48 protein-coding genes, 1 tRNA gene and 1 riboswitch (1 of these 50 only partly in view) are annotated in these 57,671 nt (G+C 72.1%); of the genes, 22 read left to right on the top strand and 27 right to left on the bottom strand.

Features of this window, described 5'->3' with window-relative positions; translation table 11 throughout:
* The first annotated feature begins 62 nt into the window (after positions 1–62).
* From ACIQTO_RS08785 to ACIQTO_RS08770, 4 genes are all read left to right on the top strand, one after another.
* Entirely contained in the window at positions 63–446 is a 384-nt protein-coding gene (locus tag ACIQTO_RS08785) for a nuclear transport factor 2 family protein (protein ID WP_402384790.1), read from the top strand.
* Between the two features lie 9 nt (positions 447–455).
* Complete coding sequence (locus tag ACIQTO_RS08780; RefSeq protein WP_402384788.1) at positions 456–932, top strand: GNAT family N-acetyltransferase; 477 nt, start codon at positions 456–458, stop codon at positions 930–932.
* Between the two features lie 305 nt (positions 933–1,237).
* On the top strand, positions 1,238–1,648 hold the full coding sequence (locus tag ACIQTO_RS08775) for an anti-sigma regulatory factor (protein ID WP_380576369.1): 411 nt from the start codon (positions 1,238–1,240) through the stop codon (positions 1,646–1,648).
* A gap of 155 nt (positions 1,649–1,803) precedes the next feature.
* Entirely contained in the window at positions 1,804–2,817 is a 1,014-nt protein-coding gene (locus tag ACIQTO_RS08770; RefSeq protein ID WP_380576368.1) for an RNA polymerase sigma factor SigF, read from the top strand.
* 46 nt (positions 2,818–2,863) lie between these two features.
* Here ACIQTO_RS08770 and ACIQTO_RS08765 read toward each other — a convergent pair whose 3' ends face one another.
* On the bottom strand, positions 2,864–3,292 hold the full coding sequence (locus ACIQTO_RS08765) for a hypothetical protein (RefSeq protein ID WP_402384784.1): 429 nt from the start codon (positions 3,290–3,292) through the stop codon (positions 2,864–2,866).
* A 50-nt stretch (positions 3,293–3,342) separates the two neighbouring features.
* Here ACIQTO_RS08765 and ACIQTO_RS08760 point away from each other — a divergent pair, with 50 nt between their 5' ends.
* Complete coding sequence (locus ACIQTO_RS08760) at positions 3,343–4,314, top strand: diacylglycerol/lipid kinase family protein (protein ID WP_402384782.1); 972 nt, start codon at positions 3,343–3,345, stop codon at positions 4,312–4,314.
* A gap of 368 nt (positions 4,315–4,682) precedes the next feature.
* Complete coding sequence (locus ACIQTO_RS08755; RefSeq protein WP_014138019.1) at positions 4,683–4,934, top strand: WhiB family transcriptional regulator; 252 nt, start codon at positions 4,683–4,685, stop codon at positions 4,932–4,934.
* 511 nt (positions 4,935–5,445) lie between these two features.
* On the opposite strand, the gene ACIQTO_RS08750 is transcribed toward ACIQTO_RS08755, so the two are convergent.
* The 7 genes from ACIQTO_RS08750 to ACIQTO_RS08720 form a co-directional block, all read right to left on the bottom strand.
* Positions 5,446–6,957, bottom strand: coding sequence for a sensor histidine kinase (locus ACIQTO_RS08750; RefSeq protein WP_402385243.1), 1,512 nt, complete (start codon positions 6,955–6,957; stop codon positions 5,446–5,448).
* Between the two features lie 400 nt (positions 6,958–7,357).
* Positions 7,358–8,416, bottom strand: a complete 1,059-nt coding sequence (locus ACIQTO_RS08745; protein WP_402384780.1) for an SIS domain-containing protein — start codon at positions 8,414–8,416, stop codon at positions 7,358–7,360.
* 202 nt (positions 8,417–8,618) lie between these two features.
* The gene (locus ACIQTO_RS08740; RefSeq protein WP_402385240.1) at positions 8,619–9,917 is read right to left on the bottom strand and encodes an extracellular solute-binding protein; all 1,299 of its coding nucleotides are present in this window, start codon (positions 9,915–9,917) and stop codon (positions 8,619–8,621) included.
* A 435-nt stretch (positions 9,918–10,352) separates the two neighbouring features.
* Positions 10,353–11,906 (bottom strand): glycoside hydrolase family 3 protein, encoded by a 1,554-nt coding sequence (locus ACIQTO_RS08735; protein WP_402384778.1) that lies wholly within the window; start codon positions 11,904–11,906, stop codon positions 10,353–10,355.
* 6 nt (positions 11,907–11,912) lie between these two features.
* Complete coding sequence (locus ACIQTO_RS08730; protein WP_402384775.1) at positions 11,913–12,740, bottom strand: carbohydrate ABC transporter permease; 828 nt, start codon at positions 12,738–12,740, stop codon at positions 11,913–11,915.
* On the bottom strand, positions 12,737–13,765 hold the full coding sequence (locus ACIQTO_RS08725; RefSeq protein WP_402384772.1) for a carbohydrate ABC transporter permease: 1,029 nt from the start codon (positions 13,763–13,765) through the stop codon (positions 12,737–12,739). Before ACIQTO_RS08725 ends, ACIQTO_RS08730 begins: the two co-directional genes overlap by 4 nt.
* Before the next feature lie 90 nt (positions 13,766–13,855).
* A complete protein-coding gene (locus ACIQTO_RS08720) occupies positions 13,856–15,139 on the bottom strand; it encodes an extracellular solute-binding protein (RefSeq protein WP_387886320.1) in 1,284 nt (427 codons plus the stop codon).
* 336 nt (positions 15,140–15,475) lie between these two features.
* Here ACIQTO_RS08720 and ACIQTO_RS08715 point away from each other — a divergent pair, with 336 nt between their 5' ends.
* From ACIQTO_RS08715 to ACIQTO_RS08700, 4 genes are all read left to right on the top strand, one after another.
* Positions 15,476–16,267 (top strand): GntR family transcriptional regulator, encoded by a 792-nt coding sequence (locus ACIQTO_RS08715; protein WP_380576358.1) that lies wholly within the window; start codon positions 15,476–15,478, stop codon positions 16,265–16,267.
* Between the two features lie 320 nt (positions 16,268–16,587).
* A complete protein-coding gene (locus ACIQTO_RS08710) occupies positions 16,588–16,857 on the top strand; it encodes a DUF3311 domain-containing protein (RefSeq protein WP_402384767.1) in 270 nt (89 codons plus the stop codon).
* The gene (gene mctP, locus ACIQTO_RS08705) at positions 16,854–18,467 is read left to right on the top strand and encodes a monocarboxylate uptake permease MctP (RefSeq protein ID WP_402384764.1); all 1,614 of its coding nucleotides are present in this window, start codon (positions 16,854–16,856) and stop codon (positions 18,465–18,467) included. Before ACIQTO_RS08710 ends, mctP begins: the two co-directional genes overlap by 4 nt.
* A 154-nt stretch (positions 18,468–18,621) precedes the next feature.
* Complete coding sequence (locus ACIQTO_RS08700) at positions 18,622–19,443, top strand: histidine phosphatase family protein (RefSeq protein ID WP_402384761.1); 822 nt, start codon at positions 18,622–18,624, stop codon at positions 19,441–19,443.
* 62 nt (positions 19,444–19,505) lie between these two features.
* On the opposite strand, the gene ACIQTO_RS08695 is transcribed toward ACIQTO_RS08700, so the two are convergent.
* Positions 19,506–20,459 carry a helix-turn-helix domain-containing protein gene (locus ACIQTO_RS08695; RefSeq protein ID WP_402384759.1) on the bottom strand — a complete coding sequence of 318 codons (954 nt, stop codon included), beginning with the start codon at positions 20,457–20,459 and terminating at the stop codon, positions 19,506–19,508.
* Between the two features lie 443 nt (positions 20,460–20,902).
* Here ACIQTO_RS08695 and ACIQTO_RS08690 point away from each other — a divergent pair, with 443 nt between their 5' ends.
* Entirely contained in the window at positions 20,903–21,397 is a 495-nt protein-coding gene (locus ACIQTO_RS08690) for a GNAT family N-acetyltransferase (protein WP_402384757.1), read from the top strand.
* Between the two features lie 135 nt (positions 21,398–21,532).
* On the top strand, positions 21,533–23,818 hold the full coding sequence (locus ACIQTO_RS08685; RefSeq protein ID WP_402384754.1) for an acyltransferase family protein: 2,286 nt from the start codon (positions 21,533–21,535) through the stop codon (positions 23,816–23,818).
* On the opposite strand, the gene ACIQTO_RS08680 is transcribed toward ACIQTO_RS08685, so the two are convergent.
* The 5 genes from ACIQTO_RS08680 to ACIQTO_RS08660 form a co-directional block, all read right to left on the bottom strand.
* The gene (locus ACIQTO_RS08680; RefSeq protein WP_402384751.1) at positions 23,788–24,987 is read right to left on the bottom strand and encodes a glycoside hydrolase family 113; all 1,200 of its coding nucleotides are present in this window, start codon (positions 24,985–24,987) and stop codon (positions 23,788–23,790) included. The genes ACIQTO_RS08685 and ACIQTO_RS08680 overlap by 31 nt on opposite strands.
* Positions 24,988–25,015: 28 nt before the next feature.
* Positions 25,016–26,467: a glycosyltransferase family 2 protein gene (locus ACIQTO_RS08675; RefSeq protein ID WP_402384748.1), complete on the bottom strand. Its 1,452-nt coding sequence runs from the start codon at positions 26,465–26,467 to the stop codon at positions 25,016–25,018.
* Between the two features lie 71 nt (positions 26,468–26,538).
* Entirely contained in the window at positions 26,539–27,381 is an 843-nt protein-coding gene (locus ACIQTO_RS08670; protein ID WP_402384745.1) for a hypothetical protein, read from the bottom strand.
* 151 nt (positions 27,382–27,532) lie between these two features.
* Positions 27,533–28,996, bottom strand: a complete 1,464-nt coding sequence (locus ACIQTO_RS08665; protein WP_402384742.1) for a glycoside hydrolase family 26 protein — start codon at positions 28,994–28,996, stop codon at positions 27,533–27,535.
* Between the two features lie 162 nt (positions 28,997–29,158).
* Positions 29,159–30,403, bottom strand: coding sequence for a hypothetical protein (locus ACIQTO_RS08660; RefSeq protein ID WP_402384740.1), 1,245 nt, complete (start codon positions 30,401–30,403; stop codon positions 29,159–29,161).
* A 411-nt stretch (positions 30,404–30,814) separates the two neighbouring features.
* A riboswitch (cobalamin riboswitch) is annotated at positions 30,815–30,891 on the top strand.
* 208 nt (positions 30,892–31,099) lie between these two features.
* On the opposite strand from ACIQTO_RS08660, the gene ACIQTO_RS08655 reads away from it, so the two are divergent.
* From ACIQTO_RS08655 to ACIQTO_RS08645, 3 genes are all read left to right on the top strand, one after another.
* Positions 31,100–33,505 (top strand): ribonucleoside-diphosphate reductase subunit alpha, encoded by a 2,406-nt coding sequence (locus ACIQTO_RS08655; protein WP_402385237.1) that lies wholly within the window; start codon positions 31,100–31,102, stop codon positions 33,503–33,505.
* Between the two features lie 35 nt (positions 33,506–33,540).
* The gene (locus ACIQTO_RS08650) at positions 33,541–34,536 is read left to right on the top strand and encodes a ribonucleotide-diphosphate reductase subunit beta (RefSeq protein ID WP_402385234.1); all 996 of its coding nucleotides are present in this window, start codon (positions 33,541–33,543) and stop codon (positions 34,534–34,536) included.
* Between the two features lie 170 nt (positions 34,537–34,706).
* Positions 34,707–35,759, top strand: a complete 1,053-nt coding sequence (locus ACIQTO_RS08645; protein ID WP_402384738.1) for a ferritin-like protein — start codon at positions 34,707–34,709, stop codon at positions 35,757–35,759.
* Positions 35,760–35,881: 122 nt separating this feature from the next.
* Here the strand turns inward: ACIQTO_RS08645 and def are convergent, their stop codons facing one another.
* The 8 genes from def to ACIQTO_RS08605 form a co-directional block, all read right to left on the bottom strand.
* Positions 35,882–36,535: a peptide deformylase gene (gene def, locus ACIQTO_RS08640; RefSeq protein WP_402384735.1), complete on the bottom strand. Its 654-nt coding sequence runs from the start codon at positions 36,533–36,535 to the stop codon at positions 35,882–35,884.
* Positions 36,536–36,597: 62 nt separating this feature from the next.
* Entirely contained in the window at positions 36,598–37,593 is a 996-nt protein-coding gene (locus ACIQTO_RS08635) for a tetratricopeptide repeat protein (protein WP_402384732.1), read from the bottom strand.
* 235 nt (positions 37,594–37,828) lie between these two features.
* Positions 37,829–39,130 carry an HD-GYP domain-containing protein gene (locus ACIQTO_RS08630; protein ID WP_402384730.1) on the bottom strand — a complete coding sequence of 434 codons (1,302 nt, stop codon included), beginning with the start codon at positions 39,128–39,130 and terminating at the stop codon, positions 37,829–37,831.
* Positions 39,127–40,572 carry an HD-GYP domain-containing protein gene (locus ACIQTO_RS08625; RefSeq protein ID WP_402384727.1) on the bottom strand — a complete coding sequence of 482 codons (1,446 nt, stop codon included), beginning with the start codon at positions 40,570–40,572 and terminating at the stop codon, positions 39,127–39,129. Before ACIQTO_RS08625 ends, ACIQTO_RS08630 begins: the two co-directional genes overlap by 4 nt.
* A 294-nt stretch (positions 40,573–40,866) precedes the next feature.
* Complete coding sequence (rsrA, locus tag ACIQTO_RS08620) at positions 40,867–41,268, bottom strand: mycothiol system anti-sigma-R factor (protein WP_402384724.1); 402 nt, start codon at positions 41,266–41,268, stop codon at positions 40,867–40,869.
* The gene (locus ACIQTO_RS08615; protein ID WP_402385231.1) at positions 41,265–42,008 is read right to left on the bottom strand and encodes a sigma-70 family RNA polymerase sigma factor; all 744 of its coding nucleotides are present in this window, start codon (positions 42,006–42,008) and stop codon (positions 41,265–41,267) included. Before ACIQTO_RS08615 ends, rsrA begins: the two co-directional genes overlap by 4 nt.
* Positions 42,009–42,295: 287 nt before the next feature.
* Positions 42,296–42,931: an alpha/beta family hydrolase gene (locus ACIQTO_RS08610; RefSeq protein WP_402384722.1), complete on the bottom strand. Its 636-nt coding sequence runs from the start codon at positions 42,929–42,931 to the stop codon at positions 42,296–42,298.
* Positions 42,932–43,002: 71 nt separating this feature from the next.
* Positions 43,003–43,755: an SOS response-associated peptidase gene (locus tag ACIQTO_RS08605; RefSeq protein WP_402384719.1), complete on the bottom strand. Its 753-nt coding sequence runs from the start codon at positions 43,753–43,755 to the stop codon at positions 43,003–43,005.
* A gap of 153 nt (positions 43,756–43,908) precedes the next feature.
* Between ACIQTO_RS08605 and ACIQTO_RS08600 the strand changes: the two genes are divergently transcribed.
* The 5 genes from ACIQTO_RS08600 (at position 43,909) to hisN (ending at position 48,394) form a co-directional block, all read left to right on the top strand.
* On the top strand, positions 43,909–44,625 hold the full coding sequence (locus tag ACIQTO_RS08600; RefSeq protein WP_402384717.1) for a M50 family metallopeptidase: 717 nt from the start codon (positions 43,909–43,911) through the stop codon (positions 44,623–44,625).
* Positions 44,626–44,684: 59 nt separating this feature from the next.
* Positions 44,685–46,016: a 3-phosphoshikimate 1-carboxyvinyltransferase gene (aroA, locus tag ACIQTO_RS08595; RefSeq protein ID WP_402384714.1), complete on the top strand. Its 1,332-nt coding sequence runs from the start codon at positions 44,685–44,687 to the stop codon at positions 46,014–46,016.
* Positions 46,017–46,032: 16 nt separating this feature from the next.
* The gene (gene rsgA, locus ACIQTO_RS08590) at positions 46,033–47,088 is read left to right on the top strand and encodes a ribosome small subunit-dependent GTPase A (RefSeq protein ID WP_402384711.1); all 1,056 of its coding nucleotides are present in this window, start codon (positions 46,033–46,035) and stop codon (positions 47,086–47,088) included.
* A 117-nt stretch (positions 47,089–47,205) separates the two neighbouring features.
* On the top strand, positions 47,206–47,529 hold the full coding sequence (locus ACIQTO_RS08585) for a DMT family transporter (protein ID WP_402384708.1): 324 nt from the start codon (positions 47,206–47,208) through the stop codon (positions 47,527–47,529).
* Positions 47,530–47,596: 67 nt separating this feature from the next.
* Entirely contained in the window at positions 47,597–48,394 is a 798-nt protein-coding gene (gene hisN / locus ACIQTO_RS08580) for a histidinol-phosphatase (protein WP_402384706.1), read from the top strand.
* Between the two features lie 456 nt (positions 48,395–48,850).
* Here the strand turns inward: hisN and ACIQTO_RS08575 are convergent, their stop codons facing one another.
* Positions 48,851–50,329 carry a catalase gene (locus ACIQTO_RS08575; protein ID WP_402384703.1) on the bottom strand — a complete coding sequence of 493 codons (1,479 nt, stop codon included), beginning with the start codon at positions 50,327–50,329 and terminating at the stop codon, positions 48,851–48,853.
* Between the two features lie 106 nt (positions 50,330–50,435).
* Between ACIQTO_RS08575 and ACIQTO_RS08570 the strand changes: the two genes are divergently transcribed.
* Positions 50,436–50,855 carry a Fur family transcriptional regulator gene (locus tag ACIQTO_RS08570; RefSeq protein ID WP_402384700.1) on the top strand — a complete coding sequence of 140 codons (420 nt, stop codon included), beginning with the start codon at positions 50,436–50,438 and terminating at the stop codon, positions 50,853–50,855.
* A gap of 7 nt (positions 50,856–50,862) precedes the next feature.
* Here the strand turns inward: ACIQTO_RS08570 and ACIQTO_RS08565 are convergent, their stop codons facing one another.
* From ACIQTO_RS08565 to ACIQTO_RS08555, 3 genes are all read right to left on the bottom strand, one after another.
* On the bottom strand, positions 50,863–52,833 hold the full coding sequence (locus tag ACIQTO_RS08565; RefSeq protein ID WP_402384698.1) for a tetratricopeptide repeat protein: 1,971 nt from the start codon (positions 52,831–52,833) through the stop codon (positions 50,863–50,865).
* 383 nt (positions 52,834–53,216) lie between these two features.
* Positions 53,217–53,290: transfer RNA gene (locus tag ACIQTO_RS08560), tRNA-Met, on the bottom strand.
* Between the two features lie 56 nt (positions 53,291–53,346).
* Entirely contained in the window at positions 53,347–56,325 is a 2,979-nt protein-coding gene (locus ACIQTO_RS08555; RefSeq protein ID WP_402384695.1) for a UPF0182 family protein, read from the bottom strand.
* A gap of 282 nt (positions 56,326–56,607) precedes the next feature.
* On the opposite strand from ACIQTO_RS08555, the gene ACIQTO_RS08550 reads away from it, so the two are divergent.
* Entirely contained in the window at positions 56,608–57,171 is a 564-nt protein-coding gene (locus ACIQTO_RS08550) for a PPA1309 family protein (RefSeq protein WP_402384692.1), read from the top strand.
* Between the two features lie 67 nt (positions 57,172–57,238).
* On the opposite strand, the gene ACIQTO_RS08545 is transcribed toward ACIQTO_RS08550, so the two are convergent.
* A protein-coding gene (locus tag ACIQTO_RS08545) for a PDZ domain-containing protein (protein ID WP_402384689.1) crosses the window boundary here: on the bottom strand, positions 57,239–57,671 show its final stretch. The gene runs 650 nt beyond the window's last position; only the last 433 of its 1,083 coding nucleotides appear in the window; the start codon falls outside the window, past its right edge; its stop codon occupies positions 57,239–57,241.

Below are 57,671 nucleotides of genomic sequence, written 5' to 3'. Positions count from 1 at the left end.
GCGCGGCGGCGGGCGTACGCTCGGAGGTACGAGCCGACGGAAACGACCGGAGGAGCGAGAACATGACCATCATGGCCGCGCCGTCCGCCTTCGACACCGGCGCGCTGCGCGAGGGCATCGAGCGCAGCGACGCCGACGCGCTGCTGGCGCTGTACGCGGACGACGCCGAACTGCGCATGGTCGACCGCAAGACCCAGCCCAGCCACCCGCTGGTGATGCACGGCCTGGACGAGATCGGCGCCATGCTCGACGACGTCTACGGCCGGGAGATGAGCCACCGGCTGGAGCGGGTGGTGCTCGACGGCGACCGCCTGGCCTTCATGGAGTCCTGCCGCTATCCCGACGGGGTGCGGGTGCTGGTCACCTCGGTCGCGGACCTGCGGGACGGCCGGATCGTCGACCAGACCTCGATCCAGGCCTGGGACGAGGACGAGCAGGCCAAGTAGGCTCGTGGCATGATCCGCACCGCCGTAGTCACCGATGTCCCGGTCATCCACGCCATGATCCGCGAGCTCGCGGAGTACGAGAAGGCGCCGCACGAGGCGGTCGCCACCGAGGAGCAGCTGCGTGAGGCCCTGTTCGGCGCCGCCCCGGCGCTGTTCGGCCTGATCGCCGAGGACGACACCACCGGCGAGACGGTCGGCTTCGCGGTCTGGTTCCTCAACTTCTCGACCTGGCGCGGGACCCACGGGATCTACCTGGAGGACCTCTACGTCCGCCCGGAGGCGCGCGGCGGCGGCCACGGCAAGGCCCTGCTGCTGGAGCTGGCCCGGATCGCGGTCGAACGCGGCTACTCGCGGGTCGAGTGGTCGGTGCTCGACTGGAACGAGCCCTCGATCAACTTCTACAAGTCGCTCGGCGCGGTCCCGATGGACGGGTGGACCGTCCACCGGCTCACCGGCCGGGCCCTCGCCGAGGCCGGCACCCGCTGACCGGACGGACCGCCGGGGCAAGTCCCTCCCGGGGGCTGCCACCCTGCGTCGCGAGGGCCTACCATGAGTGACCCTCGCACCCGGTGTCGCTCGTTCCCGTGAAGGCGGGACCGGATCGCGACATCCGCCCGCCGATAGCGGTAACGTCTCGGGCGGATGCGCGGCGTCCGACCACCCCTGCCGGGGTATGACCGGTACGTACCGCACCACCCCTCTGGACAGTTGGGGCGAAGCAGTTGAGCCAAGCAACAGACAGTGCCGCGGCCACCGGCCCGGAAGCACAGCGCGTCACCCAGGAGGTGAGGGTGTCCCAGATCGACGGCGAGCCCGGAGTGCAGGACTTCGTGGAGGTCCGGCTGCCCGCGGCGGGTGCCTACCTCTCGGTGCTGCGAACAGCGACGGCGGGGCTGGCGGCCCGGCTGGACTTCACGCTGGACGAGATCGAGGACCTCCGGATCGCGGTGGACGAGGCCTGCGCCATCCTGCTCCAGCAGGCGGTGCCCGGCTCGGTCCTCTCCTGCGAGTTCCGGCTGGTGGGTGACTCGCTGAAGGTCATCGTCGCCGCCCCGACCACGGACGGCCGGGCCCCGGAGCGGGACACCTTCGCCTGGACGGTGCTCTCCGCACTGGCCGGCGAGGTGGAGTCCTCGGTCGCCGAGGACAACACCGTCTCCATCAGCCTGCACAAGAAGCGCGGCGGCTCCGCCGCCCACTAGAGCCGCCACAGCAGCACCGAAGAAGAGTCGTCCGCCCGGCACCACCCGGGCCGGCGGACGGCTCCCGGTACCGCCCACCACGCGGTACGACCAACGAGACGAATCCGGGACCGCCCCAGGTCCCGGTGCTCCCGGAACGGAACGGGGGAATGGCCGTGAGTGATCTGGACCGTACCGGCCTCGCGACGGCGGGCCCTGCCGTACCGACCCAGGCGAGCGTTCCCGGCCTCGCCGCCAACGACGAAGCGCACCCGAAGGACGCCCACCGGATGAGCCAGCCGACCGAGCCGACGTCTGATCCGTCGCCCACGCCCTCGCCCCCGTCCGCGGCACCGGAGTCCCCGGCGCCCCGCGACGACGCGGCCGGGGCGCTGCGCGGTGCGGTGCCCTCCCAGGCCCCGCACCGTTCGGGTGCGCCGGACCGGGAGGCGGCCCGGGCCCTGTTCGTCCGGCTGTCCGCGCTGCCCGAGGGCTCCTCGGAGCGGGTCGAGCTGCGCAACCAGCTGGTGCGGATGCACATCCCGCTGGTGGAGCACCTGGCCCGGCGGTTCCGCAACCGGGGCGAACCGCTGGACGACCTCACCCAGGTCGCCACCATCGGGCTGATCAAGTCGGTGGACCGCTTCGACCACGAACGCGGGGTCGAGTTCTCCACCTACGCGACGCCGACCATCGTCGGCGAGATCAAACGGCACTTCCGGGACAAGGGCTGGGCGGTCCGGGTACCGCGCCGGCTCCAGGAGCTGCGGCTGTCGCTGACCACGGCGACCAGCGAGCTCTCCCAGCGGCACGGCCGCTCCCCCACCGTGCACGAGCTGGCCGAGCACCTGGGGATCTCCGAGGAGGACGTGCTGGAGGGCCTGGAGTCCGCCAACGCGTACTCCACGCTGTCGCTGGACGTCCCGGACAGCGACGACGAGTCGCCGGCCGTGGCGGACACCCTGGGCGCCACCGACGAGGCGCTGGAGGGCGTCGAGTACCGGGAGTCCCTCAAGCCGCTGCTGGCCCAACTGCCGCCCCGGGAGCAGAAGATCCTGGTGCTGCGGTTCTTCCGCAACATGACCCAGTCGCAGATCGCCGCCGAGGTGGGCATCTCACAGATGCACGTCTCCCGGCTGCTGGCCCGCACCCTGGCCCAGCTCCGGGAGAAGCTCCTGGTGGAGGAGTAGAACTGACGGCCGCTCAGCGGCGGCCGCCGGCTCCGGCCCTCTGCGCTCAGCCCTCGTGCGGAGCGTAGAGGGCCGCCGTCGATCTCGGGGTGAGCAGGGCACCCATGCCGACCACGCCGAACAGGCCGATCGCCGCCCCGACGGCCACCATGGTGCCGCCGCTCTGCCACATGTAGTACGCCACCGGCAGGCAGATCGAGTTGGTCAGCACGGCCGGGCTGCGGCCCCACCGGCGCCCCTTGAGCAGCGCCCGGGCGGCCAGCAGCGGCAGCACGCCGAGCAGCACGATCACCAGGCCGCCGAACTCGTTCAGCGCGAGCTGCTTGGAGTCGCCGGACAGGGAGGACACCATGTCCCAGACGCCGACGACGACGAGCGCGGCGCCCTCCAGGGCGGTGATGGCGGCGCCTGCGGTCAGGGCCGCCGGCCGCTCGCTGCCGGGCGCGGGTACGGGTGCGGAGGATTCTGCGGTCACGACAGCAGGGTAGCCGCCGGTTGGTCCGTACCGACCCGTAGGCTGAGCACATGCGCGCTCTCCTGGTCGTCAACCCGAAAGCGACCACCACCAGTGGCCGCACCAGGGATGTGCTGATCCACGCCCTGCGCAGCGACCTCAAGCTGGAGGTGGCCCAGACCCAGTACCGGGGCCACGCGCGCGACCTGGCCCGCGAGGCGGCCGAGGACGGCACCGTCGACCTCGTGGTGGCCCTGGGCGGCGACGGCACCGTCAACGAGGTGGTCAACGGACTGCTGGCGCACGGCCCGGGCGAGAAGGTCCCCCGGCTGGCCGTGGTGCCCGGCGGGTCCACCAATGTGTTCGCCCGCGCGCTGGGCCTGCCCAACGACCCCGTGGAGGCCACCGGGGCGCTGCTGAACGCCCTGGAGAACCACCGGGAGCGGCCGATCGGCCTGGGCAAGGCGATGACCGACGGGCTGCCGGACCGCTGGTTCACCTTCACCGCCGGCCTCGGCTTCGACGCGGGCGTGGTGGGCCGGGTGGAGGAGCGGCGCAGAGCGGGGCGCAAGTCCACCCACGCGCTCTACATCGGCCAGGCCCTGCGGCACTACGTCACCCAGCGTGAGCAGCGCCGATCGGGCCCGGTCACCCTGCAAATGCCGGGCCGGGCACCGGTTCCGGGCCTGGTGCTGGCCATAGTCGGCAACACCTCTCCGTGGACGTTCCTGGGCAACCGCCCGGTCCACCCCTCGCCGCTCGCCTCCTTCGACACGGACCTCGACGTCTTCGGCATCACCCGGATGACCGCGTTCGGCACCGCTCGAACGGTCCGTCAGATCCTGCGGTCGCACACGCCTTCGGGCGATGGCACCGCCCCGGCCGGCCCGTCCGGCAAGCACGTCGTCTCCTACCATGACGCCCGGCACTTCACCTTGGTTTCGCAGGAACCGGCCCCGTTCCAGGTCGACGGGGACCACCTTGGAGACAGGAGTCGCGTCAGTTTCACAGGCGTACGGCGGGCACTGCGTGTGATTGTGTGACTGGAAGGGGGGTTCGCCCTTCTTCTCGAACGCACAAGCCCCCTTCACTCCATAGAAGTACTGGCTGTGAGCTAGGCGACACCGAAGAATCAAAAATTCCTCCCTGAAGGGGGTTGTATCCGGGCCCGAGGTTTGCGAACCTCTACATGGCGATCGGGACACATCGCAGCGACGGCAACCACAGACCCTGGCGGGTGCCGACCGCGGAGTGTCCCTCGAATCGCCGAATCCCTCCCCAGCACAGACCACCCGGGCCCGATGGGCCTTTGGTCTCTTTTGCTGTTGCGGGATTCGTGAAAGCGTTCACATTCACAAGCCATCGATTATGCCGACCGGGTCACCCCCGCGGCAGGAGGAGTTGGACGACCATGGACTGGCGCCACCGCGCTGTCTGCCGCGAAGAGGACCCGGAGCTGTTCTTCCCGATCGGGAACACCGGTCCTGCTCTGCTGCAGATCGAGGAAGCCAAGGCCGTGTGCCGCCGCTGTCCGGTCATGGAGCAGTGCCTGCAGTGGGCTCTCGAGACCGGCCAGGATGCCGGCGTCTGGGGCGGTATGAGCGAGGACGAGCGTCGCGCGATGAAGCGCCGCGCTGCCCGCAACCGCGCCCGCACCGCCTGATCACACGCCGTAATACCCATAGTGACCGCACCACCGATCAACACATGATCAAGGGCTTCCCTGCACCTCCTGGTGAAGCCTTCCGTACAAAGGACCTTGCTCGACACGGTCCCGCGACACCGGGCCGCCCAGGCACTTGATACTGTTCACTTAGAGCAATATTGTGGAGCTGAGGCGCTCACCGTGTGCAACGCACCGGTGAGGTGTCGCACCACCCAGAGCCCCCGTTCCGGCCGACTCCCCCCGACGGCCGGAACGGGTTGAGAGGCCCTGTCGACCCACCCCCCCCCGGTCGACAGGGCCTCGTTTCTGTTTCCGCGCCCAGGTCGTGCTCCCCGCCTCGGCGCCCGCGTCCGGTACTCGCGGTGGTGCTCGCGGTGACGCTGGAGTGCGCGCCCGGCGCTCCCCTCGGACGCACGCCCCCGTCACACTCCACTGCACCTCGTACGCCGCGCCCCGTCCGGCGGCCCCCGCCGGCCGGCACCGGGAGCGGCCAGGGCACCGGGAGTGCTCAGGGCACCGGGATCTCCAGGATCACCTTGGTGCCGCCGTTCGGCCCCGCCACCATGTCGAAGGTGCCGCCGAGCTCCCCGGTCGCCAGGGTGCGGACGATCTGCAGCCCGAGGTTGCCCGCCTGCTGCGGGTCGAACCCCTCCGGCATGCCCCGGCCGTCGTCCTGCACGGTGATCAGCAGGTACTCCTCCGGCCGGGCGCCGCCGTTCCAGCTGTCCGACCAGCCCATACCGGTGGCCGGTGCCCGGCCGCGCAGCGCGCTGACCTCCAGATTGCCGGAGGCGGACGGACCGAAGGCGTGCTCCAGCGCGTTCTGCAGCAGCTCGGTCAGCACCATCGCCAGCGGGGTGGCCACCTCGGCGGAGAGGATGCCGAAGCTGCCACTGCGCCGGGTCGCCACCCGGCCGTCCTGGGACAGCTCCACCACCATGGCCAGGACCCGGTCGGCGATGTCGTCGAAGGCGACCTGCTCGTCCAGCGCCTGGGAGAGCGTCTCGTGCACGATCGCGATCGAGCCGACCCGGCGGACCGCCTCGTCCAGCGCGGCCCGGCCGGCGTCCGAGTCCATCCGGCGGGACTGCAGCCGCAGCAGGGCCGCCACCGTCTGGAGGTTGTTCTTCACCCGGTGGTGGATCTCCCGGATGGTCGCGTCCTTGGTCATCAGCTCGCGGTCACGGCGCCGCAGCTCGGTGACGTCCCGGCAGAGCACCAGGGAGCCGGTCAGGGTGCCCTTGGGCTTGAGCGGGATCGCCCGCAGGGTCACCACCCCGCCCTGCACCTCGACCTCGGTCTGGCGGGGCGCCCAGCCGCTCGCCAGCTTCACCAGCGCCTCGTGCACCGCCGACCGCGAGGGCGGCACCAGCTCGGCGGTGGCCCGGCCGAGGTGGCTGCCGACCAGGTCGGTGGTGAGGCCGAGGCGGTGGTAGGCGGAGAGCGCGTTGGGGCTGGCGTAGGTGACGATGCCGTCGGCGTCGAGCCGGATCAGCCCGTCGCCGACCCGGGGGGCCGCGTCCATGTCGGTCTGCTCGACGCCGTGGTACGGGAACGTCCCGGCGGCGATCATCTGGGCCAGGTCCGAGGCGCTCTGCAGGTACGTGAGTTCGAGCCGGCTGGGGGTCCGGACGGTCAGCAGGTTGGTGTTGCGGGCGATCACGCCGAGCACCTTGCCCTCGCGCCGCACCGGGATCGACTCGACCCGGACGGGCACCTCCTCGCGCCACTCCGGGTCCCCCTCGCGCACGATCCGCCCCTCGTCGAAGGCGGCGTCCAGCAGCGGCCGGCGGCCGCGCGGGACGAGGTGGCCGACCATGTCGTCCTGGTAGGAGGTGGGCCCGGTGTTGGGCCTCATCTGGGCCACCGAGACGTACCGGATGCCGTCCCAGGTGGGGATCCACAGGACCAGGTCGGCGAAGGAGAGGTCGGAGAGCAGCTGCCACTCCGAGACCAGCATGTGGAGCCACTCCACGTCGGCACCGGTCAGGGTGGTGTGGCGGCGGACGAGTTCGTTCAGCGAGGGCACATGGCGAGCGTAGCCCCAGGTCCGGCGGGTGGGCCTGCCGCACCCGCCCGTGCGGGGGCGGCCCCAAGTTGTCCAGACCAATTTTCGGGGAGGCCTGGACAACCCAGATTGGTCTAGTCCACAATGAAAGAGCACCAAGGAGAGACCCCCCGCGCAACTGCCCTGACCGCGCGAGGTCGCTCCTCGGTCGGACGCCGCCGAGCGAGGACCCCGCACAGTTCTCGGTCGACCCGGTGCCCGACGACAGCTCCGGGCTGCGGTGCCGCATGGGTTGAGGGTCCCGTGTCGGCGCCGTGGCCCGTAGTGCTTTCCGCCCCCGGCCGTACCTGCTGGGCCGCTCAACGCCGAACCCCCGTCCACAGGCTGTGGACGGGGGTTCGGCGTTTCGGCGTCAGTGGGTCTCGGTGACCTTCGCCAGGGCGCGCGGGGCGTCCGGGTCCTGGCCGCGGGCGATGGTGACCTCGTAGGCCAGCTGCTGCAGCGGCAGGATCTCCAGGATCGTCTGGACCTCCTCGGGCACACCGGCCGGCAGCGCGAAGCCCGCCGAGGCGGCGTCCACCTGATCCTGCTGGCCGATGACCATCAGGTCCGCGCCGCGGCCGCGCAGGCGGTCCAGGACCGGCTGCAGGGCCTCGCCGCCCTTGCCCTCCGGGACGATCGCGATGACCGGGGAGACGTTGTCGACCATGGCCAGCGGGCCGTGCAGCAGGTCGGCGCCGGAGAACGGGGAGGCCGGGATGTAGGTGGTCTCCATGAGCTTCAGCGCCGCCTCGCGGGCGGTCGGGTAGCCGTAGCCGCGCGAGGTGATGACCAGGCGCTGGGCGAAGCGGTAGCGCTCGGCCAGCGCCTTCACCTCGGCCTGGCGGGCCAGGATGCCGGCGGCCAGCGACGGCAGCTCCTTGGCGGCCGCGCCGTCGCCGCCGCGCAGGCCCTCGACCAGCAGGTACAGCGCCAGCAGCTCGGCGGTGTAGGTCTTGGTGGCGGGCAGCGCCTTCTCCGGACCGGCCAGCACGTCGATGTGGAACTCGGAGACCTCGGCCAGCGGCGAGGAGGCGTTGTTGGTGACCGCCAGCGTGATGGCGCCCGCCTCGCGGGCCGCCTTGGTGGAGGCCACCAGGTCCGGCGAGCCGCCGGACTGGCTGACGGTGATGACCAGCACGTCCGTGAGGTCCGGCTTGGCGCCGTACGCGGTGGTGGTGGACATCGAGGTCAGGCCGGCCGGCTTGCCGAGCAGGATCTCGATCAGGTACTTGGCGTAGAGCGCCGCGTTGTCCGACGTGCCGCGCGCGGTGAGCAGGACGAAGCGCGGGTTGCGGGCGGCGATCTGGGCCGCGATCTCGAAGATCTTCGGGGCGCCCTCGTCGAGGATGCGCTGGAGGACGGCCGGCTGCTCGGCCATCTCCGCCGCCATGATCCGGCCGGGGACGGGGACAGTCTGCGTGTCGGACATCTGGATGTGCCTCCGATGAGATGGTTCGACCCCGCCCGGGCGGGGATGCCCGGCGGGGACCTCTACGGCGGCGAGTCCGCACACTCGCTGCGGTGATTCCTGCGGCAATCCTACGGGGCCTCCCCCGCGCAGCACATTCGAGAGCCCCTCCCGGCGGTCCGGAAGGGGCTCCCGTCGGCTCACGGGCCCCGTCGGGCGCGGCTCAGCCCTGCTTGTTGATCAGCTGGTCGATCGCGGCGTCCGCCTCCTTGGCGGCCTGGTCGACCGGCTTGTTGCCCTTGAGGATCGCGGTGAGCATGTCCGGCAGGATCTTCTGCTTCTCGATCGCGCCCCAGCCCGGCGCCAGCGGGGTGAACCAGGCGTCCGGCACCGCGTTGGCCGCGGCGGCGGTGGTCGGCTTGCTCTTCAGCGGGTTCAGCTGGGTGAGGTTGTTCGGCAGGATGTCCTTGTCCGCCAGCGCCTGCTGGGACTTGGTGCTGGTGAACATCCGGACCCAGTCGGTGGCCAGCGCGGCCGACGGCGACTTGGCGGTGACGGCGAGGTCCGAGCCGCCGATGAAGGTCGGCAGCGGCTTGCCGCCCGGGCCGGGCATGGTGGCCAGCTTGACGGCGTCCTTGAGGGTCGGGTCGCCGGTGACCGGCGCGGTCACGCTGGAGGCCTCGTAGCCGTTGCCGTAGAAGGCCCCGGCGTGCCCGCGGGCCATCGACTCGAACTGGTTCTGCTCGTTGACCGCCAGGTCGCCCTTGTTGTACTTGCGCACCAGGTCGACGAAGTGGTTCAGCCCCTGCTGGGACTTCGGGTCGCTCAGCGTGCCGTGCCAGTTGCCGGCGCTGTCGAAGCGGGCGATGGCGCCGCCGTACGCGGAGACGTAGCTCATCGCCGCGTACCAGTACGGGCCGGGCAGGTAGAGCGCCGAGTAGCTCTTGTCGGCCTTGTTCTTGTCCGCGACCTTGTCCAGCGCCGTCCGCAGCTCGTCCTCGGTCTTGGGGAAGTCCGCGCTGCCGGTGGCCGCCTGGAAGGCGTTCGCGTTGTAGATGGCGACCCGGGCGCCCGCGTAGTACGGCACGCACCAGAGCTTGTCCTGGTAGGTGCAGGTGTTGGCGAGCGCCTTGATCCAGGCGTCGGAGTTGTCGAAGGTGGAGCGCTCCACCGGGGCCAGCGCGCCGGCGAGCACGTACTTCATGGTCTCGGTGTTGCCGAGCTCCACGACGTCGGGGGCGCTGCCGTCGGCGAGCGCCTTGTCCAGCTTGCCGACCTTGTCGGCCCACCCCTGGTAGGCGAGCCGCAGGGTGACGTTCGGGTACTTCGCCGCGAACTCGTCGTTCACCCGCTGCACGAGGTCGGGCCAGTTCTTCTGGGCGTCGTCCATCAGCCAGACGGTGACCGTGCCGGTGGCGGACTTCGGGTCCGCCGTGGCGGCCTTGCCGTCTCCCGACGGCGAGCCGCCCGAGGAACAGGCCGTCAATCCGGCGGCGAGCGCCATGATCCCGAACGTCGCCATGAGCTGACGCTTCTTCACGCCATCCTCCGAGGGTGCTAGAGCCTGTGCCCGCCGGCAGCGTGATGGCGCGTCCGCCAGGAGAGCTCCGGGCGGGGACGGCGAAGTGCTTCAGGAAGGGCCAATACCACATCCGGTGAGGTTGAATTTCGAACCGGATGGACTGGAGCCTGGCCTAGACCACTGGCGGTGTCAACGCCAAATGGCCAGGCCGCAAAGGACGTTGCAGACCTGTTGTACCGCGTGGCGATCAGTCGCCGCCTCATCACCCTAAGTAGAACTTAAGGCTGGCTTAAGGCCGATTTGAGAGAACACCGACAGATGACGACTTCGCAGGTCAACGGGGGGAAAACAGAGCGGGCCCGTCATGCGCCATGCGCATGACGGGCCCGCTCGCGAGTGCCTTCCCGGCACTCGGGGTCACGGTCCGACAGAACCTCAGCCGATCGCTCCCGACTGGCCGGTGAGCACCTCGACGGCCGCCAGGCCGCAGACCCGGGCGGCACCGTGGGTGGCGATGTGGAGCGCGCCCACCGGCCCGGACTGCGGCAGGCCCATCTCGACCACCGCGGCGTCCGGACGGGCCGCCACCAGACGGGACAGCGCGGCGGACATCCACGGGTAGCGGTGGGCGTCACGGACCACCAGCACCAGACGGCGGCCCTCGGCGCCGGCCACCACGTCGGCGACCAGCGCGTCCAGCCGCTCCGGCGCGGCGTCCTTCGGGCCGACCTCCCGGGTGCGGGTACCGGGGAAGCGGTCGGCCAGCATGTCCGCCACGCCCCACGGGGTCACCGCGCCGACGGCGATGTTGGGCTCGTCGGCGAACGAGGCCACGTACGGGCGCTCGGTCACCGGCAGGGCCTCCCGGCCCGGGGCCCGGACCACGCGCAGCGCGCGGCGGGCGGCCCGCAGGCCGACCGCCAGGTCGGGCTCCAGCCGCTCGCCCTGGGCCGCGATCCGGCCCCAGCTGCCGAGCGCGCGCACCCGGTCGGCGGCGTCGGCCAGCCGCTCCTCGGCGAGCTTGCCGGCCCGCACGCCCGCCACGATGGCGTCGCGCAGCAGCAGCACGGTCTCCTCGTCGGCCAGACCGCCGCCGACGCAGATCGCGTCCGCGCCGGCCGCCAGGGCCAGCACGGTGCCCTCGCCCATCCCGAAGGTGTCGGCGATGGCGCCCATCTCGATCGCGTCGCTGACGATCAGACCCTGGTAGCCCAGGCCGCCGTCGGCCGGGGCCGCGCGCAGCAGGTCGCGCAGGACCCGGGGGCTCAGCGTGGCCGGCAGCTGGGGGTCGAGCGCCGGGATCATGATGTGGGCCGTCATCACGGCCTTGGTGCCGGCGGCGATCGCGGCCTGGAACGGGATCAGGTCGCGGGCGCGCAGCACGTCCAGGTCGACGTCGATCACCGGCAGGCCGTGGTGCGAGTCGACCGCGGTGTCGCCGTGTCCGGGGAAGTGCTTCGAGCAGGCGGCCACGCCGGCCGACTGCAGGCCCTCCACCCAGGCGGCGGTGTGCCGGGCGCACAGCTCCGGGTCGGCGCCGAAGGAACGGACGCCGATCACCGGGTTGCGCGGGTTGGAGTTGACGTCCGCGGTGGGCGCCCAGTTGTAGTTGACGCCGGCGGCCGCCAGCGCGCGGCCCAGCTCACGGGCGACGTCGCGGGTCAGCGCCGGGTCGTCGATCGCGCCGAGGGCGAAGTTGCCCGGCCAGGAGGAGCCGGAGCCGGCCTCCAGGCGGGTGACGTCGCCGCTCTCCTCGTCGATCGCGATCAGGAGGTCCGGGTTCTCCTCGCGCAGCGCCTTGGTCAGCGCCGAGAGCTGGTCGAGACCGGTGACGTTGCGGTCGAAGAGCGCGACCGAACCGAGGCCGGCCGCGAGGTGGCGGCGGACCCACTCCGGGGGCTCGGTGCCGACGAAGCCGGGCTGCAGGACGGTCAGCGCGTCGCGGTGCAGCTGGTCGCTGGCCGGGAGGGTGGGGACAAGGATGCTCACGTCGCGTCAGCCCTTCACTGCACCGTCGGTCAAACCACCGACGGCCTTGCGCTGGAGGAATACGAAGAGGATCAGCACCGGGAGGGCGAACAGCGTCGAGGCCGCCATGGTGGCGCCCCAGTCGGTGCCGAAGTTGGTCTGGAACGAGGAGAGCCAGAGCGGCAGGGTCTGCCCCTCGGTCTTGTTCAGGATCAGGACCAGGGGGAACTCGTTCCACGCGGTGATGAAGCCGAACAGCGAGGTCGACATCAGGCCCGGGGCCAGCAGCGGGAAGATCACCTTCATGAAGGCCTGGGTGCGGGTGCAGCCGTCGACCATGGCGGACTCCTCCAGTTCCTTCGGGACGGCGGCGATGAAGCTGCGCAGCGTCCAGATGGTGAAGGGGAGGACCATCATCATGTAGAAGGCGGTCAGCGGGACGAGGCTGTTCAGCATCTCGCTGTCGCGGGAGATCAGGTAGACCGCGATGGTCATGACCTCCCAGGGCGCCATCTGCGCGGCCATCACGACCAGCACGAAGGCCTTGCGGCCGCGGAAGCGCATCCGGGCGATGGCGAAGGACGCCAGGGTCGCGATCACCAGCGAGATCAGCACCGCGACGATGGTCACCGTGAAGCTGTTGGTGACGTACGTCCAGAACTTGGGGGCGTTGATCGCCGTCGTGAAGTGGTCGAGCGTCGCGTCGAGGGGCAGGAAGACCGGCGTCCGGCTGACGATGTCCTTCTGTTCCTTGAAGGCGGTGATGACCATCCAGTAGACGGGGAAGATGAAGAAGACGAAGAGGACGAGCGCGATCACGTTCGGCCAGGTACGTCCGATGAGCGAGCGCCTCACAGCTCGTCCTCCTGCTTCAGAATGATCCGGAAGTAGTACGCCATCAGCACGCCGAGCATCAGGATGGTGAGCACCGCGATCGCGGCGCCGGTCCCGTAGTGCTGGGCGCCGGAGCCCTCCAGGAAGGCGTGCACGGGCAGGGTCCGGGTGAGCGAGTCGGGGCCGCCGGCCTTGATCGCGTAGACCTGGGTGAAGGCCTTGAAGACCCAGATGACCTCAAGGAAGGTCGTGGCCAGGAAGAACGGCTTCAGGCTCGGGAAGATCACCGAGGTGAAGATCTTGGTGGGGCCGGCGCCGTCCATCCGGGCCGCTTCGTAGAGCTCCTTCGGGATGGTGGTCAGCCCCGCGTACATGTTGAACGCCACGAAGGGGATCGAGCCCCAGACGATCAGCAGGATGATCACGAAGAAGGTGGAGTACTGGCTGCCGGTCCAGTTGTAGGCGGCCATCGAGTGCCACCCCAGCTGGTCCAGGAACCAGTTGACGACACCGAAGCGGGTGTCGAACAGCCAGGTGAAGACGGTGGTCGCGGCGACCACCGGCATGGCCCAGGCGAGGAGCAGACCGACCGAGAGGACCAGTCGCATCTTCTTGCCGAGGCGGTTGAGCAGCAGACCGACCAGCGAACCGCCGACCATGATCAGGACCACGTTGACCAGGGTGAACGCGACCGTCCGGCCGGTGACCGCCCAGAACTCGGAGTTGGTCAGCTGCTCGGTGTAGTTCTCGAAGCCGTTCCACTCGGTCAGGTGCTGGACGAGCTGGCGCGCGTTCAGGTTCTGGAACGAGACCAGGACGGTCTTCAGCAGGGGCCAGCCCAGCAGGCCGAGGGTCACCACGGTGGCCGGCAGCAGCAGCAGGTACGGGGCGAACCGCGTGCCGAAGCCCGGTCCGCCCGCTGCTCTGGTGCTCTTCTTCGGAGTGCCCTTGACGCCGCCGTCGGCGACGCTCGTCTCAATAGTGGCCACAGCAGCCTTCCCTGTGTCCGGGGACTGTGTCTGCACCCGCTCCGAATGCACAGCCATCGTTCTCTCTTCCTGACAACCTGACCACGACGGACAGGCGCCGCTCACCGGCCCCCCGCCGGGGGCCGGTGAGCGACGCCGCTCGACCACTTACTGCTTGGCGTTCAGACGCTTGGCGATCTCGTCGTCGGCCTTCTTGGCAGCGGCGGCGTAGTCACCGGTCAGGGCGCCGGTCAGGAACTCCTTGATGGGGTTCGGGTTGTTCTCGACGCTCGCCCAGTTCGGCGTGGTCGGGGTGATGCCACCGGAGGCGGCACCGAGCTTGGCGGCGGCGGCGAAGTCGCCGACCACCTTGTCGTCCAGCGACTTCTTGTTCGGGATGCTGCCGGCGGCGGCGACCAGGCCCTCGTTCTTGTCGTTCAGGGCGATCTTGAGGAAGTCCTTCGCCATGTCGCTGTTCTTGCTCGCCTGGGCGATCGCCAGGTTGGAGCCGCCCAGGAACACACCGGAGGCCTTGTCGGCGGTCTTGCCCGGGAGCGGGAAGTAGCCGATCTTCTCCTTCGGCATCTCCTTCTCGGTCGGGATCTCCCAGCCGAGGCCGATGATCGAGCCGATGTCGCCCTTGGCGAAGACGTCCTTCTGCTGCGGCTTGGCCTCGTCACCGTCCTTGGCGGCGGTGGTCGAGTGGCTCTGCAGCGCCTTGTAGGTCTCGAAGGCCTTCTGCGCCTCGGGGGTCGACAGACCGCCGACCCACTTGTCGCCGTCCTTCTTCGCGAGCTTGCCGCCCTCGCTGGTGAGGAGACCGAAGTAGACGTACCACTCCTGGCCCGGCATGTAGATCGCGTCGGAGACGCCGGGGACGGCCTTGACCTTGTCCAGGTCGGCGTAGAACTCGTCCAGGGTCTTCGGGGGCGTGGTGATGTTCGCCTTGCCCCAGATCTCCTTGTTGTAGGCGACCACGCGGTTGGTCACGAACCACGGGGCGGCGTACTGCTTGCCGTCCAGGATCGCGGACTCGCTCTGGTTGGCGTTCCAGTCGGCACCGCCGATGGCGGCCTTGTCCTTGGTGATGTCGAGGAGACCACCGGTGGCCGCGTAGCCCGCGGTCTGGGTGTTGCCGACCTCGAGCACGTCGACCGAGCCCTCGGACAGCGCGGCGGTGACCTTCGGGCCGATACCGGTCCACTCCTGGATCTGGTACTCGATCTTGGAGCCCGGGTAGGTGGTCTCGAACTCGGTCTTGACCGCGTCGTCCCAGCCCTTGGGGGCGGAGCCAGACATCAGCCACACCTTGAGCGTCTTACCGCTGTAGTTCTTGGCGGCGGACGAGGACGAGCCGGCCTTGTCGCCGTCGCTCTTGGCGTCCGAACCACAAGCCGCCAGGCCGACGACCATTGCTGCGACGCCGACCGCCGCGATGAGCTGACGCTTCACGCCATCCTCCTGAGGGATGCCTGAGTTACCCCCGTCGGGTGGCTGCGGCAGACCCACGTAAAGCGGGAGGAAAGGTGCCGCCGACCCCATCGAACGGGTGGGGGGATTCATAGTTACTGATCTAGTGGTGTAGACCAGATGCCTGGAGCTTGGCCTAGACCAATGGGCCTGTCAACGGCTCTTCGACCGATCCGGACCACCCGTTATCAAGCCGACACCGCACATCGTTCATCGCGTGATGAGGTATTCGTTCCGTAGCCATACATGCAACGATGTGAGTTGTTAACGATGCGGCGGGGCCCCCAAAGGCCCCGCGAGAAGCGGGAGACAGGTCCGATGAGCAGCGACGGGGGCAGCACGGCCCAGGTCAACGACCCCCAGGTGAAGAACCTCCCGGCGCAGACCGGTGCGGACGCCACCGCGCGGGTGCCCAAGTACTACGGCCTCAAGCGCCACCTGCTGCAGCTCACCGAGACCCAGCCGGCCGGCACCCCCGTCCCGCCCGAGAGGGCACTCGCCGCCCAGTTCGACACCTCGCGCACCACCGTCCGCCAGGCGCTCCAGGAGCTGGTGGTCGAGGGGCGGCTGGAGCGCATCCAGGGCAAGGGCACCTTCGTCGCCAAGCCCAAGGTCGCCCAGGCCCTCCAGCTGACCTCCTACACCGAGGACATGCGCGCCCAGGGCCTGGAGCCCACCTCCCGGCTGATCGAGATCGGCTACATCACCGCCGACGACCGGCTGGCCCCGCTGCTGGACATCAAGCCCGGCGGGCGGGTGCTGCGGATCGAGCGCCTGCGACTGGCCAACGGCGACCCGATGGCCATCGAGGTCGCGCACCTCTCCGCGAAGCGCTTCCCCGCCCTGCGCCGCAACCTGGCCAAGCACAACTCGCTGTACACGGCCCTGCGCGAGGTGTACGCCGTCACGGTGGCGGAGGCCGAGGAGACCATCGAGACCACCCTGGCCACCCCGCGCGAGGCCGGACTGCTCGGCTCCGACCTCGGGCTGCCGATGCTCCAGCTCGCCCGGCACTCCTTCGACGCGGACGGCGACCCGGTCGAGTGGGTCCGGTCCATCTACCGCGGCGACCGGTACAAGTTCATCACCCGGCTCAAGCGCCCCGAGTAGGAGCCTCCGACCGCTCCTCCGCCAGGACTCCGGGCACCGGCGTACGCACGCGTACGCCGGTGCCTTTGTGCGGGGGCACGGCGCGCGGTGGGCCGCCCCGGCGCGCGACACGTCCGGAATGCGGGAAGTTCTGTCGTTCCCGGTGACACAGATCACGCCATGCTCTAGATTTCGCAGCCGTATTGACTGCCGATCACCAGTGGTGCTGCTCGGCGGGCTCGGGGGGCCGTGCGGTACCTCCGGGCTGCGGCGCCGTCGGGGTGAACCCTCTGGAGCGGAGCCGAAAGATGCCGTCAGATCCTGCTGCCGTTGAATCTGTCATGCCCGAGCCACCGGGCTCGGGAGCCGTTCCCGCGGTGACCCCGGAACGGGTGCTGGCCGGGCTCGCCCTGCTCGTGCCGATCGTCGCGATGCTCTGGGTGTCCTCGTACGACAAGACCGGACCCGAGGCGGGCGGGGTCCCCTTCTTCTACTGGTACCAGCTGCTCTGGGTACCGGTCTCGGCCGTCTTCACGGTCGCCGCGTACCTGCTGATCAACCGGGACGAGAAGGCCCGCAAGGCCGCCCGGAAGGCGGGTGGCGCGCGATGAACGGCGTCAACGTACCGGCCCTGACCGTCTTCGTCCTCTTCTTCGTCCTGGTCACCGTGATGGGCTTCCTCGCCTCGCGCTGGCGCCGGGCGGACAACGCCCAGCACCTGGACGAGTGGGGGCTGGGCGGCCGCAGCTTCGGGACCTGGGTCACCTGGTTCCTGCTGGGCGGCGACCTCTACACCGCCTACACCTTCGTCGCCGTCCCGGCCGCGGTCTACGCGACCGGCGCGGCCGGCTTCTTCGCGGTGCCGTACACGATCGTCGCGTACCCGCTGGTCTTCCTCTTCCTGCCCCGGCTCTGGTCGGTCTCCCGGGTGCACGGGTACGTCACCCCGGCCGACTTCGTGCGCGGGCGGTACGGCTCCAAGCCGCTCGCCCTGGTGGTCGCGCTGACCGGCATCCTGGCCACGATGCCCTACATCGCGCTGCAACTGGTCGGCATCCAGGCGGTGCTGGACGTGCTGGGCGTCGGCGGCGGCGAGAACGCCAACTGGTTCGTCAAGGACCTGCCGCTCTTCATCGCCTTCGGTGTGCTGGCCGCCTACACCTACTCCTCCGGGCTGCGGGCGCCGGCCCTGATCGCCTTCGTCAAGGACACCCTGATCTACATCGTGATCATCGTCGCGGTGATCTACATCCCGATGCGGCTCGGCGGCTACGGCCACATCTTCGACGCGGCCGGCGAGAAGTTCAGCGCCCCCAAGTCGGCCGGCTCGCTCACGGTGCCGGAGAACAAGCAGTGGACGTACGCCACGCTGGCGCTCGGCTCGGCGATGGCGCTCTTCATGTACCCGCACTCGGTGACCGGTGTACTGGCCTCGAAGTCCCGCAACACGGTCCGCCGCAACATGGCGATCATGCCGGCGTACTCGCTGATGCTGGGCCTGCTGGCACTGCTCGGCTTCATGGCGATCGCGGCCGGCATCGGCAAGGGCGACAAGAAGTTCAACGCCCAGCTCTCGGTGCCGCAGCTGTTCGAGAACATGTTCCCGGACTGGTTCACCGGCGTGGCCTTCGCCGCCATCGGGATCGGCGCCCTGGTGCCGGCCGCCATCATGTCGATCGCGGCGGCCAACCTCTTCACCCGCAACGTCTACAAGGAGTTCCTGAAGCCGGCCGCCACGCCGGCCGACGAGACCCGGGTCGCCAAGCTCGCCTCGCTGCTGGTCAAGGTCGGCGCGCTGGCCTTCGTGCTCACCATGGACAAGCAGGCCGCGATCAACCTGCAGCTGCTGGGCGGGCTCTGGATCCTGCAGACCTTCGTCTCGATCGTCGGCGGCCTGTTCACCCGGTGGTTCCACCACTGGGCGCTGTTCGCCGGCTGGGCGGTCGGCATGATCTACGGCACCTGGGAGGCCTACGACATCGCCAGCCCGGCCACCAAGCACTTCGGCGGGAACGCCGCCGAGATCCCCGGCATCGGCGAGCTCGGCTACATCGGCCTGACCGCCTTCGCGCTCAACCTGGTGGTCTCGGTGACGCTCACGCTGGCGCTGAAGGCGTTCAAGGCGCCGGAGAGCCCGGACGAGACCCGGCCCGGTGACTACAGCGCCGAAGCGGGCGACGAAGAGCTGAAGAACGCGCCGGAGCCCGTGGCGGCGCACTGATTCGCACCGCGCGCGCCCTGTGACCGCGCCGCCTCCTCCGTGAACACTGGAGGAGGCGGCGCGATCATATGTATGAACGGCCGCACACGCAGGGCACCACCAGACCGGACCGGCATCCGGCCGGCACCTGATCGACCCACGGGGAGCAGCGGCGATGGCAGATCTCGGCACCACGCTCAACGGTCAGCACCAGTCCACCCACCGGGCCGGCCCACCGGCCGGCACGGCGCCCTACCCGGCGTCGCCCGCCCCGCACACCGCGCCGGCCGCGGCGCCCGGCCCGCTGCCCTCCTTGCTGATCGCCACCCGGCACGGCGAGTCCACCGCCAATGTCGAGTTCCAGCTGGCCGAGGCGGCCGGCGCGCTGAGCGTGCCGATCAGCTGCCGGGACGCGGACATCCCGCTCTCGCTGCACGGCCGGCAGCAGGCCCAGGCGCTCGGTCGCTGGTGGGCCGGCCTGCCCGGCGCCGACCGCCCGCGCAGCGTCTGGTGCTCCCCCTACGAGCGCACCGCCGAGACCACCCGGATCGCGCTGGCCCAGGCCGCCGGACTGGGCGCGGTACCGGTCTCGCTCGCCGTCCGCTACGACGAGCGGCTGCGCGACCGCGAGCTGGGCGTCCTGGAGATGCTGCCGAAGGCCGCGATCGAGGCCAAGCACCCGGAGGAGGCGGCGAGACGCCGCAAGATGGGCGAGCTCTACTACCGTCCACCGGGCGGCGAGTCCTGGGCGGACGTGGCCCTGCGGGTGCGCAGCGTGCTGCGGGACATCTGCGTGGAGGAGGCCGGGCGACCGGTCCTGCTGGTCGCGCACGACTGTACGGTGCTGATGCTCCGCTACGCGCTGGACCGGCTCACCGAGGCGCAGTTGACCGCCCTGGAGCCGGTCCGCAACTGCTCCACCAGCCTCTGGCGCGCCGAGGGCGGGCGGCTGCGCCCGACGCACTGGAACGACACCGGGCACCTGGCCCTCGGCTGACGTCCGGGCGGCGGGCCGCCGAGCAGCGGGCGGCCGAGCAGCGGGCGGGCCGCCGAGGGCGGTCAGGCGGCCGGCTCGGCGAAGCACCGGCGGTAGGCCAGCGGAGTCGTCCCCAGCCGGCGCCCGAAGTGGTGCCGCAGGGTGGCGGCGTTGCCGAACCCGCAGCGGGCCGCGATCGCGTCGACCGGCTCGGCGGTGGACTCCAGCAGCCGCTGGGCGAGCAACAGCCGCTGCCCGGTCAGCCAGCGGTGCGGGGTGGTCCCGGTCTCCTGCTGGAAGCGGCGGGCGAAGGTGCGCGGGGACAGATGGACCCGGGCCGCCAACTGCTCGACGGTGGACTCCTCGTCCAGGTGGTGGCGCATCCAGTCGAGCAGCGGCGCGAGGGACTCGCCGTCCCCCTCGGGCAGCGGCCGGGCGACGAACTGCGCCTGCCCGCCCTCCCGGTGCGGCGCCACCACCATCCGGCGGGCGATCCCCCGGGCCACCTCGGCGCCCTGGAGCTTGCGGACGAGGTGCAGACAGGCGTCGATGCCCGCCGCCGTGCCGGCCGAGGTGATCACCGGGTCGTCGTCCACGTAGAGCACGTCCGGCTCGACGCTGGTCCTCGGGAAGCGGGCGGCCAGCTCCTCGGCGTGCCGCCAGTGCGTGGTCGAGCGGCGGCCGTCCAGCAGCCCGGCGGCACCGAGCACGAAGGCGCCGCTGCAGATCGAGAGGACCCGGGCACCGCCCTCCACGGCGGCCCGCACGGCGTCCACCAGCGGCTCCGGGTAGTGCGGGCGCACCCCGGTGGCCGTCACGACGACGAGGTCGGCCTCGGCGAGCCGCTCCGGGCCGTACGGGACGTCCACCGTGAAGCCGGCATGGGTGCGGTGCGGACCGGGGTGGGCGCCGGCGACGGCGAAGTCGTACCGGGGCAGGCCGTCCGCGCTGCGGTCCAGGCCGAAGACCTCGCAGGCCACCCCGAGCTCGAAGGGGTGGAGCTCCTCCAGCACCACCGCGACCACGTTGTTCAGCATGCCGCCCAGGATGCCTCCCCGGGGTGCCCGCGGGGAAGGGTCCGGATGGCAGGATTTCGAGGCAATCGGTCATTCCTGCCACTCGTCGCCGCCCGGCGGCGCCGCGAGAGTGGAGCCATGGACTCCGACACGCTCGCCAGCGCACTCGCCCTGGTCGGGGCCGTCGGCGGCTTCGGCCTGCTCGGCACCCTGATCGGGCGCGAGGTGGACCGCTCCGCCGGCAACGGCCGCGACAACTGGCACCGGCCCGGCGGCTACCCCGTCGACCCGGCCCTGCCCGACCGGCTCTACGGCACCATGCCGGCCGCCTCGCTCCGCCCCGACGCCGACCCGGCCACCGCCCTCACCCGCACCCCCGCCGCACCCCGCCCCGCGGCGGACGGCGGCCTCCACGACAACGCCCCGGCGCCGGGGGCCGAGGACGGCTCCGGCACACTGACCGCATGGACATCGTCATCCGCCCGGCCCGCGAAGCGGACCTCGAAGCAGCCGGCCACATCACCGTCGAGGCCTTCGTCGGCGACGGTTACACCTCGCCCGAGAGCCAGTACGTCGACCTCCTGCGCGACACCGCCCGCCGGTCCCGGGAGGCCGAGCTCCTCGTCGCGGTCGACACGGCCGAAGGACGGGTCCTCGGCTGCGTGACCTTCGCGGTGGGCGGCACCGAGTGGGCCGACATCGCCGCCCCGGACGAGGGCGAGATCCGGATGCTCGCCACCGCGGCGGCCGCCCGCGGCCGGGGAGTCGGCGAGGCCCTGGTCCGCTCCGCCCTCGCCCGCAGCCGCGAGCTCGGCCTGGCCGGGATGGCCTTCTCCACCCGGCCGGAGATGCGGGCCGCCCACCGCATCTACGAGCGCGTCGGCTTCCGCCGGACCCCGGAACGCGACTGGGCACCGTACCCGGGGATGGACCTGATGGTCTACAGCATGGCCTTCTGACGGACGGTCGAGGAGGCGGCCGGAGCGCCGCTCAGGGCCGGGTCAGGGGCCGGCCGGGGGCCGGGTCGGGCGGCTGCGCCGGTCGCCGACGGACGATCAAAGCGCTCTTTTGATATAAACCTCTGATCGAGACACGTGGCAGCCCATCGATCCGGGGAGCAGCACCTCATGTACGACGGGCCCAGCGTCGACGCGCCCTCCGCGGCCGGCGGACCCACCCCGCAGGACATGCGCGAGGCCCGCGGGATCCCCGCCCCGCGCGGCAGCCGCTACGCGGTACCCGCCGAGCCCCCGCCACCCCCGCGCCCGCTGCCGCCGTCGGTGCGCTTCAAGGCGGTGGACGGACTCCGCGGCCTCGCCATCGCGTCCGTCCTGCTCTACCACACCAACTGGTTCCAGAACGGGCTGTTCGGTGTCGACGCCTTCTTCGTCCTCTCCGGCTTCCTGGTCACCCTGGTCCTGATCCGCGAGCTGGACCGCACCGACGGCATCGCGCTCGGCGTCTTCTACCGCCGCCGGGCCAAGCGACTGCTGCCCGGCCTGCTGGTCACCGTCCTCGCGGTGGTCCTCGTCTCGGCGCTGCTCAGCCCGCTCAAGGACGTGAAGGAACTGCGCCCGCAGGCGCTGGCCGCCCTGGCCCAGGTCGCCAACTGGGCGCAGCTGGAGCGCGGTGACGCCTACTGGCAGCACTTCGCCGGCATCGACCCGCTGGCCGCGATGTGGTCGCTCAGCATCACCGAGCAGTTCTACGTGGTCTGGCCGCTGCTGCTGCTCCTCATCCACGCGGCCTGCCGCCGCTCGCTCAAGGCCGCCGGCATCGTGACCGGCGTGCTGTTCGCCGGCGCCGCCGCCGTCGCCCCCCTGATGTGGAACGGCTCCAACAGCGACCGGCTCTACCTGGGCACCGAGTCCCGCGCGGTCGGCTTCGCGGCCGGCGCCACCGCCGCCTTCGTGGTCTACCTGCGGCTGCGCCGCAGGGCCCAGGACGGCGCGGACGCGGGCCCCCGCTCCCAGCGGCGTTCCCTGGCCCGCTCGGGACCGGCGGGCACGGTGCTGCTCACCCTGCTCGGCACGGTCGCCCTGGGCGGGCTGGTGCTGGCCGGCCTCGGCGTCGACAACTACCACCAACCCTGGCTGTACCAGGGCGGACTGGCCGGCGTCGCGGTGCTCTCCGCCGTCCTCGCCGCCTCGCTCTGCCACGACCGGGGCCCGCTGGTCCGGGTGCTCTCGCTGCCCCCGCTGCGCCTCACCGGCACCATCTCGTACAGCCTGTACCTGGTGCACCTGCCGGTCTACTGGCTGCTCCAGCGGTTCGTCGACGACATCACGCCGCCGCTGCTGCTGGCCGTCGGCGCGCCCGTCTCCTGGGCGCTGGCCTGGCTGCTGCACACCGGCACCGAGCGGCTGCGGGTGCTGCGCTGGCGGCCCTTCCCGACCATCCCGCTGCTGGCCGCCACCGCGCTGACGGCCACCGCCGGCGCCTGGTACCTGCCCGCCTGGGTCGAGCACGACATGCGCTCGGGCTCCGCCGACAAGCCGCTGGTGCTCGCGCTCGGCGACTCCTTCTCCGAGGACCTCGCCACCGGCCTGTACCGGCACGGCGACCGCTTCCGGGTGGTCGACGGCGGCATCAGCGGCTGCGGCGTGTTCGGCTCCGAGAAGGTCCGCGGCACCTCCCGGGTGGAGTTCGACACCACCGACGAGTGCCGCGACCGCACCGCGCTCTGGGCGAAGAGCCTGGACGGCGTCCAGGCCAAGGCGGTCGTCCTCCACCTCGGCTGGGACGCCGCCGAGCAGTACCTGGACGGCAGCTGGCTCAACCCCTGCGACGAGGACTACCGCACCCGGTACACCGCCCAGCTGACCCAGGCGATGGACCTGGTCAGGGAGCGCGCGCACGACGCCCGGGTGCTGCTGATGAACGAGCGGGTGCAGAACGGCGCGATCGACAAGACCTGGGGCACCTGTTACAACCAGCAGGTCGGCGACTTCGTGAAGGCCTCCGGCGGCGCCGTCCAGCTGCTCGACCTGAACGCCTTCTACTGCCCCGGCGGCAGCTGCGTCTGGAAGGACCGCGACGGCCACCTGGTCTCCCCCGCCACCGACGGCGTGCACCTCACGCCGGCCGGCATGCGGCTGGTGACGCCCTGGCTGGAGCGGCAGATCGCGGACGCCCTGGCCGGGGTCCGGCCCACGGGCGGGCCGCAGGACGCCGCTCAGGCTCCGCAGAGCACCCCGAGCGCCCCGGCGACGCCGACCGCCCCCGCCGTGCCCACCGAGCAGGCCGCCCCCACCGACCAGCCGTCCCCGAGCCACTCCGCCACCCCGAGCCGCAGGCCCACCACCACACCGCCCCGCAAGCCCACCACGAGCCCGAGCCGGGCGGCCACTCAGCCGGCCGCGACCTCGGGGACGGCGTAGGTCTGCGCGAAGCAGCCGCGGATCGCCTCCTCCGAGGCCGGGCGGCCGGCGAAGTCCATCCGGGGGGTGTCCTGGTTGGTGGGCAGGGTCGGGTCGATGCCGAAGTAGAGCGACCAGAAGTACACCCCGGCCAGCTTCCGCTCCTGCGCCACCTGGCAGACCGCGGTGAACCAGGTGGCCTGTACGGCCTCGTTGAGCTCGCGCTTGGTGTAGAAGTCACCGGGCGTCTTGTACGCGCCCTTCTGCGCCGGGATGCCCACCTCGGTCAGCTTGGTGGTCGGCTGTGGGCCCTTGCCGCGCTTGTCCAGCCAGGAGTTCCAGCTGGCCGCCAGGTCGGCCGGCGCGGCGTCGTCCCCGGCCGACCTGGCCGGGAAGTAGGCGTCGACGCCGGTGCGCTCGGTCGGCACCGCGACGGCGCCCTTGGACCAGTTGTCCCAGTTGGCGTCGTACGCGACCTCACCGCGGAAGGTCTTCCGCGCCTGCTCCACCAGCGGGGCCCAGTGCGGGTCGCCCTCCAGCGAGTTGAACTCGGTACCGATGGTGAACTCGGTCGCGTCGTGCTCCTGGGCGGACTTCAGGTAGGGCGTCAGGAAGGCCGAGTAGCTGGCGAACCAGGCGTCCCGGTCGGTGGGGGCGATGTTGCCGCGCCAGCCGTTGTTGGCCGGCTTCAGCGACTCCTCGTCCAGGATCGGCCGCACGGTCGTGCGCAGGCCCGCCCGGTGCGCGGTGTCCAGCAGGATCGCCAGCCGCTCCGGGCTCGGCGTGGTCGGCCGGGCCGCGACCGCGTTGGACTTGCTGCCCACCGTGTAGAACGGGAACGACACCGAGAGCGCGTTGGCGTTCAGCCCGACCACGTACTTGACGATGCGGTCCGCCTTGCCCTGGACGAAGCTCTCCGGGTCGGCCGGGTCGTCCAGCCAGTACACCTGGACGCCCCACTCCGGGCTGCCCTTCGCCCACGGCTGGGCCACCTTGGGCCCGGTGTCCTCCGGCGGCGCGTCCTTGCCGAAGCCCCAGACCCGGCCCTGCTCGTTGGCGGTACCGGCCCAGTGCACCTCGGTCGGGCGCTTGTGGTCGAACTTGATCGGGTGGTCGCCCCAGATGATCGGCACACCCACGGTGAGGCCGAGCACGGCGGTCGGCAGGATGAAGATGACGAAACGCTTCATAGTTCTGGCTTCAGTCCCTGAGCGCCGGTCAGGCCGGCTTGGCGATGACGACGAACTTGTTCTCCTCGCGGCGCACGAACTTGATCAGCCCCCGCATCCCGCCCCAGCCCTCCAGCAGGGAGAACAGCGGGATGGCCGCGACCACCGCCATCGGCTCCCACCACTTGCGCCGGTGGTCGGCCGAGCCCACCACGTTGAGGCGCAGCCCCTCCCAGTACGTCCAGATCACGTAGGCGAAGTTGATCGACCAGATCAGCACCACCGACTGGGTCACCGGCGAGGTGTTCATCGTCCCGGTGAACCAGGCGATCAGCAGCACCAGACCGACGTGCTGGAGCGGTCCGAGCACCCAGCTGACCATGCCCATCCCGATGAACAGCCGGAACCGCAGCGGGATGCTCTTGTTGAAGCAGAGCGCCACCAGGCCCCAGGCCCAGCGCTCGCGCTGCTTGAGGAAGTCCTTGAGGCCGGCCGGCGAGGCGCCGTAGCAGCGGCCGTTGAACCAGTCGCTGCGCCCGGGGTAGCGGACACAGAAGTTGAGCGCCATCTGGGCGTCCTCGACGATGGTGTCGGGGCCGAAGTCCCAGCCGATGGTCGCCTCCACCGAGGAGCGCACCAGCAGCAGTTCACCGTGCACTCCGGCGATCGGCGTCCCGGTGCCGGTCATCGCGCGGAACCGGGCGATGTCGTCGGCCGGGCGGATCGCGTCGGCGAGCCAGGTGAAGGTGGAGACGGCGTTCTCCCGGGGGTACGTCAGGATGCCCTGCGCCATGTGCTTGGCGTCGTCGCCGGCCCGGCGCTGGCGGTTGATGAACTGGGCCACCGCGGCGGCGGTGTCCGGCCCGACCCCGGTGTCGTCGTCCATGTGCAGCACCCAGACGTCGTCCTCGGCCTCGCCCTCCTCGATCCGCAGCTCGTGGGAGTAGTGGTTGGCACGGGCCTTGAACTTGGTCCCGTTCGGGGTCTGGTAGGCCTTCGGGACGGTCACCACCCGGATCAGCGGGTTGCGGGCGGCCAGCTCGTCGATCTTCTCGCCGGCCGCGCAGCCCTCCTCGGTGAGGATGTCCACCCGCATCCACGGGAAGTACGCCGGCAGGTGGTCGACGTACGACAGCACCGAGCGCTCCAGCGCCGGGTAGGTGTCGTGCCGGCCGATGGTCGGCACCAGGACGATCAGGTAGTCGTCCTCGGCCGGCACCGCCGGCGTCATCCGGTCCGCCTTGCGCAGCCGGCGGCGGACCATCAGCACCCCCTGGAAGCCGATCAGCACGCCGAAGACCGGCATGCCCCAGAGGATCGTGATCGCCCAGCCGAGCGGGGTCGGGTTGGGCACGTACGCCCAGAGCGAGAAGGAGAAGATGATCAGGAACGAGAGGTAGAACGGGACGATGCGCGGCTTCCACGACATCTGCCGGTCGGCGAGCCGAGCGGCCTCGCGGGACGTGGTCAGTACCGTCCGCGCGGGTGCTGGTGCTGTCATGGCGAAAGTCGTTCCTCGTCTGTTGCGTCTGTCCGTTCACCCCGCCGGACCGGGCCGGCGGGTCCTGCGTGCTACCCCGGGTAGGGGGGCGTCCCGGGGGCCGGCGGAACCGGTCCGGGTGTCACCGGCCCCGGCGTCACCGGCGGGGCCGGCCAGGGCTGGTGGGGCTGGTGGGGCTGCTGCGGGGCCTGCGGCTGCTGCGGGGGCCAACCGGGCTGCGTCCGGGCGTGCTGCGGCGGCTGCGGCTGCGGCCAGGACTGCGCGGGCTGGGCCTGCGGAGGCTGCCCCTGCGGGACCGGCGCCTGCGGGACCGGCGCCTGTACGGGCTGGGCCTGCCCGGGCGGCTGGTCCTGCGGGAGCGTCTGCAGCAGCGACCAGTGCAGCTGGCCGGGCTGCTGGACCGGCTGCTGGACCGGCAGCGGCTGGAACGGCGACGGCTGCCCGGCGGCCGCCCACGGGCCCGGCGCCGGCGCCCAGCGCGACCCGGACCGGCGCAGCGAGCCGATCAGCAGCACCGCCAGCGTCGCCGTGACGGCCACCCCGAGCCCGAAGGTCACCAGCTTCAGCCACCCCTCGGTGGTGCCGGTGAACCACCGGCGCTGCGGCTCGTCCAGCAGCGCACCGGTCAGACTGCGCACCCGGTTGTAGCCCTCGACCAGCGCCACCCCGACCACCACGCCACGGGCCCAGTCCCGCCCGCGCAGCAGCAGGATGCCGGAACCGAGGTACAGCACGGCGAAGTTGAGACTGCCGGTCTCGGCGACCACCGAGGAGCCGCCGTAGTAGAAGATGCCCTTGGCGAAGGTGGTGAAGCCGGCCTGCCAGAAGCAGTTGTAGACCGCCCAGCCGAGCAGCACGGCTCCCCAGGCCACCGCGAGACCGGTGGCCAGGCGGTCAGGACGCGTCTGTGTCATCTCCCGTACCCCCGCCCCTGCCGGGCGCACCCGGCTTCAACCCGTTCGATTCCGGGGCACAGGATGCCATACGCGCGAACGGACCCGGAATTCCGCGGGTTCAGGCCGGGCACGGATGTGTCGCGAAAGTCACCGCGGAGCGCCGGCCGGTTCAACGGACGTGCAGACCGCTCCAGTCGACGTCCGCGCCGAACGGGCCGGAGCCGCCGGTGAGCGCCAGGCCGTTGTCATAGGTGGCCTTGACGTCGGCGTTGGAGTTGCCGGGCTGGTCAGGGGTCAGGTTGTCCGCCGTCAGCGACTGCCCCCAGACCGTCCAGACCGTCCACGGGGTCCGCCGCAGGGTGTCCGGCTGGCGGGAGTTGACCGGGACGGCGAAGGACTCGGCCAGGATCCGCGGCTTGCCGTAGCCGGCCAGGCCGTCGTAGTAGCGCTTGGTCCACACCTCGCCGGTGCCGATCGGGTGCGCCGGGCTGCCGCTGTAGTCGTCCACCCCGACCACGTCGACGTACCGCTCGCCCGGGTAGTAGTCCCAGGGGTCGACGCCCGGAGCGCCGTCCCAGGAGACCGGGGTCCAGGCGAACAGCAGGTTGTGCAGGCCCCTGGTCTCCACCAGGTAGTGGTAGGTGATCCGCCAGAGCGCCTGGTAGTCGGCGGGCTTCTGACCCGACCACCAGAAGCCCCGGGAACAGTCGGCCGCGTTCATCTCGTGGTACGGGCGCAGCAGCACCGGCACGTCGTGGGCGGCGAGGTACTCCAGGTGGTCCGCCAGGAAGGAGAGGTCCTTCAGCAGCGCGCGGTACTCGGGGGTGTCGCCGGCGCCGTCGACGACCCGGGCGAACCAGCCCGGGTCCTTCGCGCCGGGCGAGGCCGAACAGAGCACCCGGTCGAAGGACTTGACGTCCGAACCCGGGTACGGCTGGTGGAAGGACATCCCGACCAGTCCGGCCGGGCCGCCGCCGTTGTCGGGCAGCTCGGTGGTGGTGCCGTCGCAGTTCCGCTGGGTGCCGGACGCCCCGTAGGTGCCGTCCGCCGGGCGCGGGTGGCCGGACCAGACGGCGGTCATCAGGTCGACGGCGTCGTCGGTGTACTGCCAGCCGGCCGTGCAGGACGGCCACCGGTCCGCCGAGTAGGAGCGCGGGTTCCCGACCCCCCAGCCGCTCCGGCCGTAGCCGGGACCGAGGTCGGTCTCGACGAATCCGGGCAGCTTGCCGGTGATGTCGACGGCCTTCCGGTAGTAGTAGCCGACCGGCTTGGTGCCGCGGTAGTCCCCGTACTCGGGGTTGTAGAGCTCGTTGTGCGCCTCGACGTGCTGGCCGATCACCGTCCCGCCGGAGCGGCCGGCGCGGGCCTCGCGCTCCAGGTCGGCGAGGAGCTGCTGGACGGCCCGCGCGTGGGGCGAGGCCTTGGGGTCGCGGGCCAGCAGCTCGCGGCCGGTCTCCGGTGCCAGGGCGCGCCCGGCGCCGCCCGGCGTGAGCACGCCGCGGGGCCGATCGTCCGGGCGGTCGCCGTCGGTCCGGCCGTCCTGCCCGGCCAGCACCACCGCGCCGGCGGCGAGCACCGCGCCGGCCGCGGCCAGCACGGCCGGTCTGGCACGCAGCACTCGGGGCAGGGCCACGGACACTCCTCCGGATGCTGACCGGCACCGGCCTGCGCCGTCACAACCGGAACACATGTACGACTGACAGGCGGTGAGCCTGCCACACTCCCCCGCGCCCGGGCGAGCGGACCCGCCCCGGCCGTGGGCCGGGGCGGGCCTCCCGCGGGCCGGGGCGGGCCGTCAGGGCGCCGGGGCGGCGGCCGGTGCGCCGCCCGCCGCCTTGGTGCGCTGGAGCAGCTGGTTCTTCACGTGCTCGTCGAATCCCACCGCGGCGGCCGTCGCGGCCGCGTCCGCGGTGTTGCCGCCCTTGGCGGAGCCCTCGACGGTGAAGAAGCCGTACCGGCCCAGGGTGCCCTTGGTGTTGGTGCAGCCCGGAGTGGTGCAGAACGCCGGGGAGCCGGGGGCGGCGGCGCCCTTGAGGTGGCCGACGTAGTTCTTCAGGGCGCTCTCGGCCTGCTGCTTGTGGTCGAAGACCGCGACGCCGACCGTCACCGCGCTGTCGCCGGAGACGTAGGTGGCCCGGAGCACCTGGCGGCAGCCCTGGTCACCGAGGATCTTGCCGAGGCCGCCGACCGTGGAGTTGCCGTCCCAGCAGGGCGAGTCGAGCGAGACCACGGTGCGGTTCCAGGTGGCGCCGTTGACCGTCACGGTGAGCGCCGAGAAGAGCGCCGCCGCGTCCTGCGGCGCCGGGTCGGTGGTGGCCTCCCAAAGCGGCTTCGACGGGTCCTCGGGGGTGGCGCTCGGGGTGGCCGTCGGGGACGCCTTGCCGGAGGGCGTGGGCGCCGGCAGCTGGGTGCCCGCCGTGGCGGTGGGGGTGGGCTCGGCGACCGGCTTCTTGTCGTCGCCCTTGTTCATGAGCAGCAGGCCGCCGGCGACCAGGCCGCCGACCACCAGGAGGGCGACCGCCGCACCGATGATCCGCGTCCGGCCCTTCCGCTTGGCCTCGGCCTCGTTGCGGTCCGCGAGGGCGGCCCAGTCCGGCTCGGCGTGCTGCAGCGGGGGCTGGGGCTGCGGCTGCCACTGGTGCTGCGGCGGCGGCTGGTGCGGGTGGGGCTGCGGCGCGGGCGGCTGCGGCACCGGCGGCTGGGCGTGCACCGGCGGCTGCGGCACGGCGGGTACCGGCGGCTGCGGCACGGCGGGTACCGGCGGGACGGCCGGCTGCGGCGCGGGCGGCCCGTACGAGGCCGGCGGCGGGCCGAACCCGCCCGGGGCCGGCGGCACCGGCCGCGGCGCGCCGGGGTACGGCGCGGGAGCCGGCGGCACGGCGGGACCACCGACGGGCGGCGGGCCCTGCGGTGGCTGTCCGGGTGTGCCCGGCTGCTGCTGGTTCTGTGCGCCCCCCGGCCCGGCGGGAGGGGGCGGCTGCTGCCCCGGCGAGGCGGGCTGACCGGCCCACTCCCCGGGCGTGCCCGTTCCGTCGCTCATGCGCCCACCTCACTGCGCCCGGCGGTCGCTTCGCGAATCGCGCTGGTGTTGATGATTCGCTCGCTCCGCTCGCTCATGAGGCGAGATCGTAGGGCATGCCCCTGACGGCAGGTCGGCCCGGTGACCATTCCGTTCCCGAATCCGGACACCCGGCGGTCCCCGGACGCCCGGTGACAGACGTCACGGCGGCCCGTGAAGGCCCCCTGGAGCCGCCCTGGAACGGGCCCCGGCGGCAGCGGTCACAGCGGCCGCCCGGAGCCCGGAACGGCCCCGGCGCAGGCCCGGAACAGGCCCGGAACAGGCCCGGCCCGGTACCACCGGCCATGACGTCGACACGCGATGCCGCACAACATGTGGTGTCGCATCGAGCGGACACCACTAGATGTATGCTCATCCCTGCTGTCGACGCAGGGGAACCCGGTGCGAATCCGGGACTGCCCCGCAGCGGTGTGCGGGCGGCTCCGAGAGAGCCCGCGAGTCCGACTACCTGGCGACGGCGTGCCGCCTGGCCTCCCCGCAGAGGCCTTCCGCAGCAGTACTACTTCCGGGCCTCGCGGGCGGGCCGGGGATGCCACCTTCGCGCGACGCCGTCCGGCCGTCGCGCCGTGCTCCCCTGCCCCGAACGGCCCGGCCCCGAGCCACCGACGCCGATCGCCGCCAGGAGAGAGCGCCTTGACCACCGCTGCCTCAGTCACCCTGCCCGCCCAGGGTTCCAGCTCCGCCCCCGTCGACCCGACGGTGTCCGACCCCGGTGGCACGCTGCTCCGGCTGCTGACCGACCGCAGCGCCGACCTCCCCCAGGTGGACCCCGGCCATGTCGCCGCCGCCGCGCTGCGCGGCCGCCACGCCGGCTCGGACTTCGCCGAGCTGCGCGGGCTGGCCGTGGACGCCGCAGCGTCGATGATCGCCGAGGACCCGCAGTACTCGAAGCTGGCCGCGCGACTGCTCGCGCTGGAGATCGTCGACGAGGCGGTCAGCCAGGGCTCGGTCTCCTTCGCGGACTCGATCGCGGTCGGCCACGCCGAGGGCCTGATCGGCGACGGCACCGCCGACTTCGTCCGCAAGCACACCGCCGCCCTGAACGCGCTGATCGACCCCGAGGGCGACGACCGCTTCGAGTACTTCGGCCTGCGCACCGTGCAGTCCCGCTACCTGCTGCGCCACCCGATCACCCGCAAGGTCGTCGAGACCCCGCAGCAGTTCCTGCTGCGCGTCGCCTGCGGCCTGGCGGTCGGCGACAGCGAGCAGTCGGTGCGCGAGGTCTCCGAGCTGTACGGCCTGATGAGCCGGCTGGAGTACCTGACCTCCTCGCCGACCCTCTTCAACTCGGGCACCAAGCACCCGCAGATGTCGAGCTGCTACCTGCTGGACTCGCCGCTGGACAACCTGGACTCGATCTACTCCCGGTACGCCCAGATCGCCCGCCTCTCCAAGCACGCCGGCGGCATCGGCCTGTCCTACTCGCGGATCCGCTCGCGCGGCAGCCTGATCCGGGGCACCAACGGCCAGTCCAACGGCATCGTCCCGTTCCTGCGCACCCTCGACTCCTCGGTCGCCGCGGTCAACCAGGGCGGCCGGCGCAAGGGCGCGGCCTGCGTCTACCTGGAGACCTGGCACGCGGACATCGAGGAGTTCCTGGAGCTGCGCGACAACACCGGTGAGGAGGCGCGCCGCACCCACAACCTCAACCTGGCGCACTGGATCCCGGACGAGTTCATGCGCCGGGTCAACGCCAACGCCGACTGGTCGCTGTTCTCCCCCGCCGACGTGCCCGAGCTGGTCGACCTCTGGGGCGCCGACTTCGACGAGGCGTACCTGAAGGCCGAGCAGGCCGGCAAGGCCGTCCGCACCATCCCCGCGCAGACCCTCTACGCCCGGATGATGCGCACCCTGGCGCAGACCGGCAACGGCTGGATGACCTTCAAGGACGCCTCCAACCGCGCCGCCAACCAGACCGCGCTGCCCGGTCGCACGGTGCACAGCTCCAACCTCTGCACCGAGATCCTGGAGGTCACGGACGACTCCGAGACCGCCGTCTGCAACCTCGGCTCGGTCAACCTCGGCGCCCACGTCGCCGCCGGTGCCACCGCCGCCGACCTGCTGAACGCGATGGACTGGGAGCGCCTGGACTCCACCGTCCGCACCGCCGTCACCTTCCTCGACCGCGTGGTGGACATCAACTTCTACCCGACCCCCGAGGCCGGCACGTCCAACTCGCGCTGGCGCCCGGTCGGCCTCGGCGTGATGGGCCTGCAGGACGTCTTCTTCAAGCTCCGCCTGGACTTCGACTCCGCCGAGGCGAAGACCCTCTCCACCCTCATCTCCGAGCGCATCATGCTCACCGCGTACGAGCGCTCCGCCGACCTGGCCGAGCAGCTGGGCCGCCACGAGGCGTACGGCGAGACCCGCGCCGCCCGCGGCGAGCTGCACATCGACCACTTCGGCTCGGCCGCCCCGCAGTGGGCCGGCCGCTGGGAGGCGCTGCGCGCCCGGATCGCCGAGACCGGTCTGCGCAACTCGCTGCTGCTCGCCATCGCCCCCACCGCCACGATCGCCTCGATCGCCGGTGTCTACGAGTGCATCGAGCCGCAGGTCTCCAACCTGTTCAAGCGCGAGACCCTCTCCGGCGAGTTCCTCCAGGTCAACCCGTACCTGGTGCGCGAGCTGAAGGAGCTGGAGGTCTGGGACCAGCAGACCCGGGACGCGCTGCGCGACGCCAACGGCTCCGTGCAGGACCTCAACTGGCTGCCCGCCGAGGTCCGTTCGCTGTACCGCACGGCGTGGGAGCTGCCGCAGCGCGCGCTGATCGACCTGGCCGCCGCCCGGATGCCGTACATCGACCAGAGCCAGTCGCTGAACCTCTTCATGGCGGCGCCCACCATCGGCAAGCTCAGCTCGATGTACGCGTACGCCTGGAAGGTCGGGCTGAAGACCACCTACTACCTGCGGTCGCGCCCGGCGACCCGGATCGCGCAGGCCGCCTCGGGCGCCGCCCGCGCCGCCGCGCCCGTGACGCCGGCGTCCCCGACCCTCAGCCCGGAGGAGGAGGCCGCGCTGGCCTGCTCCCTGGAGAACCCCGAGTCCTGCGAGGCCTGCCAGTGAGCACCACCCCCGACCAGCAGCCCGGCCGCGAGAAGATGCTGCTCGACCCCGGCTTCGAGCTGACCCTGCGTCCGATGCGCTACCCGTCCTTCTACGACCGCTACCGCGACGCGATCAAGAACACCTGGACCGTCGAGGAGGTGGACCTGCACTCCGACGTCGCCGACCTCGCCAAGCTCAGCGAGGGCGAGCGGCACATGATCGGCCGGCTGGTCGCCTTCTTCGCCACCGGTGACTCGATCGTCTCCAACAACGTGGTGCTGAGCCTCTACAAGCACATCAACTCCCCCGAGGCCCGGCTCTACCTGTCCCGGCAGCTGTTCGAGGAGGCCGTGCACGTCCAGTTCTACCTGACGCTGCTCGACACCTACCTGCCCGACCCCGAGGACCGCAACGCGGCCTTCGCCGCGGTGGAGAACATCCCCTCCATCCACCAGAAGGCCCAGTTCTGCTTCAAGTACATGAACGCGGTCGACCACATCGACTCGCTGCAGAGCAAGGACGACCGCCGCGCGTTCCTCCTGAACCTGATCTGCTTCGCGGCCTGCGTCGAGGGCCTGTTCTTCTACGGCGCCTTCGCGTACGTGTACTGGTTCCGCAGCCGCGGCCTGCTGCACGGCCTGGCCACCGGCACCAACTGGGTGTTCCGGGACGAGTCCATGCACATGGACTTCGCGATGTCGGTCGTGGACACCGTCCGCGAGGAGGAGCCCGACCTCTTCGACGACACGATGGCCAAGCAGGTCACCGAGATGCTGGAGGAGGCCGTCGAGGCCGAGCTCCAGTTCGCCCGTGACCTCTGCGGCGAGGGCCTGCCGGGCATGAACACCGAGTCCATGCGCGAGTACCTGCAGGCCGTCGCCGACCAGCGGCTCGCCCGGCTCGGACTGCCGATCCGCTACGGCTCCACCAACCCGTTCGGGTTCATGGAGCTGCAGAACGTCCAGGAGCTGACCAACTTCTTCGAGCGCCGGGTCTCCGCGTACCAGGTCGCCGTCGAGGGCTCGGTCTCCTTCGACGACGAGTTCTAGGCCTGACCGCGGGCCGCCCGCACCCGCCGCCCCGCCCGGTGTCCGCACCGGGCGGGGCGGCGTCGTTCGCTCGTCCGAATGAACCCGCCGGGCCGCTCCGGAACGGCACGCATACGGACGACGGCGCCGCCAGTACGTTCCGGCCACAGCCGAACGGAAAGGGGCCAGCCGTGACCACGGTTCTGGACTACCGGAGCGACGCCATCGTCCAGCTCATGAGCATGCCGGAGGAGGACTGGACCGAGCAGGAGCTCAAGGACGCGCTGCAGCGCGCGATCATGCTGGAGCTCTCGACCATCCCGCCGTACGCCGACGCGCTCTGGTCGATCACCAGCCAGGACAACAGCCAGCCGGTCCGCCACACCGTCCGCGAGATCGTCTTCGACGAGATGTCGCACTTCGGGCTGGTCTGCAACATGCTCACCACCATCGGCGGCACCGTGACGCTGACCGACCCGGCCACCGTCCCGAAGTACCCGGGGCCGCTCCCCGGCGGGGTGAACCCGAAGCTCACCGTTCGCCTGGGCGGGCTCACCAGGGAGTCCGCGGCCCTCTTCGCCGCCATCGAGCAGCCCGAGAACCCGCTCGCCTACGCGGGCGACGGGACGTCGATCGGCGCCTTCTACCAGCGGATCGCCAATGTCTTCCCGACCTTCGCGTACCTGATCACCGGGCAGCGGCAGGTGACCTTCCCGCTCGGGAGCAGCCACGGCGCCGGCAACGACATCGTCGCGATGAACACCCTCGACGACGTCCTGAAGGCCATCGAGATCATCAAGGCCCAGGGCGAGGGCACCGATGTCTCGCCCGAGAACCCGTTCCCCGGCGCCGCGGGCGAACTCGCCCACTACTACGCCTTCAAGGAGATCGCCGAGGGCCGCCGGCTGGTCCAGAACCCCACGACGAAGCGGTGGGACTTCACCGGCGACCCGGTACCGCTGCCGGACACCTCCCCCGCCGCCGGGCCCCCCGCGGGCGGCTGGGCCAACGACCCCGACAACAAGCCCGACGCGGACACCGCCACGCTCCTGCACACCTTCAACGAGCAGTACACCGCGATGCTGTTCGCCCTCGAAGCGGCCTGGAGGTCCGGCGCGAGCATCGGCGCCGCGATCGGCCACATGAGCGCCATGCGGGGAACCGCCCGGCAGATCATGGCGGTCCGGCTGCCCGCCTCCCCCCGCTTCACCTACGGCCCGGAGTACCTCTTCGTCACGTCGTAGCCGAGCGGCCCCGCCGCCCGCCGGCTCCCCGACGCGGACACCCGGGCCCCGGCCGCCCGGTCGCGGGGTCGAAGAAGGGCCGGGACGCCCCTGGCATCCCGGCCCCGCTCACGGTCGGCCCGTCAGTCGTTCGACACCGTCGCGTACCGCGGCGTGCCCTCGGCCATCTGCCGCAGCGCGTCCTTGCGGTCCCGCTTCGACAGCTTGTCGATGTAGAGGAACCCGAACAGGTGGTCGGTCTCGTGCTGCAGGCAGCGCGCGAAGAAACCGGTGCCCTCGACCCGGATCGGGTTGCCGTCCTTGTCCTGCCCGGTCACCGCGGCGTAGTCCGGGCGGGGCAGCTCGGCGTACGCGGTCGGCACCGACAGGCAGCCCTCGTTGCCGTCGTCCAGCACGCGCCTGCTGCCAGCCGGCAGCTCCTCCAGCACCGGGTTGACGACGTGGCCGATGTGGCGCACGCCCTCGTCGTCCGGGCAGTCGTAGACGAAGACCTTGAGGTCCACCCCGACCTGGTTGGCGGCCAGGCCCACGCCCTCGGCCGCGTACATCGACTGGAACATGTCGTCGATCAGCGCCGACAGCTCGCCGTCGAAGGCCGTGACGGTCTTGACCTCCCGGTGCAGCACCGGGTTGCCGTACACGGTGATCGGACGCGCGGTGCCCTTCGAGAGGTCCGGCTCCTCACCGACCACCTTCACCGGCTGGGCCTCGCCCTGCTCGGACCCGTGCTCGTGGTCGTGGTCGTGGTCGTGCTGGTGGTCGTGCTGCTCCGCCATCGCTGCTTGTCTTCCGCTTCCCTGGACTGTCTGGCCGTACCGATCAAGGGTAAGCCGCCCGCTCAGCAGACTTCTTCGAGATCCCGATATGCCCGCGTCCCCGGGGCCGTCGCCACCCAGCGGTCCAGCAGTGTACGCACCAGCACCGCCGGAGCCGCGATCCCGCACTCCCGCTCCACCAGCCAGGACATCCCGCCCGCGCCCTGGCTCAGATGGCTCAGGTGCCCCGGGTGGGCCGCGTCCCCGTCGTCGTGCGGGTCGTGGTGCGCGGTGTGCCCGTCGTCGGACGCCATCCGGCTCTCCGAACACGCCCGGCAGAGCAGCCGCACCGACGACGTCCAGTCCTCCGCCGCGTAGCCCGCGTCCGCGACCAGCCGCTCCAGGGCGTCCCGGTCCGCCGCCGTGGCGGCCTGCAGCAGCACCACATAGGTCGGCACCGGGGAGGGCGCCCACAGCTCGATCTCGTCGAACACCGGGTAGGCCACCCCGTCGGTCACCCGCTCGCCGTGCGGGGCTCCGTCGTGCAGCACCACCTCGCCCCAGCGGCGGCCGGACGACGGCAGCGGAATGGACAGCACCTCGATCCGCGCCGGATCCAGCCGCCGGCCCCACACCACCTCGGACTCCCCGTCCGGCGACAGCCGCACCGGCGTCGTCCCCAGGTCCAGACTGACCGGGCCGTCCGGCTGGGACCCGGCCCCGGCGCCGCCCGGCAGCCGCAGCCCGTACGCCTGCCAGGACCGGCGTGCCAGCGGCCAGTCCTGCAGGGCCGTCGCCGTGATCCCGAGGTTCCACCAGTCGGGGGCGCCCTGCTCCCGGTCCAGCAGCGCCACCGCGCGCAGCCCGGCCGCCCGCGCCTGCTCCCAGTCCCGCCGGAACTTGTGCAGCAGCGCGAGGTTGAACCACGAGTCCGACAGCCACGGCTCCAGATCGGCCGCCATCACCAGCAGGGCACCCGCGTCCTCGTACCGGCCGTCGCCGATCAGCGTGAAAGCCCGATCGGTCGTCTGCCGCCAGGTGGCGGACGGCCGGTGCCGTGCCCGGTGGAAGATCCTCACGTTCGTCCCTGCCGTCGTCGTCCGCTCAAGTCCCGTATCCGCTCCCGCGCCACGGGCCCGGTGCCCCGGGTCGGTGTTCCACGCTACGACCGCATCCAACCACGCCCGCCGCCGCCCGCGCTCCCCACGAGCACGCTTCCGCCCGCTCCCGGCCCCCACCCCTACCCAGCCTGCCCGCCCCGACGCCCCACCTCAACCCCAACCCCCGAAACCCCCCGCCCCGAACGCCCCGCGGCTACCCCCGCACCCTCACCAACGCGTCGACCACCCGCCCGTCATAGACCCGCCCCCGCCCCAGCCGCAGCACCTCCAACACCTCCAACCGCCCCACCGCCTCCCCCACCCCACGCCCCCGCGCCGCCGTGAGCAGGTCGTCGTGCGCGTTCGCCACCCGGATGATCCGCGCCGCGAGCGGGACCACCCGCTCGTCCCCGTCCGGCCGCCCCTGCCAGGGGTCCGCCAGCCGGGCGACCTGCTCGGCCACCTGCCGCGGCACCCCGGTCCGCCGGATCACCTCACTGCCCAGCCGGGCGATCCGCTGCTGCTCCTCCTCCGGGAGCAGCGCCGTCGCCCCGCCCGGCACCGGCTCCACCAGCGACAGCTGCCCGACGTCGTGCATCAGCGCCGCGTACTCCAGCAGAGCGAGCTCGCGGGTGCTCAGCCCCAGCTCACGGCCGACCGCGCACGCCGTGTCGGCGACCCGGCGGGCGTGGCCGCGCGGGGTGTAGCCGGCCACCTCGGTGGCCTTGGCCAGGCTGGCGATGGTCTGCCCGGTGGTGGCCCGGACGGCGGCGGCCCGCCGGAACGACACCTGCGCCAGCAGCAGCGGCGCGCAGAACAGCGGCAGCGCCCAGAGCCCGACCTCGCCCGCCGCGAGGCTGACCAGCATCCCGGTGGCCGCGATCGCCGAGCCGATCCCGAACAGCGACCGCAGCTCGTCCTCCAGCGCCGCCGGGAACCGCAGCCCGCTCCGGGCCCGCCGCAGCACCGCCGCCAGGGTGGCGTCGCAGAGCGCGGCCAGCGCCGCCACCAGCGCGAGGAAGACCCCGTACGCGGGGCCGTCCGCCGAGAACCGGTCCACCACTCCGCCGTTGTAGAGCGGCTGGAAGATCGCGGCCGCGAACCCCGCCCCGAGCAACCGCCGGGCGGCGCCGTCGAGCCGGGCCCGGTCCCGCCAGGGCGCCGGGCGGTGGCACCGGACGCCGCGGGGCAGCGCCACCGCCGGCAGCAGGGCGAGCAGCAGGCCCGCGCCGGTCACCGCGACCGCCTGGAGCACGCCGTGCGCGGTGGGCAGCCCGCGCAGCGGCCCCAGCAGGGCGTACGCCAGCGCACCGGCGGCACCGATGGGCGCCTGTTCGCGATCGCCCGGAAGAGTGATCCGGACGCACTCGCCGAGCGCGATCAGCACGGTGAAGGCCAGGGCCACCCCGGGTTCGGCCATCCCGCGGACCGCCACCGCGCCGAACGCGAACGCCAGCAGGACGACGGCCCCGGCGTGCACCGCGGCCGCCCCGCCCGCCGGCGGGCCGCCGCTCACGACGGTCCGGCCGTCGGCACGGTGCCGCCCTGGGCGGGCAACCGGCGCGGGCCCGCCCGCACCGGTTCGGGCACGCCGAGCGGGATGTCGGGCACCGCCCGGATGCAGTCGTCGGAGGGCGGCAGCACCGGCTGCCAGTCGTGCGCGGTGAGCGCCTCGACCAGCGCCCGGACCATCACCGGGTCGAACTGGCTGCCCGAGCAGCGCTCCAGCTCCGCCACCGCCTCGGTGACCGGCCGCCCGCGCCGGTAGGACCGGGTGGAGGTCATCGAGTCGAAGGCGTCGGCGACCGAGATGATCCGCGCGAACTCCGGGATCTGCTCGCCGGTCAGCCCGCTCGGGTAGCCCCGGCCGTCCATCCGCTCGTGGTGGTGCAGGATTCCGGCGTGCGCCTCGCCGAGGAAGGCGATCCCCCGCACCAGCTCGTACCCGTACACCGGGTGCACTTCGACGGCCCGCCGCTCGGCCTCGTCGAGGGGACCGTTTCTGCGCAGCAGCTCGGTGGCGACGCCGAGCTTGCCGACGTCGTGCAGGATCCCCGCGAACCGCAGGGTGCGCAGCCGCTCCGCCTCCATGCCCAGCTGACCGGCGATCAGCACCGCCGCCTTGCCGACCCGTTCGCTGTGGCCCCGGGTGTAGGAGTCCTTGATCTCGACGGCCTGGACCAGCGCCTGGACGGTGGCCTGATGGGCGTCCCGCTCGCGGTGGCCCTGGGCGAAGACCCAGGCCGAGATGGAGAGCGGCAGCAGCGCGAGCAGGGCCGCGAAGGCTCCGTACGGGCCCTGCCAGAGCACCGCGACCATCAGCCCGCCGGCCGCGTGCACCAGCACCGGCAGCCCCAGCGCGGCGGCCGGGCCGCGCAGCAGGACGCCCGGCCGCCGGCCCTCGGCCAGCACCAGCATGCCGCCCACCAGTACCCCGTTGGCCAGGCAGAACGCGGCGAGGGCGGCGAACCCGGGCAGCAGCGCGGCCGGGAAGCGGGAGCCGAGCAGCAGCTGCGGCCCGGCGAGCAGGTGGAAGACCGCCGAGGCGGCGAAGGCGGAGAGGGCGAGTTGCGCGCCGTTCCACACCTGGCGCCGCCGGCAGTCCGGTTCGATGTCGCCGAACAGGGCGATCGGCACCGCGACCAGGGCGGCGGCGGCCGGCGCGAGCATCAGGACCCCGGCGAACAGCACCGGGAAGAAGGCGTTGGCCAGGGGCCGGGCCGGCGGCCGGGCCGGCAGCGGCGGCCGGCGCAGCAGCGCGCGCAGCATCCGCCGGCAGGGGGTGGGCTGCCCCTGGGCGAGCGACTCCCAGCAGCCGTGCAGGAAGGCCAGCAGACCGACCTTGGGCCAGTCCACGGGTGTGCCGAGCCAGCGCGGCACACCCAGCGGGGCCGACAGCGGAAGCAGCGGCACCAGGCAGCAGAGCGCCGCCACCGGGACGGCCACGAGGTAGCACACCGCGCCCGTCGGCAGGTCCGTGTCTCCACTGTCGGTAGCGATCTCGACCTCCCCGCCGTCCTGTCCCGCTCCGCGCTCAGCCCGCCGGGCTACCGGCGGTGAGTGTCCGTCAGGAGGATAGGCCGCCGTTCCGGCGTGGGGACGCATGATCGCGGAATGCCGCAGTTGGCGCACCACCAACTCACTCGAACGAGTGACGGCGCACGCAAGCAGAAAGGGAGCGACCCCCGGAGCACACGCTCCGGGGGTCGCTGAGTCCTCCGATGGACGGCCCGCCGTGGGAAGGCGGCACCCTCACTCGGCCGGCGCGCCCGCCTCGACCGGCGTACCGGGCCTGGCCACCGCCTCGGCGGAGGCCTTCGCCGACGGCCGGCCCTGGCCGGCCGCGTCACCGTGGGCCCCGGCGTCGACGGCGACCACGACCGCCTCGCCCGACCGCTGCCCGGAACGGATCGAGTCGATCCTGGCCAGCACCTTGCCCCGCAGGTCGGCCGGGGTGTCGTCGCACCCGCAGCACCGCTTGATCAGGGCCTTGATGGCCTGCTCCAGGCCGTACTTCTCCAGGCACGGCGAGCACTCCTCGAAGTGCACCCGCAGCTTGGCGTAGTCGCCCTCGGCCATCTCGTTGTCGAGGAATTCGTAGAGGTGGTCGAGGACCTCGCCACACTCGGTGTCGTGCGGATCGCCGCAGCTCATGAGCCCGAGCCCTTCGCTTCCTGCCCTGCCCCGCTACCGGCCGGAACCAGCCCGCGCTCACGGGCGTAGTCCTCCAGCATGCCGCGCAGCTGACGACGGCCACGGTGCAGCCGGGACATCACCGTACCGATGGGAGTACCCATGATGTCCGCGATCTCCTTGTACGCAAAGCCCTCTACGTCCGCGAGGTAGACGGCGATCCGGAACTCCTCCGGGATGGCCTGGAGGGCGTCCTTCACGTCGCTGTCCGGGAGGTGGTCGAGCGCCTGGGTCTCGGCGGAGCGCAGGCCGGTCGACATGTGCGACTCGGCCCGGGCCAGCTGCCAGTCCTCGATCTCCTCGGCGGCGGTCCGCTGGGGCTCCCGCTGCTTCTTGCGGTACGAGTTGATGAACGTGTTGGTGAGGATGCGGTACAGCCAGGCCTTGAGGTTGGTGCCCTCGCGGAACTGGTGGAACGACGCGTACGCCTTGGCGAACGCCTCCTGGAGCAGGTCCTCCGCGTCGGCCGGGTTGCGGGTCATCCGCAGCGCGGCCGAGTACATCGGGTCCAGGTAGCCCAGGGCGTCGCGCTCGAAGCGCTCCCGCCGGGCCTCCTCGCTCTCCGCCGCGGACACGCGGAAGGTGTCCTCACCGATCGCCTCGGCCAGCTCCTCACCGGTGAGCGCCTCGCCCGCGGGCAGGCTCTCCTCCGGGCCCCGGCCCGGCTCGGCCTCGTGCTCGGTCCCGACGACCGGACCCACCTCCTCGGCATGGCTGCCCACGGCGGGCCGCCCCGAAATGGAGGATATCGGGCTGACGGGCTTCTCGCCCGCGACAAGCCACTCCGACCATGAAGGGGCGAATGCCGAGGCGGCCTCGCGCTCCTCGGGCCGCTCGGGGCACGCGATCGAACCCATCTGTGCTGCCTTCCACCCGGGACTCAAGCTGACGAGGGTGTCAACCACGCCGAGGGCGCCCGCATTCCCCGCCTCCGACAGGTTTTCACTCGTACGGGTGAGCGGACCGTGACCGTCCGTTCCCCGGCAGGTCAGAGCAGGCCGAGCAGCCAGTCGCCGGCCGCCGCGGTGATCAGCTCCAGCACCTCGTCCTGTCCCGTCGGCGCCCGCTTGGGCACCTCGAAGCCGTGGCTGCCGTAGGGCACCGACACCAGCTCGTGCCCGGCCGGCAGCGCCGGGAACTCCGCCGGCCCGCCGAACGGATCCGCCACGCTCTGCACCACCAGCGTCGGCAGCCCCGACTCCAGCAGCTCCCCGGCCCGGCTCTTCTCCGGCTTGCCCGGCGGGTGCAGCGGGAAGGCCAGCGCCAGCACCCCGACCGCGCCGGTGGCGGCGCCCGTCCGGCAGGCCACCCGGGCCCCCGCGCTGCGCCCGCCGACCACCAGCGGCACCCCCTGCCCGGCGAGGTGCTCGGCCACCGGCGTCCACCCGGCGTCCAGGGTCCCGGGCGCCGGCCCCAGCCGCTTCCCGGCGACCCGCCAGGGCTGCTCGACCAGCGCCACCGTGATCCCCCGCTCCGGCAGCGCCCCGGCCAGGGCCACCAGGTCGCGCGCCCCGATCCCGCCGCCGGCGCCGTGCCCGAGCGCCAGCACCGCCCTCGGGGCGGCCGCCCGGTGGTAGCTGATCCGGGCGTCCCCGGCGGGGGTGGGGACGAGTTCCTGCGTCACGGCGTGGGCTCCAGTGCTCGGAAGGGGGCGGTGCTGAGGAGGCGTCACCCGGGCGGCACCGGGCCCGGAGGTCAGAACAGGGTCGTCTCGTGCTCGACCTCGGTCCACGGCCGGGTCAGTTCGGGGCCGTTGTTGCGGATGCTGCCGACCGCCGGCGAGACGGGCGTGGCCAGCAGCGCGCCGGGCGGCGGGGGGACCAGCAGCCGGCGTATCGCGTCCGGTTCGTCCAGCCCCGGGTCCAGCCAGTCGTCGTAGGACTCCCGGTCCAGGAAGAGCGGCATCCGCTCGTGGATCGGGGCGAGCAGCTCCTCCGCCTCGGTGGTGACCACGGTGAAGGTCACCAGCCAGGCCTCCGGGTGGTCGGCGGGCACCGCCCGGTCGCGCCAGAACTCGTACAGCCCGGCCAGCGCCAGCGGCCCCCCGTCGGCCCGGGAGACGAAGAAGGGCTTCTTGCGGGGCTTGCCGCGCTCGCCCGGCAGGGTCTGCCACTCGTAGTAGCCGTCGACCGGCAGGATGCACCGCCGGGAGGCGAAGGCCTGCCGGTACGAGGGCTTCTCGTGCACCGTGTCGGCGCGGGCGTTGATCATCTTCACCGCGGTCTCCGGGGACTTCGCCCACTGCGGCACCAGCCCCCAGCGCAGCACCCGCAGCTGCCGGACCGGCGCCGGCTCCCCCCGGCGCTGCCGCTCCAGCACCACGAAGGCACGCTCGGTGGGCGCGACGTTCCAGCTGGGGGTCAGGGTCTCGGCCGGGTCCCACTGCTGGACGCCGAAGAGCTCGACGAGGTCCTCGGGCTGGCTGCTGGAGGCGAAGCGACCGCACATGCCGTCAGCTTGCCACGGCCGCCGCTCTCAGCACTTCCTCATCCCGAAGTGCGAACCACCGGCTCCCGCCCGGTCGTCCCCGCATGGGAGGCTGCCACCCCGGGCAGGGCCGACGGAGGCCCCCGGGTGGCCGGACGAGAGCGGGGAGCGGGCATGGACGCACAGAGCATCGGCGAGGTGTGGGACCGCGTCACCGGCACCCAGCCCGCCCCGTCCGACTGGCTCACCCTGGTCACCGGCGCCGTCGCGCTGCTCGTGGTGGCCGCCCGCCCCCTCTGGCGGTTCGCCCGCAACGCCGTCACCATCGCCCACGAGGGCGGCCACGGCCTGGCCGCCCGCGTCACCGGCCGCAAGCTCGCGGGCATCCGGCTGCACTCGGACACCTCCGGGGTCACCCTCTCCTACGGCCGCCCCACCGGTCCGGGCATGGTGCTCACCGCCGCCGCCGGGTACACCGCCCCCGCCCTGCTCGGCCTCGGCTCCGCCGCACTGCTCGCGGCCGACCGGATCACCCTGCTGCTCTGGCTGGCGATCGCCCTGCTGCTGGCGTTGCTGGTCCGGATCCGCAACGCCTTCGGGTTCCTCACCGTCCTCCTCGCCGGCGGCACGTTCTTCCTGGTCTCCTGGTTCGGCAGCACCGACGTCCAGGCCGGCTTCGCCTCGCTCGGCAGCTGGTTCCTGCTGTTCGGCGCCGTCCGCCCGGTCCTGGAGCTGCAGTACCAGCGGCGGCGCGGCCAGGCCCCGGATTCCGACGCCGACCAGCTGGCCCGGCTCACCGGCGTACCCGGCCTCGCCTGGGTCGCCCTCTTCCTGATCACCGCGCTGGCCTGCCTGGCGCTCGGCGCGAGCTGGCTGCTGCCGCCGCGCTGAGCCGTTCCGGCATCCGGCCGCGGAGCCGACAGTTCCCGTACGGCCCCTAAACTTGCCCCATGACCGAGACCCTGTGGCCCGCCCCCGTCGCGACCACCCCCGTTGACGCCACCGTCACCATCCCCGGCTCCAAGTCGGTCACCAACCGGGCTCTGGTGCTGGCCGCCCTCTCCACCGAACCCGGCTGGGTGCGGCGCCCGCTGCGCAGCCGCGACTCCCAGCTGATGGCCGACGGCCTGCGCGCGCTCGGCGTCGGCATCGAGGAGCAGGTCAACAACGACTCCGGCGGCATCGGCGGCGGCGAGGCCTGGCGGGTCATCCCCGCGCCCGCGCTGCGCGGCCCGGCCTCCGTCGACGTCGGCAACGCCGGCACGGTCATGCGCTTCCTCCCCCCGCTCGCCGTCCTCGCCGACGGCCCGGTGCACTTCGACGGCGACCCGCGCAGCTACGAGCGCCCCCAGCACGGCGTGATCGACGCCCTGCGCGCGCTCGGCGCCCGGATCGAGGACGGCGGCCGCGGCGCCTTCCCGCTCACCGTGCACGGCACCGGCGCGCTGGACGGCGGCGTGGTCGAGCTGGACGCCTCCTCCTCCTCGCAGTTCGTCTCCGCCCTGCTGCTCTCCGGCGCCCGGTACAACCAGGGCGTGGAGGTCCGCCACGTCGGCGGGCCGGTCCCCTCGCTGCCGCACATCCGGATGACGGTCGAGATGCTGCGACTGGCCGGCGCCCAGGTGGACGCCCCGGAGGACGGCGGCGAGAAGGACGTCTGGCGGGTCACCCCCGGCGCCCTGCTCGGCCGCGACATGGTGGTCGAGCCGGACCTCTCCAACGCGGCGCCGTTCTTCGCCGCCGCGCTGGTGACCGGCGGCCGGGTGACCGTCCGCGACTGGCCGAAGCACACCACCCAGCCCGGCGACCAGCTGCGCGACATCTACACCCAGATGGGCGGCGTCTGCGAGTTCACCGACGAGGGCCTGCAGTTCACCGGCACCGGCCGGATCCACGGCATCGAGGCGGACCTGCACGACGTCGGCGAGCTGACCCCGGTGATCGCCGCCGTCGCCGCGCTCGCCGACTCCGAGTCCCACCTGTACGGCATCGCCCACCTGCGGATGCACGAGACGGACCGGCTGGCCGCGCTGGCCAAGGAGATCAACGCCCTCGGCGGCGAGGTCACCGAGACCGAGGACGGTCTGCGGATCCGCCCGCGCGCGCTGCACGGCGGTGTCTTCCACACCTACGAGGACCACCGCCTGGCCACCGCCGCCGCGGTGATCGGCCTGGCCGTCGAGGGCGTCCAGGTGGAGAACGTGGCCACCACGGCCAAGACCCTGCCGGACTTCCCGAAGATGTGGGACGAGCTGCTCGGCGGGGCAGTGGTGGGCGGCTGAGCGGGAGACTGGGCACATGCGCCGCTACGGCAAGGACTCCGACGAGGACGACATCCGCAACCGCCCCGCGCGCCGGGGCTCCCGGCCGAGGACCCGGATCCGGCCCAAGCACGACGACGCGGCCGAGGCGATGGTGCTCACCGTCGACCGCGGCCGGCTGACCTGCCTGCTGGACGCCGGGACGAAGCAGGAGCGCGAGATCGTCGCCATGAAGGCCCGGGAGCTGGGCCGCAAGGGCGTCGTCGTCGGGGACATCGTCAACATCGTCGGCGACCTCTCGGGGGACGCCGACACCCTGGCCCGGATCGTCCGGGTCGAGGAGCGCACCTCGGTGCTGCGCCGGACCGCGGACGACGACGACCCGTTCGAGCGGATCGTCGTCGCCAACGCCCAGCAGCTGGCCATCGTCACCGCGCTGGCCGACCCGGAGCCCCGGCCCCGGCTGATCGACCGCTGCCTGGTGGCCGCGTACGACGCCGGCATGGAGCCGCTCCTGGTCCTCACCAAGTCCGACCTGGCACCGGCCGGGCCGATGCTGGAGGCCTACGCGCCGCTCGGCATCAACTACGTGGTGACCCGGCGGGACGAGCTGGCCACCGAGGGCGCCGAGGCCGTCCGGGAGCACCTGCGCGGACGCTCCACGGTGTTCATCGGGCACTCCGGCGTCGGCAAGACCACCCTGGTCAACGCCCTGGTGCCGCTGCACCAGCGGACCACCGGGGTGGTCAACGCGGTGACCGGCCGCGGCCGGCACACCACCGTCTCGGCGCTGGCGCTGCGGCTGCCGCCGCCCCCGGGCGCCAAGCCGGGCTCGAAGAAGGCGCTCGACCCGGGCTGGGTGATCGACACCCCGGGCTTCCGCTCCTTCGGCCTCTCGCACATCGACCCGTCCCGGGTCATCCTTGCCTTCCCCGACCTGGAGCCCGGCACCGCGGAGTGCCCGCGCGCGTGCAGCCACGACGAGCCGGACTGCGCGCTGGACGCCTGGGTCGCGGACGGCCACGCGGAGCAGGCCCGGCTGTACTCGCTGCGCCGTCTGCTGGCGAGCAAGGAGGCCCGCGAGGGCGACTGACGGCGCGGGCCCGGCCGTTTTCGGTCGTTCGAGGTGTCGGAGCGGGCCAGCCTGGTGATCATAGGAAAGTCGGGCCGGATCACGGCCCGACCCGACGATCGACAGGGAGAGCACGCGATGGCATGGGCCCTGGTGATCCTGGCCGGCCTGCTGGAGACCGGCTTCGCGATCAACCTCAAGCTCAGTGAAGGCTTCACCAAGCTCTGGCCCACCATCAGCTTCTGCGTCTTCGCCCTCAGCAGCTTCGGCCTGCTCACCCTCTCCCTGAAGAGCCTGCCGGTCGGTCCGGCGTACGCGGTCTGGACCGGCATCGGCGCGGCCGGCACCGCGATCTACGGGATGATCTTCCTGGAGGAGACCACCTCGGTGCTCAAGCTGGTCTCGATCTCCCTGGTGATCGCCGGGGTGATCGGGCTCCAACTGAGCGGATCGGCGCACTGAGAGCACCGGCGGTCCGCTCCGCGAGCCCGACTGTCCCGATCGGGTGGGGCTCGCTAGGGTTTCGACCATGGCCGACTACCACGATGATCTCCGACTCGCCCACGTCCTCGCCGACTCGGCCGACTCGATCACCCTGGAGCGCTTCCGCGCCCTCGACCTGAAGATCGAGACCAAGCCCGACCTCACCCCCGTCAGCGACGCCGACAAGGCCGCCGAGGAACTGGTGCGCAGCGTGCTGCAGCGCGCCCGCCCGCGCGACGCGGTGCTCGGCGAGGAGTTCGGCCTGCAGGGCACCGGCCCGCGCCGCTGGGTGATCGACCCGATCGACGGCACCAAGAACTACATCCGCGGCGTACCGGTCTGGGCCACCCTGATCGCGCTGCTGGAGGACGGCCCGGACGGCGTGGAGCGCCCGGTGGTGGGCATCGTCTCCGCCCCGGCGCTGAACCGCCGCTGGTGGGCGGCCAAGGACCTCGGCGCGTTCGCCGGCCGCAGCCTGACCAAGGCCTCCCGGATCCACGTCTCCGGTGTCTCCCGGCTGGAGGACGCCTCGTTCTCCTACTCCTCGCTCTCCGGCTGGGAGGAGCGCGGCCGGCTCGAACCGTTCCTGGACCTCACCCGGGCCTGCTGGCGCACCCGCGCCTACGGGGACTTCTGGTCCTACATGATGGTCGCCGAGGGCTCGGTGGAGATCGCCGCCGAACCCGAGCTGTCGCTCTGGGACATGGCCGCGAACTGCATCATCGTCGAGGAGGCCGGCGGCCGCTTCACCGGCCTGGACGGCATCCCCGGCCCCGGCGGGGCCGACGCCGTGGCCAGCAACGGCCTGCTGCACGCGGAAGCCCTCCGCCGCCTGAGCGTCTGACGGCCCCCCGCGTCCACACGCACGCGCCCCCGGCCCGGGCCGGGCGCCCGAACCCCGGCCACCGGCTCTGACCCCGGCTCCGCACGGCGCGCCCCGAGCCGAAGGGCCGAGCGGCGTCGGAACGCCGACCGTCGGCACCGGACGAGAGCGGCCCGGAGGCGAGCGGGCGACAACACAGCCCCGAGCCGAAGGGCCGCGCCGGTCTCTGTGCCGCGGCCCGGGCGCCCGAACCCCGGCCACCGGCTCTGACCCCGGCCCCGACCGACTCCGCCCCGAGCCAAAGGGCCGCGCCGGTGCCGAAAGGAAGAAGCGAGGACGCCGCGAGGAACGAGCGGCGTCGGAGCGCCGACCGTCGGCACCGGACGAGAGCGGCCCGGAGGCGAGCGGGCGACAACACAGCGGCGGGCCCGGCGACCGGTCATCCGGTCGCCGGGCCCGCGGCTCATCGGGGTACCGCTACTTCTGCTTGCGCAGCTCCCGGACCGCCGTCTCCAGCCGGCGGCCGTAGTCGGCGTCGGCCTGGCGGAAGTTCTCGACCGCCCGCTCGACGATGTCCTCGCGGTCGGCCGAGACCTTGGCGATGAAGCCGGCCAGGTTGGCGACCAGCCGCTGCTTCTCCTCCTCGCCCATCAGCCGGTACAGGTTGCCCGCCTGCACGAAGTCGTCGTCCTCGGCGTGCGAGGGCGCCTCGTGGGTGCCGGTGGCGCCGGTGACCGCGGTGGCGGCCCAGAGCGGACGGCCGGTCTGCACCGGTCCGCCGAAGCTGTTGGGCTCGTAGTTCTTGCGACGGCCGTGGCGGCCGTCGTAGAGGTAGCCGTCCCGGCTGTTGGTGCGCGCCTCGGTGGCGTGCGGGCGGTTCACCGGCAGGTGGTCGGCGTTGACGCCGACGCGGTAGCGGTGGGCGTCGGCGTAGGCGAACAGCCGGCCCTGGAGCATCTTGTCGGGGGACGGGCCGATGCCGGGCACGAAGTGCGAGGGCGAGAAGATCGACTGCTCGACCTCGGCGAAGACGTTGTCGGGGTTGCGGTTGAGCTCCAGCTTGCCGAACTCGACCAGCGGGTAGTCGGCGTGCGGCCACACCTTGGTGAGGTCGAACGGGTTGAAGCGGTACTGGGCCGCGTCCGCCGCCGGCATGATCTGGACACTGACCGTCCAGCTCGGGAACTCGCCGCGCTCGATGGACTCGCGCAGGTCGCGCTGGTGGCTGTCGGGGTCCTCGCCCGCGAGCGCGGCCGCCTCCTGCGCCGTCAGGTTCTTGATGCCCTGGTCGGTCTTGAAGTGGTACTTGACCCAGAAGTACTCGCCGGCCTCGTTCTGCCACTGGTAGGTGTGCGAGCCGAAGCCGTCGAGGTGGCGGTAGCTGGCCGGGATGCCGCGGTCGCCGAAGAGCCAGGTCACCTGGTGGGTCGCCTCGGGCGACAGGCCCCAGAAGTCCCAGACGTTGTCCGCCTCCTGCGAGCCGGTGTACGGGTCCCGCTTCTGGGTGTGGATGAAGTCCGGGAACTTGGTGGCGTCCTTGATGAAGAACACCGGGGTGTTGTTGCCGACGAGGTCGTAGTTGCCGTCCTCGGTGTAGAACTTCAGCGCGAAACCGCGCGGGTCGCGGACGGCGTCGGCGGAGCCGAGGTTGCCGGCCACGGTGGAGAACCGCAGGAAGGTCTCGGTCTGCTTGCCCACCTCGGCCAGGAAGCGCGCCCGGGTGTAGGCGGTCACGTCGGCGGTCACGGTGAAGGTGCCGTACGCGGCCGCGCCGCGGGCGTGGACCACTCGCTCCGGGATGCGCTCACGGTTGAAGTGCGCCAGCTTCTCGAAGAGTTGCTGGTCCTGGATCAGCGCGGGGCCACCGATGCCGGCGGTCTCGGTGTTCTGGTTGTCGGCGACGGGGGCACCCGCCTCCGTGGTGAGGATGGGGCGCAGTTCGTCCTGGGTGGTCATAGCGGGGCCTCCACGTGATCCGGTCGTGACAACAACTCGATCCTAACTTGGACTTTGTCTAAGTCAACACTGGAACCAAAGTCGGATCCTCACCTACCCTGTACACATGAGCGACCTGCTGGAACGACTTCGCGGACGTGGGTGGCGGCTGACCTCGCAGCGCCGGGTCGTGGCCGAGGTCCTCGACGGTGAACACGTCCACCTCACGGCGGACGAGGTGCACTCCCGCGCCGTGGAGCGCCTGCCCGAGATCAGCCGCGCGACGGTCTACAACACGCTCGGCGAGCTGGTCTGCCTCGGTGAGGTGCTGGAGGTCGCCACCGACGGCCGCGCCAAGCGGTACGACCCCAACGCGCACCGGCCCCACCAGCACCTGATCTGCTCGGGCTGCGGCGCCATCCGCGACGTCCAGCCGCAGGGCGACCCGCTGGCCGGCCTCCCGCACGGCGAGCGGTTCGGCTTCGCCGTCACCGGCGCCGAGATCACCTACCGGGGCCTCTGTCCGGACTGTACGAACGGCCCCTGAGCGAGCGCTACGCGCTCAACTCCGCGTGCAGCGCGCCCAGGAGACGGCCGGCCCGCTCCGCGACCTCGGCCGGGCCGTAGTCGGCGGCCCGCCGGCACCAGTTCTCCGCCTGCACCGGCTCGCCCCGACGCAGCGCCAGCAGGGCCAGCCGCAGCGCCGCCCGGCCGTGACCGGCGTCGGCGGCCCGGGTGTACCAGAGCATCGCCTCGGCCTCGCAGTCCTGCCGGGCCAGCAGCAGGCCCAGGTTGAAGGCCGCGCTGCGGCTGCCCGCCGCGGCCGCCCGCCGGTACCAGCTCTCCGCGATCTCCAACGCCCCGCGCTCGGCCGCCCGCACGCCCATCCGCACCTGCGCCCGGCGGTGGCCGGCGTCGGCCGCCACCGCGTACCAGTGCTCGGCCTCGGCGTCAGCGTCACCGCGCCGGTCCAGCACCGAGGCGAGCCGGAACGCGCCCTCGGCCGACCCGCCGGCCGCGGCCTGCCGGTAGCGCTCCAGCGCGCCGGCCAGGTTGCCGCGCTGTTCCTGGACCACCGCCAGCTGGAGGGCCGCCTCGCCGTGGCCCTCGGCGGCGGCGCGCGCGTACCACTCCTGCGCCTGCCGGTGGTCCCCGCGCCCGGCGTACAGGACGCCCAGGTTGAAGGCGCCGTCCACACTGCCGGCCTCGGCGGCCTTGGAGAACCATGGCTCGGCGCCCGACTCGTCGCCGCGCTGGAGCAGCACCACGGCCAGTGCGTTGCAGGCCTCCCGGTGCCCGGCGTACGCGGCGCGGCGGTACCACTGTTCGGCCTGCTGGTCGCGACCGGCCCCGGCGCAGAGCAGCCCGAGGTTGAAGGCACCGTTCTGGTCACCGGCGTCCAGCGCGCTGCGGTACCAGCGCTCGGCCTCGGCCGCCCGGCCGCGCGAGGCGTGCAGCGCGCCCAGGGCGTTGGCGGCGTTGCCGTCCCCGGCCTCGGCGGCCTCCTGCCACCACCCGGCGGCGGCGGTGAGGTCACCGGTGTCGCGCAGCAGGAAGCCCAGCGCGCAGGCCGCCCGCGGCTCGCCGTTCTGCGCCGACTGCCGGTACCAGCGGGCGGCCTCGTCCAGCAGCGCGTGGTCGACCCGGGAGCGCTCCTCCAGCAGCACCCCGAGCCGCAGTGCGGCGCGGGCGTGGCCGCGCGCGGCGGCGGTGCGGTACCAGGTCTCGGCGGTCTCCTTGTCCCCCGCGGCCTCGCGCATCCGGGCCAGCCGGTAGGCGGCCTCCCGGTGGCCGGCGTCGGCGGAGACCTTGAACCAGCGCTCGGCGCGCACGTCGCGCCGGTGCTCCATCAGATCGCCCAGCGCGTAGGCGCCGAGCGGGTGGCCGTGGTCGGCGGCGAAGTGCAGCCAGTACTCGGCGGCCTCCTCCTCGCCCTGGTCCCGCAGCTGCAGCCCCAGCGCGTGCGCGGCGGGCGCGCTGCCGGCCACGGCGGCCTGGCGCCACCACTGGGCGGCCTCCGACCGGTGGCCCTGCTGGTGCAGCAGCACGCCGAGGTTGTTGGCGGCGGCGCGCAGCCCCGCGGCGGCTGCCGCGCGCAGGTACGACTCGGCGTCCTCCAGGTCACCGCGGCGCAGCAGCAGGGTGCCGAGCCGGCTCGCGGCGTCCGGATCGCCGTCGTCGGCGGCCTGGCGGTGCCGGGTCTCCAGGGCGGCCTGCTCGCGGGCGGCCAGCGCGGTCTCGAAACTGGCGGAGTCGAACCCGGCGCGGTCCTGCCCCTCCCCGCCGTCCTCGTCCTCGGTGGTGGCACCGTACGGGCCGACGGCGGCGGCGAACTGGCCCGCGGCGACGTGCACCAGACTGTCGGGGCCGTAGCCGCCGGCGGGCCGGCGCTCGATGAGTCCGCCGGTACGCTGGGCCGGCAGGGCGCCGGGGTGGTTCTCGGAACTCTCGGCCCAGCCCTCGGTGTCCGCCTCGGTGGTCGCGGCGGACTTGGCTCCTGGCCCGTTCTTGCCGATCAGCCTCATGCCGACTCCCGCTCCCCCAGAGTGTCGCGGCATCCTCCCCCGGCCCGCGGCCGGACGGACCCGGCCCCGGCTGCCGGCCGAAGGGGTCCCCACGGGGCGCGCTGGATCCGACGGCTGGTCAGCAGCCGCGCAACGTCCCCCATGTGTCCCATCGTCGCATCACCCGCAACCCGCGTACACCTGCCCCGGCCGAATTCGGCGGCACGGAACCGAAGCCGACGAAATTGCTTCGGCGCTTTGTCGATTTCCCGACACTCGGGTCCCACAAACCCCGATGCCGGCGTCGTTGGCGACGGTCGATAGTACCGGAGGGCTCCACGCCGACCCCGGGTGGAAACGCCAAAGGCCCGGAGGATGATCCTCCGGGCCTTCGTGCTACTGAGTAGCGGGGACAGGATTTGAACCTGCGACCTCTGGGTTATGAGCCCAGCGAGCTACCGAGCTGCTCCACCCCGCGTCGGTAGACAAACCATAGCACGGTTGCGGGGTGGAACATGAATCGGTTCTCCCAGCTCAGGGGCTCGCTCCCGCCGAGGGGCTCGGCGGGGTGCCGGTCGGCGCGGTGGCCGGAGGCGTGGCGGCGGAGGTCCCGCCGGCCTTCTGCTGCGCCGCCTGGGCCGTCTTGATCGCGTCCCCGAGCGCCTTCTGGGCCTGGCCGTAGGCCGCCCAGTCGCCGCTCTTGAACGCGTTCTGGCTGTCGTTGTACGCCTTCTCGACGTCCGCCCAGGCCTTCTGCAGCTCCGGGGTGGTGCCCCCGCCGGTCCCCGGCGTCGGCGCGGTCGGGGTGGGCGTCGGCGTGCCGGGACTGGTGGGCGTCCCCGGGGTGGTCGGCGCGGTCGGCGTGGTCGCCGGGGCGGCGCCCGCGAAGACCTTCTTCAGCGCCTCCTCCAGGGTGTTCTCGAACGCCACGTTGTCGTTGCCGTAGACCGCGAGCACCTTCTGCAGCGTCGGGTACTTGGCACCGCGGCCGCGGACGTACACCGGCTCGACGTTGAGCAGGCCGCCGCCGACCGGCAGGGTCAGCAGGTTGCCGTACTCCAGCTCCGAGTCACCGCCGCTCTTCAACAGGGTGATCTGCTGGGCCACTTCCTGGCGCGAGTTGAACTGCGACTGCACCAGGTTGGGGCCGAGCGTCTTGCTGTCCCCCGGCACCTTGAGCAGCCGGATCTTCCCGTAGTCCGGCCCGGGGTCGGCGCTGACCGCCATGAAGGCCGCCAGGTTCTCCCGGCCGCTCGGCACGAAGGTGCTGGTCAGCGAGAAGCTGGCGGAGGTGACCGCCGGGTCCGGCATCCGCACCGTGAGGTAGTACGGCGGCTGCGGCTGCTTGGTGTCGCTGGTCGGGTCGACCGGGATCTGCCAGATGTCGCTGCCGTTGAAGAACGAGTTGGAGTCCGTCACGTGGTACTGGCCGAGCAGGTCGCGCTGCACCTTGAACATGTCCTGCGGGTACCGCAGGTGCGGCATCAGCGTGCCGGGGATGTCGGCCTTGGCCTTGACGGTGTCCGGGAAGGCCTTCATCCAGGTCTTCAGCACCGGGTCGTTCTCGTCCCACTGGTAGAGCGTCACCTCGCCGGTGTACGCGTCCACGGTGGCCTTGACCGAGTTGCGGATGTAGTTGACCTGGTTGGCGGCGGTCAGCAGCTCACCGCGCTGGTTGGTCAGCGAGTCCTTGGTGACGGTGCCCAGCGTGGTCTTGGACGAGAACGGGTAGCCGTCGGAGGTGGTGTAGCCGTCCAGCACCCAGACCACCCGGCCGTTCTCGACCACCGGGTACGGGTCGGCGTCGATCGACAGCCACGGCGCGACCTTCTCGACCCGCTCCTTGGGCGTCCGGTCGTAGATGACCTTGGCGCCGTCGGTGATCGCCCCCGCGTAGAGGATCTGCGGCTCGGCGAACTTCACCGCGTACGCGGCCCGGGTGATCGGGTTGTCCAGCGAGACGCCGCTGCCCCCGGTGTACTGGTACTGCTTGTTCTCACCGGTGTCGGTGGTGTAGTCGATCTCCTGGTTGGTACCGCCGACGATCGAGTACGAGCCGGTCTTCTCGCCGTAGTAGATCCGCTGCTGGTAGTCGCCCAGCGAACCGGTGGCCGGCAGGCCGGACTCGGTGAAGACCGGCTGGCCCTTGTCGTTGACCTGGTTGCCCTTGGCCACCACGGCGCCGTAGCCGTGGGTGTACTTGAAGTGGTCGTTGATCCAGTTGCGCTGGACCCCGTTGAGGTCCAGCTCACGCAGGCCGATCACGGTGTCCTGGGCGCCCTCGCCCTTGCCGTAGCGATCCACGTCCAGGGTGGACGGGAAGGCGTAGTACGAGCGCTGCTGCTCGATCGACTGGAAGGTCGGCGAGACCACGTTCGGGTCCAGCAGGCGGATGTCCGCGATGGTCTGCGCGTCCGGCTTGAGCGCCTCGGCCGTGGTCGAGCCCTGCGGGGTGTACTGGGTGGTCTGGCTGTCCGCGATCCCGTACGCCTGCCGGGTCGCGTCGATGTTCTTCTGGATGTACGGCGTCTCCTTGGCCTGCTCGTTCGGCTTGACCTGGAACTGCTGCACGATCGCCGGGTACACCCCGCCGATCAGCACCGCCGAGAGCACCATCAGCCCGAGGCCGATCAGGGCCGGCGCCCAGGTGCGGCGGATCGGGGTCAGGAAGAACAGCACCGCGCAGATGATCGCGACGAAGAACAGGATGGTCTTGGCCGGCAGGAACGCGTTGGCGTCCACGTAACGCAGGCCGGTCCAGCCGGTGACGCCCTTGTACGAGCCGGTCTTCACCGCCAGCGCGTACCGGTCCAGCCAGTACGCCACCGCCTTCAGCAGCACGAACACGCCGAGCAGCACCGCGAGGTGGCCCTGCGCGCCGGCACTGGCCCGGCGGCCCGGGCCCTGCAGCCGCAGCCCGCCGTAGAGGTAGTGCACCAGCGTCGAGGTCAGCAGCGAGACGATCACCGCGCTGAACGCGAAGCCGAGCAGGAACTCGTAGAACGGCAGCTCGAAGGCGTAGAACGACACGTCCATGCCGAACTGCTGGTCCTTGACGCCGAACGGCGTCCCGTTGGTCCACAGCAGCCACGTCCGCCACTGGCCCGAGGCCGCGGCGCCGGCCACCAGGCCGATCACCAGCGAGATCCCGATCAGCGCCCAGCGCTTGAACGGTGCCAGGCCGGACCGGTAGCGGTCCAGGCTCTGCTGCTCCACCGACATCGCCGACAGCGGCGGCCGGAGCCGGTGCGCCAGCCAGATGTTGGCACCCACGATCAGCGCCATCAGCAGGCCGAAGACGGCGAACAGGCCGACCTTCGTCCAGAGCTGGGTGGTGAACACCGAGGAGTAGTGGACCGACTTGAACCAGAGCCAGTCCGTCCAGAACCCGGCGAACATGACGAACAGCAGGAAGAGCACCGCGAGTACGCCCAGGGTCAGCAGGGCCACCCGCGCCCGCCGGGAGGGCGGGCCTACCCTGCGCCGGAATCCCGGCCCTGAGCGTTCCGGCATCTGGAATACCACGGGGCACCTCAGCTGTGTCGTCTGGAATCGATCGGTCGTCAGTGCAACTTAACCAGGCTTTAGCCGAGTTCCCACCGTTAGCAGACGGTTACTCCGACGTTCCCCGGCCGCAGCCGTCCGGCCGTCCGCACACCGAACGCACCACCGGAACGCACCACCGGAACGCGGGATCGGTCGCGGCCCCGGTGGGGCGCCCCACCGGGGCCGCGACCGCCCGCACCGGACCGCGGGTGGCACCGCCCGGACCGCCCGGCGTGTGAGGATTGAGGCATGTCCGATGCCTCCTCTTCCCCCGACGACGTCTCCAAGCTCCCGGCCGCGACCCCGCTGACCCGGGCCGCGCTGGAGATCGACGAGTACGCCGCCACCCTCGGCTGGGACCTCCCGGCCCGACTGTTCGCCCTGGTGGACAGCGCAGCACTGCGCAAGGCCGACCCCCGGGTCGCCGAGCAGCTCGGCCTCTCCGACAGCCCGGAGGCCGGTCTCACCCCGGTCGAGCAGGACGAACTGCCCGCCGGCATGGAGCTGGACAAGTTCCTCGCCACCATCGCCTGGCCCGACGCGGTGGCCGGCTGCGCCCTGGTGGTCGAGCGCCTGATGCTGCCGCCGGGCGCCGAGCAGTCCCGCCCGCGCAACGCCTCCGACGCCCAGCTCGCCGACTGGGTGGCCAACCACCCCAAGCGCGAGGAGGTGCGGATCACCGCCGCCGTGCTGCGCAACGGCAAGAAGGAGATCGCCCTGCGGCTGCGTTCCAAGGACGTCGCGCGCGAGGTGCTGACCGGCCCCGACCTGGTCCCCGGTCTGACCGAGGCGCTGCTCGCCACCTTCGCCTAGGCCCCGGTACGACGCGGCCCCGGGCGGGAGCGCCCCGGGCCGCGTCGTACCGGCCGGTGCCGTCCGGTCAGCCCGCGCAGGACGGCAGCGCGGCGGTCTGCCCGCTGCGGACCTGCTCCAGCGACTTCAGCGCGCCGTCCAGCGTCTCCGCCTTGATCAGGGTCAGCCCGGACGGGGTGTTCTTGCCGGCCTCGGCGCAGTTGGCGGCCGGGGTGAAGAAGTACTGGGCGCCGGCCTCCCGGGCCGCGATCAGCTTCATCGATATCCCGCCGATCGGCCCGACCGTGCCGGCGTCGTCGATGGTGCCGGTGCCCGCGACGAACCTGCCGCCGGTGAGGTCCTCCGGCGTCAGCTTGTCGATGATGCCCAGCGAGAACATCAGGCCCGCGCTCGGACCGCCGACGTCCTGGAGGCCGATGTCGATCTGGAACGGGTAGATGTGCCGGACCCCGGGCCTGATGCCGACCATCGCGGCGCCGGTGTCGGGGGACTTCACGGTC

This window comes from Kitasatospora sp. NPDC091207 (genome assembly GCF_044768625.1).
GTDB lineage: Bacteria > Actinomycetota > Actinomycetes > Streptomycetales > Streptomycetaceae > Kitasatospora.
This window is presented reverse-complemented; position numbering and strand designations above follow the sequence as displayed.

Excerpts from the sequence above, each read along its gene's own strand:
- ACIQTO_RS08785 (WP_402384790.1), top strand. The coding sequence starts at position 63 with ATGACCATCATGGCCGCGCCGTCCGCCTTCGACACCGGCGCGCTGCGC.
- ACIQTO_RS08780 (WP_402384788.1), top strand. The coding sequence starts at position 456 with ATGATCCGCACCGCCGTAGTCACCGATGTCCCGGTCATCCACGCCATG.
- ACIQTO_RS08760 (WP_402384782.1), top strand. The coding sequence starts at position 3,343 with ATGCGCGCTCTCCTGGTCGTCAACCCGAAAGCGACCACCACCAGTGGC.
- ACIQTO_RS08755 (WP_014138019.1), top strand. The coding sequence starts at position 4,683 with ATGGACTGGCGCCACCGCGCTGTCTGCCGCGAAGAGGACCCGGAGCTG.
- ACIQTO_RS08745 (WP_402384780.1), bottom strand. The coding sequence starts at position 8,416 with ATGTCCGACACGCAGACTGTCCCCGTCCCCGGCCGGATCATGGCGGCG.
- ACIQTO_RS08740 (WP_402385240.1), bottom strand. The coding sequence starts at position 9,917 with ATGGCGACGTTCGGGATCATGGCGCTCGCCGCCGGATTGACGGCCTGT.
- ACIQTO_RS08725 (WP_402384772.1), bottom strand. The coding sequence starts at position 13,765 with ATGGCTGTGCATTCGGAGCGGGTGCAGACACAGTCCCCGGACACAGGG.
- ACIQTO_RS08715 (WP_380576358.1), top strand. The coding sequence starts at position 15,476 with ATGAGCAGCGACGGGGGCAGCACGGCCCAGGTCAACGACCCCCAGGTG.
- ACIQTO_RS08710 (WP_402384767.1), top strand. The coding sequence starts at position 16,588 with ATGCCCGAGCCACCGGGCTCGGGAGCCGTTCCCGCGGTGACCCCGGAA.
- mctP (WP_402384764.1), top strand. The coding sequence starts at position 16,854 with ATGAACGGCGTCAACGTACCGGCCCTGACCGTCTTCGTCCTCTTCTTC.
- ACIQTO_RS08700 (WP_402384761.1), top strand. The coding sequence starts at position 18,622 with ATGGCAGATCTCGGCACCACGCTCAACGGTCAGCACCAGTCCACCCAC.
- ACIQTO_RS08695 (WP_402384759.1), bottom strand. The coding sequence starts at position 20,459 with ATGCTGAACAACGTGGTCGCGGTGGTGCTGGAGGAGCTCCACCCCTTC.
- ACIQTO_RS08690 (WP_402384757.1), top strand. The coding sequence starts at position 20,903 with ATGGACATCGTCATCCGCCCGGCCCGCGAAGCGGACCTCGAAGCAGCC.
- ACIQTO_RS08680 (WP_402384751.1), bottom strand. The coding sequence starts at position 24,987 with ATGAAGCGTTTCGTCATCTTCATCCTGCCGACCGCCGTGCTCGGCCTC.
- ACIQTO_RS08675 (WP_402384748.1), bottom strand. The coding sequence starts at position 26,467 with ATGACAGCACCAGCACCCGCGCGGACGGTACTGACCACGTCCCGCGAG.
- ACIQTO_RS08670 (WP_402384745.1), bottom strand. The coding sequence starts at position 27,381 with ATGACACAGACGCGTCCTGACCGCCTGGCCACCGGTCTCGCGGTGGCC.
- ACIQTO_RS08660 (WP_402384740.1), bottom strand. The coding sequence starts at position 30,403 with ATGAGCGACGGAACGGGCACGCCCGGGGAGTGGGCCGGTCAGCCCGCC.
- ACIQTO_RS08650 (WP_402385234.1), top strand. The coding sequence starts at position 33,541 with ATGCTGCTCGACCCCGGCTTCGAGCTGACCCTGCGTCCGATGCGCTAC.
- def (WP_402384735.1), bottom strand. The coding sequence starts at position 36,535 with ATGGCGGAGCAGCACGACCACCAGCACGACCACGACCACGACCACGAG.
- rsrA (WP_402384724.1), bottom strand. The coding sequence starts at position 41,268 with ATGAGCTGCGGCGATCCGCACGACACCGAGTGTGGCGAGGTCCTCGAC.
- ACIQTO_RS08605 (WP_402384719.1), bottom strand. The coding sequence starts at position 43,755 with ATGTGCGGTCGCTTCGCCTCCAGCAGCCAGCCCGAGGACCTCGTCGAG.
- ACIQTO_RS08600 (WP_402384717.1), top strand. The coding sequence starts at position 43,909 with ATGGACGCACAGAGCATCGGCGAGGTGTGGGACCGCGTCACCGGCACC.
- aroA (WP_402384714.1), top strand. The coding sequence starts at position 44,685 with ATGACCGAGACCCTGTGGCCCGCCCCCGTCGCGACCACCCCCGTTGAC.
- rsgA (WP_402384711.1), top strand. The coding sequence starts at position 46,033 with ATGCGCCGCTACGGCAAGGACTCCGACGAGGACGACATCCGCAACCGC.
- ACIQTO_RS08585 (WP_402384708.1), top strand. The coding sequence starts at position 47,206 with ATGGCATGGGCCCTGGTGATCCTGGCCGGCCTGCTGGAGACCGGCTTC.
- hisN (WP_402384706.1), top strand. The coding sequence starts at position 47,597 with ATGGCCGACTACCACGATGATCTCCGACTCGCCCACGTCCTCGCCGAC.
- ACIQTO_RS08575 (WP_402384703.1), bottom strand. The coding sequence starts at position 50,329 with ATGACCACCCAGGACGAACTGCGCCCCATCCTCACCACGGAGGCGGGT.
- ACIQTO_RS08570 (WP_402384700.1), top strand. The coding sequence starts at position 50,436 with ATGAGCGACCTGCTGGAACGACTTCGCGGACGTGGGTGGCGGCTGACC.
- ACIQTO_RS08565 (WP_402384698.1), bottom strand. The coding sequence starts at position 52,833 with ATGAGGCTGATCGGCAAGAACGGGCCAGGAGCCAAGTCCGCCGCGACC.
- ACIQTO_RS08555 (WP_402384695.1), bottom strand. The coding sequence starts at position 56,325 with ATGCCGGAACGCTCAGGGCCGGGATTCCGGCGCAGGGTAGGCCCGCCC.
- ACIQTO_RS08550 (WP_402384692.1), top strand. The coding sequence starts at position 56,608 with ATGTCCGATGCCTCCTCTTCCCCCGACGACGTCTCCAAGCTCCCGGCC.